Here is a 40,921-nt window from a genome sequence, read left to right as displayed (position 1 = left end):
CTCGCTATGACAAACGCGCCAGCCACTACCAAGCCATGGTCACCCTCGCCTGCCTCCGACTCTGGCTGCCATGACTTTCCGGACAGGCCCTAGGACCAGAGCCGCATGGGCGCTCGGACGGGACCCGGCACACTCTCCGCATGAACACGGACACTCAGCCGATCCCGGACGCGACCGTCGACGCCTACCTGCGCCGCATCGGAGCCACGCGTCCGAACCGCCCGGACGCGGCGGCCCTGCGCGACCTGCATCTGCGGCACTTGAGAACGGTCCCCTTCGAGAACCTGTCGATCCACCTCGGCGAGGACATCGTCCTGGAGGAGCAGGCACTGCTCGACAAGGTGGTCGGCGCCCGCAGGGGAGGGTTCTGCTACGAGATCAACGCCGCCTTCGCCGTCCTGCTGCGCGAACTCGGCTTCGCCGTCACCCTCCTTCAGGGGCGCGGCTTCGGCGAGGGAGGCCGGCCGGGCATCCCGTACGACCACATGGCGGTGCTGGTGGAGTCGGAGGGGGAACGGTGGCTCGCGGACGTCGGGTTCGGTGACCACACCCACTTTCCGCTGGCGCTGGACGAGCGGGGCGACCAGACGGACCCGGGCGGGTTGTTCCGCATCGTCGAGACCGAGGACGGCGATCTGGACGTGCTGCGGAACGGCAGACCGCAGTGCCGGCTGGAGACACGGCCGCGCGTGCTCGCGGACTTCACGGCGGCCGCGTGGTACCACCGCACCTCCCCGGACTCGCACTTCACCCGCTCACTCGTCTGCTCCCGGCTCACCGAGGAGGGCCGGATCACCCTCAGCGGCCGGAAGCTCGTCACGCACGTGAACGGCGAGCGCACCGAGCGACTGCTCGACGGCGACGAGGAGGTGAGGGCGGCGTACCGGGACGGGTTCGGCATCGAGCTGACCGACCTGCCCGTGCTCCCGTCCCGGGCGCCACGGGACCAGCAGGGGTAGGCAGAGTCGTCGGTCCTACGGGGCTTCCAGCCAGCCCTCGTACTCCGCCGCGAGCTCGTCCAGCGCCGCGGAGTCCAGCCGGCCCTCCGGGTCCTCCACGACCACCAGCCACTGCGCGTCCTCGGCGTCGTCCTCGCCGGCCAGCGCGTCCCGTACGAGCTGAGGCTCCTCGGCGAGGCCGAAGCGGGCGGGAAGTTCTTCGGCGACCTCCTCGGCGGCGTCGCGGTCGGGCAGTACCAGTACGTGTCGTTCGCTCACCCCGCCATTCTCGGGCATGGGCCTGGCTGTCAGTGGCCCGTGGGATGCTGGTCGGGATGGCCACCAGGAAGAATTCGACCGACGACCTCCTCGCCCCCGTGACGCTCGCCGTGGGCCAGGAGGACCTGCTCCTCGACCGCGCCGTCCAGGAGGTGGTGGCGGCCGCGCGGGCCGCCGACTCCGACACGGACGTACGGGACCTCACCTCCGATCAGCTCCAGCCGGGGACGCTGGCGGAGCTGACGAGCCCGTCGCTCTTCGCCGAGCGCAAGGTGCTGGTCGTGCGGAACGCGCAGGACCTGTCCGCGGACACGATCAAGGACATCAAGGCGTACCTCGACGCGCCCATCGAGGAGATCACGCTGGTGCTGCTCCACGCGGGCGGCGCCAAGGGCAAGGGGCTCCTGGACGCGGCGCGGAAGGCGGGCGCGCGGGAGGTGGCCTGCCCGAAGACGACGAAGCCGGCGGAGCGGCTGACGTTCGTACGGCAGGAGTTCCGGGCGCTGGGACGGTCGGCGACGCCCGAGGCGTGCCAGGCGCTGGTCGACTCGATCGGCAGTGACCTACGGGAGCTGGCGTCGGCGGTGTCGCAGCTGACGGCGGACGTCGAGGGGACGATCGACGAGGCGATCGTCGGGCGGTACTACACGGGGCGGGCGGAGGCGTCGTCGTTCAACGTCGCGGACCGCGCGGTGGAGGGGCGGGCGGCGGAGGCGCTGGAGGCGCTGCGCTGGTCCCTCTCGACCGGCGTCCCGGCGGTCCTGATCACCAGCGCGCTGGCGCAGGGTGTCCGGGCGATCGGCAAGCTGTCGGCGGCGCGGGGTGGTCGGCCGGCGGATCTCGCTCGGGAGCTCGGCATGCCGCCGTGGAAGATCGACCGCGTGCGGCAGCAGATGCGGGGCTGGACGCCGGACGGGGTCTCGCTGGCGCTACGGGCGGTGGCGGAGGCGGACGCGGGCGTGAAGGGTGGCGGGGACGACCCGGAGTATGCGCTGGAGAAGGCGGTCGTCGCGGTGGCGAGGGCGGCGCGGCTTCGCCGGTAGGGAGCGGGGCGGGGGGCGGTATGGGGCGGGTGCCGGTGCGTCGAGCCGGGGCGGGTTGATTCCCCCACCCCGCCCCTTCCCGAAACCCTGCCGGGGGCCGGTGGGGGGAATTTGCCCGGGGCTGCGCCCCGTCCCCGCCGGGAGGCAGCGGCTTCGCGCCGCGCGGATACGGCCCGGTCTCTGTGAGGCGCGGCGGCTTCGCGCCGCCTGGGTACGGCCCGGCTCCCGCCGGGAAGCGGCAGCTTCGTGCCGCTGGGCCTGCCCCTGCCCCTACTGGGAAGCGGTGGCTTCGTGCCGCGGGTCTGTCCCGGCTCCTGCCAGGAAGCGGCGGCTCTGCGCCGCCGAGCTGTCCCGGCCCTGCTGGGGGCAGTGGTACTGGCCGGGCCCGTGGAAGGTTCGTGCCGCGTGGCGGTGGGCACGGCCGTCGCGGGGTGTTGGGGACGGCGAAGGCCCCGGGCCTCCTGGGGAAGGAGGGCTCGGGGCCTTCGGCGTACGGATGGTGGGCTCGTACACGCGTGGCGAACGCGTATCGCGTACGAGTCCGGGGTGCCGGTTGGGAGCGGGGTAGAGGGCCCGCTGGGTCCCGTCCGGCGTTACATCAGAGGGGCTCAGCCCTGCAGAGCGGCAACCTTGGTGGCCAGCGCCGACTTCTTGTTGGCGGCGGCGTTCTTGTGGATGACGCCCTTCGAGACAGCCTTGTCGAGCGCGCGGGAGGCGGCGCGAGAAGCCACGACGGCCTTCTCGACGTCACCCGCGGCGACGGCCTCGCGGGCCTTGCGGATCGCGGTCTTGAGCGAGGACTTGACGGCCTTGTTGCGCAGGCGCGCCTTCTCGTTCGTCTTGTTCCGCTTGATCTGGGACTTGATGTTCGCCACGAAAAGAGCCTTTTCAGGTTCGGTGTTGTTTCTGAGGTGTGCCTCTTCGCTGAGAGGGCGTACGAGACACAGCTGTCCACGATATCAGGGCCCGTAACCTCCGCCCAAACCGAGCGGAGCCGCTCACTCGTGGGACCATGGAGCCTACGTATCGATCCGACCATCGCCCCGAGACGAGACCCTGCGTGCCCGCGACTCCTACCCACGTGCCTGAGCCGAGCCGTACCGACCCGGCGTTGATCCGCAATTTCTGCATCATCGCGCACATCGACCACGGCAAGTCCACCCTCGCCGACCGGATGCTCCAGCTGACCGGGGTGGTCGACCAGCGGCAGATGCGCGCCCAGTACCTCGACCGGATGGACATCGAGCGCGAGCGCGGCATCACGATCAAGTCCCAGGCGGTCCGTCTTCCCTGGTCGCCCACCGAGGGCGCGGGCCAGGGGAAGACCCACATCCTCAACATGATCGACACCCCCGGGCACGTCGACTTCACCTATGAGGTCTCGCGGTCCCTGGCGGCCTGCGAGGGCACGATCCTCCTCGTCGACGCGGCCCAGGGCATCGAGGCGCAGACCCTCGCGAACCTGTACCTCGCGATGGAGAACGACCTCACGATCGTTCCCGTGCTGAACAAGATCGACCTGCCGGCCGCGCAGCCGGAGAAGTTCTCCGAGGAGCTCGCCAACCTCATCGGCTGCCAGCCGGAGGACGTGCTCAAGGTCTCCGCCAAGACCGGTCTCGGCGTCGAGGCGCTGCTCGACCGGGTCGTGGCGAACGTGCCGGCCCCCGTCGGTGTCGCCGACGCCCCCGCCCGCGCGATGATCTTCGACTCCGTCTACGACTCCTACCGCGGTGTCGTCACGTACGTCCGAGTCGTCGACGGCCAGCTCAACAAGCGCGAGCGCATCAAGATGATGTCGACCGGCGCCACCCACGAGCTGCTCGAGATCGGTGTCTCGTCCCCGGAGATGACGTCGTCCGACGGTCTCGGCGTCGGCGAGGTCGGCTACCTCATCACCGGTGTGAAGGACGTCCGCCAGTCCAAGGTCGGTGACACGATCACCTCCCTGAGCAAGGGCGCCACCGAGGCGCTCGGCGGCTACAAGGACCCCAAGCCGATGGTGTTCTCGGGCCTCTACCCGCTGGACGGCTCGGAGTACCCGGACCTCCGCGAGGCGCTCGACAAGCTGCAGCTCAACGACGCCGCGCTCGTCTACGAGCCGGAGACCTCCGCGGCTCTCGGCTTCGGCTTCCGTGTCGGCTTCCTCGGTCTGCTGCACCTGGACGTGATCCGGGAGCGGCTCGAGCGCGAGTTCGGTCTCGACCTGATCGCCACCGCCCCCAACGTGGTCTACCGCGTGGTCATGGAGGACGGCAGCGAGCACACGGTCACGAACCCGAGCGAGTTCCCCGAGGGCAAGATCAGCGACGTGTTCGAGCCCGTCGTGCGCGCCACGATCCTCGCCCCGAGCGAGTTCATCGGCGCGATCATGGAGCTCTGCCAGACCCGTCGCGGCACCCTCCTCGGCATGGACTACCTCTCCGAGGACCGGGTGGAGATCCGTTACACCCTCCCCCTCGCCGAGATCGTCTTCGACTTCTTCGACCAGCTGAAGTCCAAGACGCGCGGGTACGCCTCCCTGGACTACGAGCCCACCGGCGAGCAGGCGTCCAGCCTGGTCAAGGTCGACATCCTGCTGCACGGCGACAAGGTCGACGCCTTCTCGGCCGTCACCCACAAGGACGCCGCGTACGCGTACGGTGTGCGGCTCGTCGCCAAGCTGCGCGAGCTGATCCCGCGGCAGGCCTTCGAGGTGCCGATCCAGGCCGCGATCGGCTCCCGGGTGATCGCCCGCGAGACCATTCGCGCCATCCGCAAGGACGTCCTCGCCAAGTGCTACGGCGGTGACATCTCCCGTAAGCGGAAGCTGCTCGAGAAGCAGAAGGAAGGCAAGAAGCGGATGAAGATGGTCGGCTCCGTGGAGGTCCCGCAGGAGGCCTTCATCGCCGTCCTGTCGAGCGACGACTCCGCGGGCGGCAAGACCAAGAAGTGATCGTAAGCAATCAGCCAATTAGCTGACAGATACATCGAACGGGCTCACGTGCACACAGTGCGGGGGCCCGTTCGTTATGAAGCGGGTATGAAGAGGCGGCCCGCAGCCTCTTACGCGCCGGACTTCGGCGCCTTACTCTGATCGCGGCTCGTAGGTTACTCGCCAGTTAGTACGCATGGAACGCACCGCCAGAACGCACCGCCGCCGCCCGGAGGACGTCGTGAGCGACACACAGACCCTGATCGAGAACCGGCCGCCTTCCGTGGCGACCCTCTTCCTTGAGCGCGTGGCGCGGACTCCCGACGCGGAGGCCTATCGCTACCCGGTCCCGGCTGCTTCCGGCCAGGGCCCGGACGACTGGAAGTCGCTCAGCTGGGAGCAGGCCGCCGAGCGGGTCTACGCCATCGCGGCCGGTCTGATCGACCTGGGGGTCCAGCCGGAGGAGCGGGTCGCGCTGGCCTCCGCCACCCGGGTGGAGTGGATCCTCGCCGACCTCGGTGTGATGTGCGCGGGCGCCGCCACGACCACCGTCTACCCGCAGACCAACGCCGAGGAGTCGGCGTTCATCCTCTCCGACTCCGAGTCCAAGGTGCTGATCGCGGAGGACGCGGCGCAGGTCGCCAAGGCCGTCGAGCGCCGAGCGGACCTCCCCGGCCTCCACCACGTCGTGGTCATCGACCCGGCCGGCGTCGAGACCGACGACTGGGTCCTGAGCCTCGCCGACCTGGAGGCGCGCGGCAAGGCGTACCTGGAGAGGCACGCCGAGGCCGTCAAGGAGCGGGTCGCCGCGATCACCGCCGACCAGCTCGCCACGCTCATCTACACCTCGGGCACCACCGGCCGCCCCAAGGGCGTCCGCCTTCCGCACGACAACTGGTCGTACATGGCCAAGGCCATCGCCGCGACCGGTCTGGTGACCAAGGACGACGTCCAGTACCTGTGGCTGCCGCTCGCCCACGTCTTCGGCAAGGTGCTGACCTCCGGCCAGATCGAGGTCGGGCACGTCACCGCCGTCGACGGCCGGATCGACAAGATCATCGTGAACCTGCCGGTCGTCCAGCCGACCTACATGGCGGCCGTTCCGCGCATCTTCGAGAAGGTCTACAACGGAGTCGCCGCCAAGGCCCGCGAGGGCGGCGCCGCCAAGTACAAGATCTTCCAGTGGGCGGCCGACGTCGCCCGCGAGTACGCGAAGGTCAGCCAGGACAACTTCCGTCGCACCGGCACGGCCTCGGCCCCCTTCGGCCTCACCGCCAAGCACAAGGTCGCCGACGCGCTGGTCTACAAGAAGCTCCGAGAGGCGTTCGGCGGCCGGCTGCGCGCCGCGGTCTCCGGCTCGGTCGCCCTCGCGCCCGAGATCGGCTTCTTCTTCTCCGGCGCCGGCATCCACATCCTGGAGGGCTACGGCCTCACGGAGACCAGCGCGGCCTCCTTCGTCAACCCGGGCGAGGCCTACCGCACCGGCACCGTCGGCAAGCCGCTCCCCGGCTGCGAGGTCCGCATCGCCGACGACGGCGAGATCCTGCTGCGCGGCCCCGGCGTCATGGAGGGCTACCACGGCCTGCCGGAGAAGACGGCCGAGGTCCTGGAGGCGGACGGCTGGTTCCACACCGGTGACATCGGCGAGCTCTCGGCCGACGGCTACCTGCGGATCACCGACCGCAAGAAGGACCTGTTCAAGACCTCGGGCGGCAAGTACATCGCACCGACCGAGGTCGAGGGCCAGTTCAAGGCCGTCTGCCCGTTCGTCTCCAACATCGTCGTCCTGGGCGCCGACCGGAACTACTGCTCCGCGCTCATCGCCCTCGACGAGCCGTCCATCCTCGGCTGGGCCGCCGAGCACGACCTCGCCGGCAAGTCCTACGCCGAGGTCGTCGCCTCCCCGCAGGTCGAGAAGCTGATCCAGGGGTACGTGGACCGCCTCAACGAGGGTCTCCAGCGCTGGCAGACCATCAAGAAGTTCCGTCTGCTGCCGCGCGACCTCGACGTCGAGCACGGTGAGCTGACGCCGTCGCTGAAGATGAAGCGGCCGGTCGTCGAGCGGACCTACAAGCACCTGATCGAGGAGATGTACGCGGGGGCCCGCGAGGCCTGATCCCGCTGCGTGACCGGGTTCTCACCGGGTCGCGGCGCGGCCGGGTTCCACCGGGTTATCCACAGGTCGGACGGTCACCTCGGGCAGTACGGGACAATGGGCTCATGCCTTCCGTACTGCCCGATGGTGAGCCCATGCCCGAGGACGGGGCGCTGCCCGCGCACGCCCTGGAAGGGGCCGGGGAGCGGCCGCTCGGCTTCTATATGCATGTGCCGTACTGCGCGACGCGGTGCGGCTACTGCGACTTCAACACGTACACCGCGAGCGAGCTGCGCGGTGCCGGTGGCGTGCTCGCCTCCCGGGACAACTACGCCGGGCAGGTCGTGGAGGAGATACGCCTCGCCCGGAAGGTCCTCGGCGACGACCCGCGGCCGGTGCGGACCGTCTTCGTGGGCGGGGGCACGCCGACGCTGCTCGCCGCCGGGGATCTCGTACGGATGCTGGGGGCGATCCGGGACGAGTTCGGGCTCGCGGACGATGCCGAGGTGACGACGGAGGCGAATCCGGAGTCGGTGGATCCGGCGTATCTGGCCGAGCTGCGGGCCGGGGGCTTCAACCGGATCTCGTTCGGCATGCAGAGCGCCCGGCAGCACGTCCTGAAGGTCCTGGACCGCACGCACACGCCCGGGCGGCCCGAGGCGTGCGTCGCGGAGGCGCGGGCGGCGGGCTTCGACCACGTCAACCTGGACCTCATCTACGGCACGCCGGGGGAGTCCGACGACGACTGGCGGGCGTCGCTGGAGGCGGCGATCGGTGCGGGCCCCGACCACGTCAGCGCGTACGCGCTGATCGTGGAGGAGGGGACGCAGCTGGCGCGGCGGATCCGGCGCGGCGAGGTGCCGATGACGGACGACGACGTGCACGCGGACCGGTACCTGATCGCGGACTCCGTCTTCGCGGAGGCCGGCTTCGAGTGGTACGAGGTGTCGAACTGGGCCACCTCGGAGGCCGGGCGATGCCTGCACAACGAGCTGTACTGGCGCGGCGCCGACTGGTGGGGCGCGGGGCCGGGGGCGCACTCCCACGTGGGCGGGGTGCGGTGGTGGAACGTGAAGCATCCGGGGGCGTATGCGGCGGCGCTGACCTCCGGTAGGTCTCCGGGTGCGGGGCGCGAGGTCCTCTCCGAGGAGGACCGGCGGGTGGAGCGGGTGCTTCTGGAGCTCCGGCTCCGGGAGGGTGTCGAGCTGGGGCTGCTCAAGCCGGCGGGGCTCGCCGCGTCCCGCAAGGCCTTGGAGGACGGGCTCCTCGCGGCCGAGCCGTACGGGGAGGGGCGCGCGGTCCTGACCCTGCGGGGTCGGCTGCTGGCCGACGCGGTGGTCAGGGACCTGGTGGACTAGGCCGGGGGGTGGGTGCCGCGCCCGTGCGGGTGGCTTGAGCGGTGCCGCACCCGGGCGAGGGGCCTTGAGGGGTGCCGCACCCGTGCGCGGGGCCTTGAGGGGTGCTTGCCTCGTGCGAGGGGCTTGGACGGTGCCCGTCTCGTGCGAGGGGCCTTGAAGGGTGCCCGCCTCGTGCGAGGGCCTGAAAGGGCACCGCCCCCGTGGGTTGTGCCCACCCGTTCCTCCCCCTAGGACTTCGTCCTGGGGGGACCCCCAGCGGAACGATTGCCCACAACGGTGAGGGGGCGTTCTGCGGCGCGCAGGCTGCCGCCTGCTCCGCAGGGTGGCCGTGGGCACGGCCGGACCGTTCTGCGGCGCGAGGCTGCCGTTCGGCCCGCAGGGTGGCCGTGGGCGCGCCGGACCCGTTCTGCGGTGCGAGGCTGCCGCTCGGCCCGCAGGCGGCCGTGGCACGGCCGGAGCGTTCTGCGGCCCGATGCTGCCGTTCGTCCCGCAGGGCTGCCGTGGGCGCGCCGGACCCGTTCTGCGGCCCGATGCTGCCGTTCGCCCCGCAGGGCGGCCGTGGGCATCGGTCCACGGCACCTCGTCCCCCACCAGCCCCCGGCAGGGTTTCGGGAAGGGGTGGGGTGGGGGATTCGCCCCAGCCCCCGGCTACGGCGCCGTCACGAAGTCGATCAGTTCTTCCACGCGGCCCAGCAGCGCCGGCTCGAGGTCCTTGTACGTGTGGACCTTCGACAGGATGTGCTGCCAGGCCGCTCCCGTGTTCTCCGGCCAGCCCAGGGCGCGGCAGATGCCCGTTTTCCAGTCCTGGCCGTGGGGGACGCTCGGCCACGCCGGGATGCCCACCGAGGACGGCTTCACCGCCTCCCAGACGTCGATGTACGGGTGGCCGACGATCAGGACGTCCGGGGACGAGACCTGCGCCGCGATGCGGGACTCCTTCGAGCCGGGCACCAGGTGGTCGACCAGGATCCCCAGCCGCGCGTCCGCCGCCGGGGCGAAGTCCGCGACGATCGCCGGGAGGTCGTCGATGCCCTCCAGGTACTCCACCACCACGCCCTCGATGCGCAGGTCGTCGCCCCAGACCCGTTCCACCAGCTCGGCGTCGTGGCGGCCCTCCACGTAGATCCGGCCCGCACGCGCCACCCGCGCCCGCGCGCCCGGGACCGCGATCGAGCCGGAGGCCGTGCGGGTGGGGCGGGACGGAGAGACCGAAGGGCGGGTCAGGGTGACCACCCGGCCCTCCAGGAGGAAGCCCCGCGGCTCCATCGGGAACACCCGGTGCTTGCCGAAGCGGTCCTCCAGCGTCACCGTCCCCGCCTCGCAGCGGATCACCGCCCCGCAGAAGCCCGTCGAGACCTCCTCCACCACGAGGTCCACCTCCGCCGGCACCTCCGGCACCGGGGCGGATCGCTTCCAAGGGGGCGTCAGGTCCGGGTTGTAGCTGCGCATTTGCGCGACGTTATGCGACGGAGAAGCGGCGTGCCAGTTCATCCCGTTGACGTCGTACGAACGCCACGTCCACGACCGCTCCGTGCCCCGGTACGTACACCGCCTCCTCCCCGCCCAGACCGACGAGACGGTCCAGCGCGTCCGGCCAGCGCGACGGAATCGCGTCCGGGCCCGCCTGCGGCTCCCCCGACTCCTCCACCAGATCCCCGCAGAAGACCACCTCGGTCGCACCCGGCACCAGCAGCGCGAGATCGTGCGCCGTGTGGCCCGGGCCCACGTTCGCCAGCAGCACCTGCCGGCCGCCCAGGTCCAGCGTCCACTCACCCGACACCGAGTGGTGGGGCGCCACCAGCGCGTCGGCCGCCTCCGCCGCCGCGAACGCGTCCACCCCCTGCCGTACCGCGTCCACCATCAGCGAGCTCGCCTCCCGACGCATCAGCTCGTCGACGCCCACCGCGCCGTACACCTCCGCCCCCGCGAACGCCGCCGTGCCCATCACATGATCGAAGTGCGGGTGGCTCAGTGCGATGTGCGTCACTCTCCTGCCGCCCGTGAGCGCCTGGACCTGGCCCCGCAGCTCGGCCCCCTCACGGATCGTGGAGCCCGTGTCGTACAGCAGAACCGCCTTCTCGCCCAGCACCAGGCCCACCGTGGCGTCCCAGCCGGGCAGCCGCCGCCGCCCCACCCCGTCCGCGAGCCGCTCCCAGCCGAACTCTTCCCAACCGACGTCCATACCGCGACGCTATCCGCAACGACACGGACTCCGACGACGACCTCCGACGACGGACTCCGACGTGACCTCCGACGTGACCTCCGACGCGGCCTCCTTGCCAGGAGCGATGCCCGCCGCCGTACACTGGCCGGGGGATTCCTGGCACTCGAGCAGGGCGAGTGCCAAAAGCGGAGCAAACCGATACGACAGCTGGAGGTGTGCGCGATGCTCAGCGAACGCAGACTCGAGGTGCTACGCGCCATCGTCCAGGACTATGTCGGGACGGAGGAGCCGGTCGGCTCCAAGGCGCTCACGGAGCGCCACAAGCTCGGCGTCTCGCCCGCCACCGTGCGCAACGACATGGCCGTCCTGGAGGACGAGGGCTACATCGCCCAGCCCCACACCAGCGCCGGACGCATCCCGACGGACAAGGGCTACCGGCTCTTCGTCGACAAGCTCGCCGGCGTCAAGCCGCTGTCGACGCCCGAGCGGCGCGCGATCCACAACTTCCTCGACGGCGCGGTCGACCTCGACGACGTCGTCGGCCGCACGGTCCGGCTGCTCGCGCAGCTGACCCGTCAGGTCGCCGTCGTGCAGTACCCGTCGCTGACCCGCTCGACGGTCCGGCACGTGGAGCTGCTCTCGCTCGCCCCCGCCCGGCTGATGCTCGTGCTGATCACGGACACGGGCCGGGTCGAGCAGCGGATGATCGACTGCCCGGCGCCGTTCGGCGAGACCTCGCTCGCGGACCTGCGGGCCCGGCTCAACAGCCGCGTCGTCGGTCGCCGTTTCGCGGACGTGCCGCAGCTGGTGCAGGATCTTCCGGAGTCGTTCGAGGAGACGGAGGACCGCGGCACGGTGTCGACGGTGCTCGCGACCCTGCTCGAAACCCTGGTGGAGGAGCACGAGGAGCGCTTGATGATCGGCGGCACCGCCAATCTCACCCGCTTCGGCCATGACTTCCCCCTCACGATCAGGCCGGTGCTCGAGGCGCTGGAGGAGCAGGTCGTGCTCCTCAAGCTGCTCGGCGAGGCCAAGGACTCGGGCATGACCGTACGGATCGGGCACGAGAACGCCCATGAAGGGCTCACCTCCACGTCCGTCGTCGCGGTCGGCTACGGTTCGGGCGACGAGGCAGTCGCCAAACTCGGCGTGGTCGGACCGACCCGCATGGACTACCCCGGAACGATGGGAGCGGTACGCGCAGTGGCACGTTACGTCGGACAGATCCTGGCGGAGTCGTAAGTGGCCACGGACTACTACGCCGTACTCGGCGTACGCCGCGACGCGTCCCAGGACGAGATCAAGAAGGCATTCCGGCGGCTCGCACGCGAGCTGCACCCGGATGTGAATCCCGATCCGAAGACGCAGGAGCGCTTCAAGGAGATCAACGCCGCCTACGAGGTGTTGTCGGACCCGCAGAAGAAGCAGGTCTACGACCTCGGCGGCGACCCGCTGTCCGCGTCCGGTGGCGGCGGTGGAGCCGGGGGCTTCGGCCAGGGCGGCTTCGGGAACTTCTCGGACATCATGGACGCGTTCTTCGGCACGGCGTCGCAGCGCGGACCGCGCTCGCGCACCCGCCGCGGCCAGGACGCCATGATCCGGCTGGAGATCGACCTCAACGAGGCGGCCTTCGGCACGACCAAGGACATCCAGGTCGACACGGCCGTCGTCTGTACGACGTGTTCGGGTGAGGGTGCCGCGCCGGGGACCTCCGCGCAGACCTGTGACATGTGTCGCGGCCGCGGTGAGGTCTCGCAGGTCACCCGGTCCTTCCTGGGCCAGGTCATGACCTCCCGCCCCTGCCCCCAGTGCCAGGGCTTCGGCACCGTCGTCCCGACCCCGTGCCCCGAGTGCGCGGGCGACGGGCGGGTCCGCTCGCGCCGGACGCTGACCGTGAAGATTCCGGCCGGTGTCGACAACGGCACGCGCATCCAGCTCGCGGGCGAGGGTGAGGTCGGGCCGGGCGGCGGCCCCGCCGGTGACCTGTACGTCGAGATCCACGAGATCCCGCACGAGACCTTCCAGCGCCGGGGCGACGACCTGCACTGCACGGTCACCATCCCGATGACGGCGGGCGCGCTGGGCACGAAGGTGCCGCTGCAGACGCTCGACGGGCTCGAGGAGGTCGACATCCGACCGGGCACGCAGTCCGGCCAGTCGATCCCGCTGCACGGTCGCGGCATCACGCACCTGCGGGGCGGCGGCCGCGGCGACCTGATCGTGCACGTCGAGGTGACGACCCCGTCGAAGCTCGACCCCGAGCAGGAGCGGCTGCTGCGCGAACTGGCGAAGCTGCGGGGCGAGGAGCGGCCGACGGGTCAGTTCCAGCCGGGTCAGCAGGGGCTGTTCTCGCGCCTGAAGGATGCGTTCAACGGTCGGTAGGCACGTGATTGCCGGGGGTCCGGGGGTTGCCCCCGGGTGTGCACAGTCAGCCGGGTCAGCAGGGGCTGTTCTCGCGCCTGAAGGATGCGTTCAACGGTCGGTAGGTACGTGATTGCCGGGGGTCCGGGGGTTGCCCCCGGGTGAGCGCAGTCAGCCGGGGCAGCAGGGCCTGTTCTCGTGTTTGAAGGACGCGTTCAACGGTCGGTAAGGCCGACGTCGTGCCTGGAAGGGCGGCATCCGCGGAGGCGGGTGCCGCCCTTCCGTATGGCACGATGCCTGCATGTCCACCGCGCTGAACGATCTCTCCCGTTACCCGATCGTGCAGGCCCCCATGGCGGGTGGCGCATCCTGTCCGCAACTCGTCGGTGCCGTGTGCGAGGCCGGCGGGCTCGGGTTTCTCGCCGGGGGGTACAAGACCGCCGGCGGTCTTTACCAGGAGATCAAGCAGGTGCGCGGGCTGACCGGGCAGCCCTTCGGCGTCAACCTCTTCATGCCGCAGAGCGGACAGCCCGCGGACCCCGCCGCCGTCGAGGTGTACCGGCACCAGCTCGCCGGTGAGGCCACCTGGTACGAGACGCAGCTCGGCGACGCCGACAGCGGGCGCGACGACGCCTACGACGCCAAGCTCGCGATCCTCCTGGACGACCCGGTCCCCGTCGTCTCCTTCACCTTCGGCTGCCCCGGCCGTGACACGTTCGACGCCTTCGCCCGCGTCGGTACGTACACGATCGTCACCGTCACCTCGCCCGAGGAGGCCCAGGCCGCGCAGTGGGCCGGGGCCGACGCGGTCTGCGTCCAGGGCGTCGAGGCCGGCGGGCACCAGGGAACGCACCGCGACGACCCGGACGCCGCCGTCGCGGGGAACGGGCTCCTCACGCTCGTCACGCAGGTCCGGGAGACCGTACAGCTGCCGATCGTCGCGACCGGCGGGATCATGCGCGGCGCGCAGATAGCCGCCGTCCTCGCCGCCGGGGCCGACGCCGCCCAGCTCGGCACCGCGTTCCTCGTGTGCCCCGAATCGGGCGCGCACGCCCTGCACAAGCAGGCCATGACCAACCCCCTCTTCGTCCGCACCGAGCTCACCCGGGCCTTCTCCGGACGTCCGGCGCGCGGGCTCGTCAACCGCTTCATGCGTGAGCACGGGCCGTACGCCCCCGCCGCCTACCCCGAGATCCACCACCTCACCGCCCCCCTGCGCAAGGCCGCCGCCACCGCCGGCGACGCCCAGGGCATGGCCCTGTGGGCGGGCCAGGGGCACCGGCTGGCCCGCGAACTCCCGGCGGGGCAGCTGGTCGAGGTGCTGGCCGCCGAACTCGACACCGCACTGACCGCGCAGGCCCACAGGAGCGCCTCATGACCGCACCCGTCTTCGTCGTCGAGGCCGTTCCCGGCCCCGGCTCCTTCCTCCTCGACGGCCCCGAGGGCCGTCACGCCGTCTCCGTGAAGCGACTGCGCGCGGGGGAGGAGCTCGTGCTCACGGACGGGCGGGGCACCTGGGCGGAGTGCGCGGTGACCGCGGCCGAGGGCAAGGACCAGCTGACCGTCCAGGTGTCGCGTACGTACGTGGACCCGGAGCCCCTGCCTCGTATCACCGTCGTCCAGGCGCTGCCCAAGGGCGACCGCGGCGAACTCGCCGTCGAGATCATGACGGAGACGGGCGTCGACGCGATCGTGCCGTGGGCCGCGTCCCGTTGCATCACCCAGTGGAAGGGCGACCGCGGTCTGAAGGCACTCGCCAAGTGGCGGGCGACCGCGCGCGAGGCCGGCAAGCAGTCGCGCCGCACCCGCTTCCCCGAGGTCGCCGACGCGATGACGACCAAGCAGGTGGCGGCGCTCCTCGCGGGCGCCGACTTCGCCGCCGTCCTCCACGAGGACCGGGACCACCCCAGCGGCGCGCTCGCCGACGCCGAACTCCCCGTCGAGGGCGAGATCGTGCTGGTCGTCGGGCCCGAAGGAGGCGTCTCGCCCGAGGAGTTGGCGGCCTTCGAGGAGGCAGGAGCGAAGCCGTACCGTCTCGGCCACAGTGTGCTGCGCACTTCCACGGCCGGTACGGCGGCGACGGCGCTGCTGCTCGGCCGCACGGGCCGCTGGAGCTAGGGCCTGTCCGACCCTGATCCGCCGGACAGGCCCTAGGGCCCGTCCGACCCCGATCCGCCGGACAGGTCCTGGGCCGGGTCCTGCACCGCCACCACGCTGTCGAACAGCGGCCAGCCGTCCACCTCCGCCGTCCCGTGCGCGACCGGCAGCAGGCCTCGGGACTCGGCCTCCTCGAGCAACCGGCGGACGACGCCCGGCTCGTGGAGGTTGAGATCCGGGCCCGCCGGGGTGCCCACGGTGCCGGCCGCCCCCGTTCCGTCGGACGCGAGGCGCCCTTCTCCTGTGGGGAACACCAGCCGCAGCTGGGCGTGGCGGGCGTCCGCTCGCCGCAGGGTCAGCAGCTCGCGGCAGTCCGGGTAGTCGGGGCCGAAGGGGGTGCGGCCCGGGGTGTGCGTGTGCCCCACGGACCAGAGCCAGACGGTCTCGCCCACCACGAGCCTGCGCGGCACTCGTTCACGTCTCATGCGGTCACCCTAGGCGGGTCGGGTCCTGCCTGGCCGGTGGTTTCCGGGCGCCGCGGATTGCCGGAACCCGGTGGACGCGGAGGCCGGGCCGCTCCTTAGGGTGGGCCGTATGTCCGACGAGTCTCCCCTGATCCGTAGTCTGCGCGCCGCGGTCGCCGCCGCGCCCGACGACGTGCCCCTGCGGCTCCACTTCGCCGAGCTGCTCCTCGCCGAGGGCCGCGGCGACGAGGCCGTCACGGAGGCGGCCGTCGCGCTCCAGCACGCACCCGGCGACGCCGCCGCGCGCGCCCTGATGGCCCGCGCGATGGGCGCACCCGCCGTGCCTGCCGCGTCCGCCGCGCCCGCCGTGCCTGTCGCACCCGCCGCGTCCGACGCACCCGCCGTGCCCGCCGCACCCGCCGCACCCGCCGTGCCCACGGCACCCGACGCGCCGCAGGACGCCCCCTCGCAGACCCCGGCGAAGTCGTCCGCCTTCGACTGGAACGCCGCCGAGCAGGAGGTCGGGGACCTCGTCGGACCCCGGTTCGTCACCGGTGACGACGCCGGCCTGGAGCAGCCCCTCACCGCCGACGGCAGCGGCGACCCCGGGGACGCCTCCGCCTGGGACATCGACGCCCCCGGCTCCGTACGCCTCGCCGACGTCGGCGGCATGCAGGAGGTCAAGGACCGCCTGGAGGCGGCCTTCCTCGCCCCCATGCGCAACCCCGAACTCCGCAAGCTGTACGGCAAGTCGCTGCGCGGCGGCCTGCTCCTGTACGGGCCGCCCGGATGCGGCAAGACCTTCATCGCCCGCGCCGTCGCGGGCGAACTCGGCGCGAGCTTCATGTCGATCTCGCTCTCGGACATCCTCGACATGTACCTCGGCACGTCCGAGAAGAACGTCCACGACATCTTCCAGACCGCCCGCCGCCAGGCCCCGTGCGTCGTCTTCCTCGACGAGCTCGACGCCCTCGGCGCCAAGCGCTCCCGTACCCACCACAACGGCATGCGCAATGTCGTCAACCAGCTCCTCACCGAGCTCGACGGTGTCGACGGCGCCTCCAACGAGGGCGTGTTCGTGCTCGCCGCCACCAACGTCCCCTGGGACGTGGACCTCGCGCTGCGCCGCCCCGGCCGCCTGGACCGCACGCTGCTCGTCCTGCCGCCCGACGCCCCGGCCCGAGAGGCGATCCTCCGCTACCACCTGCGCGAGCGCCCCATCGAATCGGTCGACCTGTGCAAGCTGGTGAAGGCCACCGAGGACTTCTCCGGCGCCGACCTCGCCCATGTCTGCGAGACCGCGGCCGAGTCGGCGCTCCTGGAGTCCGCCCGCACCGGCACCGTACGGATGATCAACATGAAGGACCTGCTGGGCGCGGCGAAGCAGATCCGGCCGTCCAGCGAGTCGTGGTTCGCCTCGGCGCGCAACGTGGCGATGTTCGCCAACGACGGCGGGATGTACGACGACCTGGTCGCCTATCTGAAGAAGAAGCGGAAGCTGTGACCACGCGACACCCGCTGCTGGAACAGGCTGCGCTGCTCTACACCATGGGCCGGTTCGACGAGTGCCTCGAACGGGTCGCCGGACGCCTCGCAGAGGCCCCGGACGACCATCACGCCCACGTTCTGCTCGCGCGGTGCCACATGGCCGGCAAGCGGTACGACGACGCTCTCGTCGCCGTCGACGAGGCGCTGACGCACGCGCCCGACTTCGCCTTCGGGCACTACGTGCGCGGCTTCGGGCTGCGCCGGATGAGTCGGCTCCTCGAGGCGGATCAGGCGCAGCGCGAAGCCATCCGGCTCGACCCGGACTTCTGGCCGCCGCGCGCAGAGCGCGCCGAGATGCAGCCCTTCCTGACGGCCCACCATCCGGGAGGCAAGGCGGGGGCGTACGCCGAGGGGCTCAGCGAGGCGTACGAGGCGGTCCGACTCGCACCGGACGAGGTCGACGCGTGGGAGGCGATGTACAAGATCGCTTCGTTCAACGAGAAGTTCGACCTGGCACGCGAGGCCGTGCAGCAGATGCTGCGGATCGACCCCACCAACACCCTCGCCGTGTCCCTGACCACCGAGCGCGAGGCGAGCAAGCCCGGGACCTCCGCGGCCCGGGCCGCCGACCTCTACGCGGGCGGCCTGGCCGCCGCCCCGGACTCCAACTGGCTCCGCAGGGACCTCGACAAGGCCGTCTACCGGATGCTCCGCGGCACCCGCTGGCTCGCGCTGCTCTGCCTGGTCATGGCGGGCGTCACCCTCGACGTCTTCCCGACCGACGGCGAGGAGCCGAAGGAACTCCCGGTCCACCTCGGGACCCGGCTCTGGGCCGTCTGCCTGATGGCGGCCGTGTGGGGGTTCGGCGCCTTGCGACGCTACCGCCGGATGCGGCTCGGAGCGCAGCTCACCGTACGCGACCTCGTACGGCGGAAGTTCTGGGCACGGGTCGTCCTCGGTCAGGCCACCCTGGCCACCCTGTGCGCCCTGCTGATCCTCGTCGTGCCGTGGACCGACCGCACGATCCCCCAGGTCCTGTTCTGGCTGGGACTCGTACCGAACCTGCTCAGCATCACCCACGACCGGGACAAGGTCTGATGAACCCCGCCCTGGAAAAGGCCGACGCCCTCTTCGGGGTCGGACGGTACGAGCAGGCCGCCGGTCTCGTCGCGCAGCACCTGGCGACCGCTCCGGACGACGCCACCGCGCTGGTCGTCCTGGCGCGCTGCCAACACCGCCTGGGCCGGGAGCAGGAGGCCCTCGACACCGTCGAGCGAGCCCTGCGTGTCGAACCCGACGCGCTCACCGCCTGGCTGATGCGCACCCACATCCTGCTCGCGCTCAAGCGGTACGAGGAGGCCGAGGGCTCCGCCCGCCACTCGGTCGAACTCGCCCCGCAGTACTGGGGCAGCCACTACGCCCTCGGCACGGTCCTCGACCGGTCCGTCCGCGTCGAGCGTCGGCGCGAGGCGTACGAAGCGGCCCGCACCGCCGTCGCCCTCGCGCCCGAGGAGAGCGACGCGCACTTCCTCGTGGGGCTCACCGCTCAGCGGGCCGGCCACCACGGCATCGCCAAGCAGGCCTACGAGACGGCTCTGCGACTCGACCCGCAGAGCAGCGAGGCCCACAACAACCTCTCCCTGCTGCATCTGCGCCGCCGCTGGCTCCGGCCAGGGGCGTGGACGAAGGCCGCCGAGGGCTTCGTCGAGTCCGCCGCCCTCGACCTGAACGACCGGCAGGCCCGCTACAACCTGGAGACCATGGCCTGGGGCACCGCCGCGGGCGCCCGCTGGGTGGCGCTGCTCGGCTTCGTCGCCGCCGCCCTCGGCTCGGCGCCGCTGCGCACGGGCGCGTCGGGGGCCGAGGCCCTCGTCCCGTACGTGATCGGCGCGGCCGTCCTCGTCGGCGGCTGGGCCGGCTGGGCGCTGTGGATCACCCGGCGCATCTCGCCGCGGCTGCGCCGCCCGCTGCTCCTGGTGGCCCGCGGCTGCAAGCCGGTCATCGCGATGGCGGTCGCCGTCGGCCTGCTCGGCCTGCACTCGCTCGTGTCACTGGCGCTGTGGCGGGCGGACGGGGGGATCGTCGGCGGCCTCGGCACGCCGCTGTTCTGGGCGGTGGTGATCACCTACTGGGCCAGCCGCTCGGCGCTGAGCCGCCGCGCCCCGACGTAGGCGGCCGATACCATGCCCGAGTAACTGATCACCGAAGGCGAGGAGGCCCGGGCCATGGCCGGAGAGCCGCAGAGCGACTGCCTGTTCTGCAAGATCGCGGACGGGGAGGTCCCGGCGACGATCGTGCGCGAGACGGAGACGACGCTCGCCTTCCGGGACATCAACCCGCAGGCGCCCACGCACGTGCTCGTCATCCCGCGCGTCCACTACCCCGACGCCGCCAGCCTCGCCGCCGCCGCGCCGACCATCGCCGCGGACATCCTGCGCGAGGCCGGCGAGATCGCCGCGCAGGAGAAGGTCGACGGCAGCGGATTCCGGATCGTCTTCAACACCGGCGCCGGAGCGGGCCAGACCGTCTTCCACGCCCACGCGCACGTCCTGGGCGGACGCGGCCTCAACTGGCCGCCCGGATAAGCGCGCTTCGAAAGGCACCATGTCCGTACGTGAACTCGTCGTGCTCGGGACCGCCAGCCAGGTCCCGACCCGGCACCGCAACCACAACGGCTATCTGCTGCGCTGGGACGGGCAGGGCATCCTGTTCGACCCCGGCGAGGGCACCCAGCGCCAGATGCTGCGGGCCGGGGTCGCCGCCCACGACCTCGACCGGATCTGCGTCACGCACTTCCACGGGGACCACTCCCTGGGCCTGGCGGGCGTGATCCAGCGGATCAACCTCGACCAGGTCCCGCACCCGGTCACCGCGCACTACCCGGCGAGCGGGCAGCGCTTCTTCGAGCGGCTGCGGTACGCGACGGCCTACCGCGAGACGGTGAAGCTGACGGAGGCCCCGGTGGCTGCCGACGGCCCCCTCGCCGTCACCGAGTCGTACACCCTGGACGCGTACAAGCTCTCGCACCCGGTGGAGTCGTACGGCTACCGGCTCACGGAGCCCGACGGTCGCCGCATCCTGCCCGAACGGCTCGCCGCGCACGGCATCAAGGGCCCGGACGTCGGCCGGATCCAGCGCGAGGGCGTGCTGGACGGCGTGACGCTGGAGTCGGTGAGCGAGGTCCGGCGGGGGCAGCGGTTCGCGTTCGTCATGGACACCCGGCTCTGCGACGGGGTGCACGCGCTCGCCGAGGGCGCCGACATGCTCGTCATCGAGTCGACCTTCCTCGACGAGGACGTCCGGCTCGCCACCGACCACGGCCATCTGACGGCCGGACAGGCCGCAGCCGTCGCCCGCGACGCGGGGGTTCGGCACCTCGTCCTGACGCACTTCTCGCAGCGCTACAGCGATCCCGCCGAGTTCGAACGGCAGGCGCGGGCGGCCGGGTTCGACGGCGAGCTGAGCATTGCCCAGGACCTCATGCGGGTCCCCCTACCGAAAAGATAGATCCATGCCCCTCCCCAAGGCCGAACTCCACCTCCACATCGAAGGCACCCTCGAACCCGAGCTGGCTTTCGCGCTCGCCGCGCGCAACGGCGTCACGCTGCCGTACGCGGACACCGAGGAGCTGCGCAAGGCGTACCTCTTCAGCGATCTGCAGTCGTTCCTGGACCTGTACTACGGGCTGATGGCGGTCCTGCACACGGCCGAGGACTTCACCGAGCTCGCCGACGCGTATCTGGCGCGGGCGGCCGCCCAGGGAGTGCGGCACGCGGAGATCTTCTTCGACCCGCAGGCGCACACGGCCCGCGGGGTCCCGATCGGCACGGTGATCGAGGGTCTTGCCGCCGCGCTGGACCGGTCCGAGGAGCGGCACGGTGTCTCGACGCGGCTGATCATGTGCTTCCTGCGCGACGAGTCCGCCGAGTCGGCGATGGCGACCCTGGAGGCCGCGAAGCCGTATCTGCACCGGATCACCGGTGTCGGCCTGGACTCCGCCGAGGTCGGGCACCCGCCGTCGAAGTTCCGCGAGGTCTACGCGGCGGCCGGGGCGCTCGGTCTGCGCAAGGTGGCCCACGCGGGCGAGGAGGGCCCGCCGGCGTACATCCGCGAGGCCCTGGACGTGCTCGGCGTGGAGCGGGTCGACCACGGTCTGCGCTGCATGGAGGACCCCGAGCTGGTGTCCCGTCTGGTGCGCGAGCGGGTGCCGCTCACGCTCTGCCCGCTGTCGAACGTGCGCCTGCGGGCGATCGACGTCCTGGAGGACCACCCGCTGGCGGCGATGCTGGCCGCCGGCCTGATGGCGACGGTCAACTCCGACGACCCGGCGTACTTCGGCGGCTACGTGGGCGACACGTTCGACGCGGTGCGGGGGGCGCTCGGTCTGGACCGTGAGCAGCTGCGGACCCTGGCCCGCAACTCCTTCGAGGCGTCCTTCCTCGACGACGACGAGGAGCGCAGGGCGCGGTACCTGGCCGAGGTGGAGGCCTACGACTTCAACGCGGAGTAGCCGGCGGGGGCTCGGCCCCACCGTCGACCGCCCAGGGGCGTGGCTCGTCGAGCCACGCCCCTTTCGCGTGCCGTCTCGTGTCCGCCGACCCCTTGACGTCATGGAACCGATGTTATTGAGTGTGCGACCAATAAGCGAGTGATCGGTTGACCAGCACCCGGAGGGCCCCGTGGCGTCCACGATTCCTGACCCGCACCCCAGAGCGGACGACGAGCGCGCGGCCGCCCGGCCGGCCTCGGACCGCGCGGGCCGTATCGAGGCCCACGGTGTCGACCACATCCCCGACTCCGAGCGCCGCGGCCGCCCCCGAGAGCTCTTCTCCGTCTGGGCGGCGGCGAACGTGAACTACCTCAGCCTGGTGATCGGCGGCGCCCTCGTCCTCATGGGCCTGACCCTGTGGCAGTCCCTCGCGGTCATCGTGGTGGGCAACCTCTTCTGGCTGCTCACCGGCCTGCTCGCCACCTCGGGCCCCGCCGCGGGCGCCCCCAGCGAGGTGATCACCAGGGCGCTCTACGGCGTCATCGGCAACCGCGCCAACAACGCGATCGGCGGCTGGCTGGTCTCCGTCTGCTACTTCGCCCTCAACCTGGCCGCCGCCGCGGCTGCCGCCTTCGCCCTCGTGGAGAAGGCCGGCATCACCGCGAACACCGGCGTCAAGGTCGTGGTCGTGGTGGTCATCGCCGCGCTCACCCTGGCCATCAGCGTCTACGGACACGCGATGATCATGAAGCTGTACCTCCCGATCACCCTGGCGCTCGCCGCCGCGTTCGCCGTCGTGGCCTTCGCGGTGGTCGGGCACGCCGACTTCTCGTACCGGCCCGCCGAGCCGCTGACCGGCCTCGACCTGTGGGCCGTCCTCCTCGCCGGCACCACCATGATCGCCTCGGGGCCGCTGTCCTACACCACCAGCGCCGACTTCTCCCGCTACCTGCCCCGGACGGCATCCCGGAAGGGCATCGTCGGGTGGACCGCCTTCGGCGCCTTCCTGCCCAGCGTCACCACCTGCTTCCTGGGCGCCGCCGCCGCCACCGCGGTCGACATGACCGACCCGCAGACCGGGCTCGAGCAGATCCTTCCCGGCTGGTTCCACCCGGTCTTCCTGCTCGCCCTGGTCCTCGGCACGATCGCCATCAACGCCCTGACCGCCTACAGCGCCGGACTCGCCCTCCAGGCCGTCGGCATCCGCGTCCGCCGCTCCGTCAGCGTCCTCTTCGACGGGGCCGTCGCGGTGGCCCTGACCCTCTACGGTCTGTTGGCCTCCAGCCTCCTCGACACCGTCAGCAACGCCCTCCAGCTGGCGGTCGTCCTCATCGGCCCTCTGATGGCCGTCTACGCCACCGACATCGTGCTGCGCCGGGGCCGCTACGACGGACTCGCCCTCTCGGACGAGACCCCGAACAGCCCCTTCTGGTACACCGGCGGCGTCAACGGGGCGGGCGCCCTCGCGCTCGTCGTGGGCGTGGCCTCGGCCGCCCTCTGCGTCGACACCCCCTACACGGGCCCGGTCGCCGAGGCCCTGGGCGGGGTGGACCTCTCGCTGCCCGTCGGCATGGTGGTCTCCATGGCCGTCTACGCGGTCCTGATGCGGAAGGACGCCACCCTACGGGCGGCGCGCCGGCAGCCGCGGAGGTCCTAGGGCCTGTCCGGCGGATCAGGGTCGGACAGGCCCTAGCCCCGGTCGCTCGGGCGGGCCAGGCGGAAGGCGAGGCGGTCGGCCCGGCGGCGGGAGGGGACCGGGATCTCGGTGACCTCCTGTTCCGGCGCGCCCATCTGCGGGACGAGGCCGGTGGCCGCGGTCGTCGTGCCCGCGACCACGGCCGCCGGGGCGCCACCGCGGCGGCGGACGGAGCCCGGGACCAGCGGGCGGCCCGAGGTGTGCAGGGCGACCGCGGTCATCGGGACCGCGATCAGCAGGAGCAGGGCGCAGAGCACCATGCCCATGCCCGGGTACCCGGCCCGCTCGGACAGGACGCTGCCGACGACCGGGCCGCAGGCCACGCCCAGGGAGGACGCCGAGCCGACCAGGACGGCCCAGCGGCCGCGCGGGTCCAGGGAGGCGGCGAGGCCCAGCAGGTAGGACAGGACGACCGGGTAGAAGAGGTTCCAGAGGATCTCGCCGGTCGCGAAGGCGGGCAGGCTCCCTGCGCTCGAACTGACCAGCACGCAGACGGCGATGACCGCCGTACCGGCGCCGATCGGGACCGCGCGGCCGAGCCGCGAGCCGAGCGCCCCGGCGGCCGTGACGCCCGCGAGCCCGGCGCCCAGTGCCACGGCGAAGACCGCGCCGACGGTGACCTCGCCGAGCCCGGCCTGCGTGAGGCCGATCCGGCCGCTCACGCCCCACAGGGCGTTCTGTGCCATCGACCAGAGCAGGATCGCGGCGGCGAGCACGAGGCCCGAACGCCGGTGGGGGAGCGGCGGACCCTCGCCCCTGCCCGGCGCCTCCGAGGCCCGGCCGGCCGGGACCGTACCGCCGGCCAGGCCGCCCGTCAGCGGCCACACCAGCGCCGCCGCCAGCGCGATCGACGCGAACGGCAGCGCGTGGCCGCCGCCGAGGTGGGGCAGCGTGAGGTAGAGCGCGCCGGCCGTCGCCGAGACCGAGAGCAGGCCGAGCGTCGAGGCCCGGTGCGGGTCCCGCTGCGCCGCGATGCCCGCCGCGGCCACCGCCAGCGTCGTACCCGAGCCGAAACCGCCCACGACCGCGCCGCCGACCACCAGCGGAACGCTCGCGGTGAGCGCCGCCGATCCGTAGCCGACGCACATGGCCAGCAGGCCGGCCCGCGCCGCCCGGCGCGGGCCGAACCGCTCCACGCGCGAGGCCAGGGTGAAGCCCGCCGACGCGGAGGCGAGGAGGAGGACCGATCCCACCAGGCCCGCCTGGGCCGGGGTGAGGCCGAGTCCGGCGGAGAGCCGGCCGACGACGGTGGGCAGCAGGTACGGGGCGAGATAACCGGCCGTGAACAGGGCGACGAGAGGCCCCAGGGCACGCGGGCGCGACGACATGGGCGTTCCAGGGAACAAGGGAAGGGTGGGGGTCCCCGCGCCGCCAGGGCGTAGGGGGAGTGGAGCGCCCGGTGTTGCACGGGATCGCGGGATATATGTATCAAGCAACCGAGGCCCGGAGAAGGCCGGAGAGGCCGGAATCCACCCATTCTCCTTGTGATCTGGGTCACCATGGGTTTGAGGTCGGATTGCCCGGGTAGGTGCGTCCGCTTTCCTGGCTGCGTCACCCCCGTCACCCGACCCCCATCAGGCACACTGACCTGATCCGCACCACGTTCGGGGAGGTCGCCGTGACCACAGCAAGGGGAGACCAGCAACACGACGCCGGGGTCGACCCGTTGGTGCGCCTGCGCGAGCCCACCGACCCCCACTGCGACGTCTTCCTCACCGGCACGGTCTTCCTCGACATCATCTTCACCGGCCTCGACAGCGCCCCCGTGCGCGGCACCGAGTCCTGGGCCAGGGGCATGGGGTCCAGCCCCGGCGGCGTCGCCAACATGGCCACCGCCCTCGCCCGCCTCGGCCTGCGCACCTCGCTCGCCGCCGCCTTCGGCGACGACCACTACGGCGAGTACTGCTGGGACGCCCTGGAGCAGGGCGAGGGCATCGACCTCTCGCTCTCCCGGACCGTGCCCGGCTGGCACTCCCCGGTCACCGTCTCCATGGCGTACGAGGGCGAGCGCACGATGGTCTCCCACGGCCACGAGGCACCGCCCCTGGACGGCGCCCTGCCCGCCTACCCGCCGCACGCCCGCGCCGCCGTCGCCTCGCTCGTGCCCGGGCGCGCCGAGGAGTGGGTCGCGCAGGCCGCCCGCGGCGGGGCGAAGGTCTTCGCGGACGTCGGCTGGGACGACACCGGCCGCTGGGACCTGAACGGCCTGAGCGACCTGGAGCACTGCGAGGCGTTCCTGCCCAACGCGCAGGAGGCGATGCGGTACACCCGCACCGACTGCCCGCGGGCCGCCGCCCGCGCGCTCGCCGACAAGGTCCGCTACGCGGTGGTCACCCTCGGTGCCGAGGGCGCCTACGCGGTCGACGGGGCCACCGGCGAGACCGCCGAGGTGCCCGCCATCCAGGTCTCCGCCCTCGACCCGACCGGCGCCGGCGACGTCTTCGTGGCCGGGTTCGTCACCGGGACGCTCGCGGACTGGCCGCTCGCCGACCGGCTGGCCTTCGCCGGACTCATCGCGGCCCTGTCGGTGCAGGAGTTCGGCGGTTCGCTCTCCGCGCCCGGCTGGGGCGAGGTCGCCGCCTGGTGGGAGCACGTCCAGGACCACGCCTGCCAGGACCCGGACGCCCTGCGCGGCCGCTACGCCTTCCTGGAGCGGCTCCTCCCGGCGGCCACCCGCCCCTGGCCGCTGCGCCGCGCGGTTCCCACGATCGGCTTCAGAGCCGCGGGCTAGGAAAAGCCTTCGGCCTTGTCAGTGACAAGTCGTAGGCTTGGTAGCCCAGAGGTTGTCGAGCAGCGAGAACCCTGCAACAGGAGGTATGTGCAGGCCACAGTGCCGGCCCATGACTCAGACACCCACAGCCCGTAATGGCGCGCCGGGCGAGACCCGCGCCCTCTTCACCGTCCCCGCCAAGCATCCGATGGTGACCGTTCTCGGCTCCGGTGACGCCCTCCTGCGCGTGATCGAGAAGGCGTTCCCGAAGGCCGACATCCATGTCCGGGGAAACCAGGTCAGCGCGGTGGGCGAGGCGACGGAAGTCGCCCTGATCCAGCGCCTGTTCGACGAGATGATGCTGGTGCTCCGCACCGGACAGCCGATGACGGAGGACGCAGTGGAACGCTCGATCGCCATGCTCAGGGCGAGCGAGAACGGCAATGCGGAGGCAGGCCAGGAGACCCCGGCCGAGGTGCTCACACAGAACATCCTCTCCAGCCGTGGCCGCACCATCCGCCCCAAGACCCTCAACCAGAAGCGGTACGTCGACGCGATCGACAAGCACACGATCGTCTTCGGTATCGGCCCCGCGGGTACCGGCAAGACGTATCTGGCCATGGCCAAGGCGGTCCAGGCCCTGCAGTCCAAGCAGGTCACCCGGATCATCCTGACCCGGCCGGCCGTCGAGGCGGGCGAGCGGCTCGGCTTCCTGCCCGGCACCCTCTACGAGAAGATCGACCCCTACCTGCGGCCGCTGTACGACGCGCTGCACGACATGCTCGACCCCGACTCGATCCCGAAGCTGATGGCCTCGGGCACGATCGAGGTCGCGCCACTGGCGTACATGCGAGGACGGACGCTCAACGACGCGTTCATCATCCTCGACGAGGCGCAGAACACGAACCCCGAGCAGATGAAGATGTTCCTCACCCGCCTCGGCTTCGACTCGAAGATCGTCATCACCGGTGACGTCACCCAGGTCGACCTGCCCGGCGGCACGAAGAGCGGTCTGCGACAGGTCCGCGAGATCCTGGACGGCGTCCAGGACGTCCACTTCTCGATGCTCACCTCCCAGGATGTCGTCCGGCACAAGCTCGTCGGCCGTATCGTCGACGCGTACGAGCAGTACGACAGCCGCAACGGGAAGTAGTAACTGAGCACCATGTCGATCGACGTCAACAACGAGTCCGGAACCGAGGTCGACGAGCAGTCGATCCTCGACATCGCCCGCTACGCCCTCGCGCGGATGCGCATCCACCCGCTCTCCGAGCTCTCGGTGATCGTCGTGGACGCGGAGGCGATGGAGCAGCTCCACATCCAGTGGATGGACCTGCCGGGCCCGACGGACGTCATGTCCTTCCCGATGGACGAGCTGCGCCCGCCGTCGAAGGACGACGAGGAGCCCCCGCAGGGGCTCCTCGGCGACATCGTGCTCTGCCCCGAGGTCGCCACCCAGCAGGGCAAGGACGCGGAGACGCAGCACTCCATGGACGAGGAGCTCCAGCTCCTCACCGTCCACGGAGTGCTGCACCTGCTCGGCTACGACCACGAGGAGCCGGACGAGAAGGCCGAGATGTTCGGTCTCCAGGCGGCCATCGTCGACGGCTGGCGCGCGGAGAAGGGCCTGACCGGCCCGTCCCCGGCGCCGACCGTCTCCTGAGCCCCCGATGAACGCATCGCTGATCCTCGGCGCGGTCGGCCTGGTGATCGTCGCCTGGCTGGCCGCCTGCGCCGAGGCCGGTATCGCCCGTGTCTCCAGCTTCCGCGCCGCCGAGGCCGTACGGTCGGGGCGGCGCGGCGCCGAGAAACTCGCCCAGGTCGCCTCCGACCCCACCCGCTACCTCAACGTGGCGCTGCTCGTGCGCGTCTCCTGCGAGATGGCGGCCGGCGTCCTCGTCACGTACGCCTGCCTGGAGGAGTTCCCCGAGACCTGGGAGGCGCTGCTGGTCGCGATCGCGGTGATGGTGCTGGTCTCCTACGTGGCCGTCGGCGTCTCGCCGCGCACCATCGGCCGCCAGCACCCGCTGAACACGGCGACCGCCGCCGCGTACGTCCTGCTGCCGCTGGCCCGGGTCATGGGCCCGATCCCGCAGCTGCTCATCCTCATCGGCAACGCGCTCACCCCCGGCAAGGGCTTCCGCAAGGGCCCCTTCGCCTCCGAGGCCGAGCTGCGGGCGATGGTCGACCTCGCCGAGCAGGAGTCGCTGATCGAGGACGAGGAGCGCCGGATGGTGCACTCCGTCTTCGAGCTCGGCGACACGCTCGTACGGGAGGTCATGGTGCCCCGCACCGACCTGATCTGCATCGAGCGGTACAAGACCATCCGTCAGGCCCTCACGCTCGCGCTGCGCTCCGGCTTCTCGCGGATCCCGGTCACCGGCGAGAACGAGGACGACATCGTCGGCATCGTGTATCTGAAGGACCTGGTCCGCAAGACGCACATCAACCGCGACGCCGAGGCGGACCTGGTGTCGACGGCGATGCGTCCGGCCGCCTTCGTGCCGGACACCAAGAACGCGGGCGACCTGCTGCGGGAGATGCAGCAGGAGCGCAACCACGTCGCCGTCGTCATCGACGAGTACGGCGGCACGGCCGGGATCGTCACGATCGAGGACATCCTGGAGGAGATCGTCGGCGAGATCACCGACGAGTACGACCGCGAGCTCCCGCCGGTCCAGGACCTGGGCGACGACCGCTACCGCGTCACCGCCCGCCTCGACATCGGGGACCTCGGCGAGCTGTACGGCTTCGGCCCCGACGAGTACGACGACGAGGACGTGGAGACCGTCGGCGGACTCCTCGCCAAGGCGCTGGGCCGGGTGCCGATCGCGGGCGCCAAGGCGGTCGTGGAGCTGCCCGACGGGCGCTCGCTGCGGCTGACGGCCGAGTCCCCGGCGGGCCGCCGGAACAAGATCGTGACGGTGCTCGTGGAGCCCGTACCCGTACGAGCCGAGGGGAAGCGGGATGACGCCTGAGCAGCTGCGCGCCTTCTGCCTGGAGTTCAACGACGCGACGGAGGAGTTCCCCTTCGGGCCGGACACCTCCGTCTTCAAGGTCGCCGGGAAGATGTTCGCGCTGTCCTGGCTCGACGGCCGGCCGCTGCGGATCAACCTCAAGTGCGAGCCGGAGGAGGCGGTACGGCTCCGCGAGGAGTACCCGGCCGTCGCCCCCGGCTACCACATGAACAAGCGCCACTGGAACACGGTGACCGTCGGCGAACTCCCGGACCGGATGGTCCGGGAGCTCATCGAGGACTCCTACGACCTCGTGGTCGCGGGTCTGCCGAAGGCGGTACGGCTCCGCCTCGACCGGCCGTAGCTCAGCCCCTGCGTCGCAGGCCGAGCGCCACGAGCAGCGCCGCCGCCAGCACGATCGCCGCGTCGACGGCGAGAACGGTGCGCACACCGTCGTACAGACTCGGGCCGGTCGTCGCGAGGACACCGAGCAGGGGAATGCCGACGGTGATGCCGACCTGCTGGGTCGTCGTCACCAGTCCGGTCGCCAGGCCCTGCTCCTCGTCCGGGACACCGGAGGTGGCGGTCACGCCGTACGAGATGATCGCGCCGAGGTGGCACATGCTCGCCAGCGAGACCGCGATCGTCGCGAACACGGCACCCGAATCCGTGCCGAGGCCCAGCATCGTCGCCACGAACACGCCCTGACCGAGCAGGGAGAACGCGAGCGTGCGGCGGGCGCCGATCCGCCCGATCACCTTCGACGCGACCGACCCGGCGAGCACCGACAGGACGCCCTGCACACCGAAGACCAGACCGGTGCCGAAGGCCGAGAGCCCCAGCGTCTCCTGGAGGTACAGGGTCAGCACGAAGACGACCGTGGACATCATCGAGAAGGTCACGAGCCCGCCCAGGTTGCCGAAGGCCACCGTGCGCCGCCGCAGCATCGGCAGCGAGACCAGCGGGGACTCGTGCCGGGACTCGACCGCCACGAAGGCCGCGAGCAGCAGCACTCCCACCACGAGGGTCACGAGGACGTCCGTGCCGCCGAAGCCGCGCTCGGCCGCCGTCGACAGGGCGTAGATCACCGCCAGCAGACCGCCGGTCACGGTCACCGCGCCCGGCACGTCGAGCCGCGGCCGGTCCGCGGTCCGCGACTCGCGCAGCAGTCCGGGGGCGAGGGGCAGCACGATCAGGGAGAACAGCGCGAGCAGACCCATCGTGGAGCGCCAGCCGAGGGTGTCGGTCATGACCCCGCCCAGGATCATGCCGACCGTGAAGCCCAGGGACAGCACGGTGCCGGAGATGCCGAGCGCCCGGTCCCGCTCCGGGCCCTCGGGGAACGTGGTGGTCAGCAGGGACATGCCGGTCGGTACGATCGCCGCCGCTCCGAGGCCCTGAAGGGCCCGGCCGGCCAGGAACGAAGCCGGGTCCCAGGCGAACGTGGCGAGCAGCGAGGCCGCGCCGAAGAGCGCGAGGCCCGCGAGGAACAGCCTCTTGCGCCCGTACAGGTCGCCGATCCGGCCGAACAGCAGCAGGAACCCGCCGGACGGCAGGGCGAAGGCCGTGACCGCCCACTGCAGCGCGGACGGACTCAGACCGAGGTCGGAGCCGAGGACGGGCAGCGCCACGTTCAGTACGGAGAAGTCGAGCGCCACCATGAACTGGGCGGCGCACAGCACGAAGAGGACGAGCCGGGAACGGCCGGTCAGGGCCGGTGGGGTGGGAGCCGGAGCTGAGGAAGTGAGCGTGGTTGCCATGGACACCACCCTCGGCGGGCGGGAACAAGCGTGGGGAGCGGGAACTTATCCTGTTGGTCGCACCACCAGGCATCCGGGGGAGGAAGCACACGTGGCCACAGCGGTCGAGAACACGGACCCCAAGGCGCACCGACTGGCCGAACTGCGCGAGTTCCTGATGAGCCGTCGGGCCCGGGTCACCCCGGCCGAGGCCGGCCTCCCGGACGGCGGGGCCCGCCGCCGTACGCCCGGCCTGCGCCGGGAGGAGGTCGCCGTCCTCGCGGGCGTCGGGGTCTCCTGGTACCAGTGGCTGGAGCAGGGGCGGGACATCACCGTCTCCCCGCAGGTCCTCGACTCGGTCGCCCGGGTGCTGCGCCTCAGCCCGGCGGAGCGCCGTCACCTGTACGTCCTCGCCGCGCTCAACCCGCCCGCCCCGGAGGTCGATCCGGCGGCCCGGGACATGTGCGCGGGGCTGCGGCGGCTGATCGACGCGTGGATGCCGTTCCCGGCGCACATCATGGACGTGTACTGGAACACGATCATGTACAACGAGTCGGCGTCGGTCGTCCTCGGCATGCGACCGGAGACCTCGCAGAACTGTCTCGTCTCCTTCTTCACCGACCCGATCTACCGCTCCCGGTCCACCGATTGGAAGCGGCTCGCACCGCAGGTCGTCGCCCAGTTCCGGGCCGCCTGCTCGGAGTGCCCGGACGACGAGGGCTTCCGCGCGGTGGTGGAGGAGGCGAAGGCGGCGAGCGAGGAGTTCACCGAGCTGTGGGAGCGGCGGGACATCTCCCCGGGCGGCCAGATCCGCAAGGAGATCCAGCACCCGCTCGTCGGCGTCCTGCACGTGGAGTCCACGCAGCTGCGGGTGCCCGCGCGCCCCGACCTGACGATCGTCATGCACACCCCGCTGCCGCGGGCCGACACGGCCGCCAAGCTGGAGTGGCTGGTCTCCCCGGAGGGGCGGCGCGGCGCGATGTATCCGGTGGCGGGCTGAGCGGGTACTCCTCGCACCGGGCTGTCACCGGGGCCGTATATATTCCTCGCCGTCCGGGGACCGCAAGCTGCGGCGCACCGGACGCTTCCGCTCACCCTCGTACCCCCAAGAGGCACTTCACCATGCGCACTCGCATACGCCACGGGCTGGCCGCCGTCCTCGCCGTCTCCGCGCTCTCCCTCACCGCCGCGTGCGGCGGCGGCGACGCCAAGGGCGACACGAAGAAGGACAAGGCGGCCGACAAGCCGGCCGCCGGCCAGACCACGTCGGCCGCCCCGGCGCCCGCCACGCCCCTGACGGCCGCCCAGATGAAGGCCGCCGCGCTGGAGCTGAAGGACCTGCCGTCGGGCTGGAAGGTCGACAAGGCCCAGGAGGAGGACCCGACCGTCTACAAGGCCGACAAGCCGGAGTGCGAGGCGGTCGCCACGCTGATGGCGGACAAGGTCGCCGGTGCGACCACGGGTGCCTCGGCCGACTTCGAGCGGGGCAACTCCGAGTCCCTGCTCAGCCAGCAGGTCATGACCTTCCCGGGCACGGGCGCCGTCGACTACGTCAAGAAGATCGGCACCTCCCTGGAGACCTGCACCGGGTTCAGCGCGGAGATGGAGGGCATGAAGATGAAGATCACCCTCCAGAAGCTGACCGCTCCGCAGGGTGCCCAGGAGGCGCAGGCCTTCCGGATGAAGATGAACATCACCGACGTCAACGTGACGGTGGAGTCGAACCTTCTGGTCGCCGCCCAGGGCACCGGCCTGACCCGGTTCGCGCACGTCCCGGCCGACGCCTCCGGCCACAAGGACTTCGACGGCTTCGCCAAGCTCGCCGCCGACAAGTTCGTCAAGGGCGCCCAGAGCTGACCCGGTGCCCCGACCTATGCTCGGGGTATGACACTCAGCAGCGACCACGGCGATCTCGGCGCCGAGGACCTCAAGATCATCACGCTGGCGCGCAGCGCCCGCGCCCGCAACGGTGTGCCCGAGGGCGCGGCGGTACGGGACGAGACCGGCCGCACGTACGTGGCCGGGACCGTGGCCCTGGAGTCGCTCAAGCTGAGCGCGCTCCAGACCGCGGTCGCGATGGCCGTGGCCAGCGGCGCCCAGTCCCTGGAGGCCGCGGCCGTCGTCTCGACCGCCGACGCCGCCTCCGACGAGGACCGCGCGGCGGTACGCGACCTCGGCGGGCCCGAGACCCCGGTGCTGCTCGCCGGTCCCGACGGGCAGCTGCGCGCGGCGGTCACGGCGGGCTGAGGTCCGGCGGATTCGAAGGGGGCCCGGCATCATGCCGGGCCCCCTTTGCGTGTCTGTGAAAAATCAACGAAACGTCTCTTGTCTTCCCCGGCCGGCTGCGCATCAATGAACAGCGATCGGTCCGACGGACCGTCAGATTCACGCCTTCACGCAGCGTCCGCACCCCTGCGTGCTTCATCGGGAAGGGGTACGACCTCATGAGAGGCAGCAACTTAGGAATCGGTGCGGTCCTCGCGGGCGCGCTCGCCGTGACCGGACTCGCCTTCGCCCCGGCGGCCGCCGCCGTGACGCCGGGGACCGCCACGGCCACGTACGACTGCGGCATGTGGGGCGGCGGGCTCGCCACCCTCAACGCCACGCAGAGCGGCACGGCCGCCACGATCACCCTCACCTCGGCCGTCAAGACGCCGGTCGCGGTCGGCGCCGACACCATCGACGCCAAGCTGACGATGGCCAACGCCGGTGGCGGCACCCGCGTCTTCAGCGGCAAGAAGAACCCGGCCCTGGCGGCCAACCAGTCCGTCACCATCGGTCCGCTCAACGGGACCGTGGCCGTCGGTGACAGTCTCAACTCGTACTTCGCGGGCACCGCGCTCACGATGACGATCTTCGGCGTGACCGTGAACTGCGATGCGCTCACCTCGCAGTCGCCGGGGCCGTTCGTCTTCTGACGGACCCTCCTCGCACCACCGACCGGCGTCGCCTCGGGCGGCGCCGGTACCTGTGCTGGCCGAGCAGCCGGCCGCGTGGCTGGACTGTCGACTGACCAGGCGGCTGACCAGGGGAAACGTCGATCTTGACAGTATCTGATGGGTCATCAGTCGGTGCATTTCGATTCCATTGACTTCTCCTGGCCCGCAGCCGTCAATGGCGCCCTCTCATCCCTCAGGAGGGGGCACACATGGCACTCTCGCGAACCGGCGCCCGAAGACGGCGTTGGGGCGCCGTCCTCGGCGCCGCAGCCCTCGCGGTCGCCACCGGCGGCGCGCTGGCCGCTCCGGCCGGCGCCCTGGCGACCGCGTCCCAGGCGGTGGAATTCCCGACCCGCTGCGTCCCGCCGCCGATCGCCGGCATCCCGCCGATCGAAGGCACCACGACGGCCGAGATCACGGTCGACAAGCCCACACCCAAGGTCGGCGACACCGTCACCGTCACCTACACGATCACCAAGCCGGCCGCCTCGAACCCCGTCGACCTGGCCCTGCCCGCCGACATCATGACCCCGAGCGGCAAGGTCGTCCTCGGCGGCGCCCAAGCCGGCGCGGTCACCGTCACCGGCCCCAAGAAGAACCCGCCCGTCCCCGGCAAGGGCACCTTCCCGCCGTTCTCGATGACCGGTACGTTCACGGTCACCGAGCCCGGCTCGATCACCCTGTCGCCCGGCGACTACAACATCCACACCAGCTACCTCATGGAGCTGGACACCCCCTGTACGGTCCTGAACCCGCCCGCCCCCGTCTCCGAGACGGTCGTCGCGAGCGCGCAGCCGGGTGCCAACGAGCGCAACATCTCGCTCGGCACGGCCTCCGGCGCACCGGGCGTCCGGGTCACCGTGACCGGCGCCAAGTTCACCCCGCTCGCCGAGGTCACCGTCGTCGGCCGGTCCGGAGCGGCGGAGACCGCCGACCGGATGACCGTCACGACCGACAGCCAGGGCGGGTTCGCCGCCCGTCTGATGGTCAACGACAAGGCGACCACCGGGATCGTGGCGTACGAGGGGGCGGCCTGGGACCCGGAGAAGGGCGCAGGACCGGCCGCGTACACCGTCATCGACGACACCCCGCAGCCGCCGAACAGCCAGAAGCTCAACGCGGCCGTCACGGCGGGCGAACTGTCGATGACCCAGGCCGGCGACACGGTCCAGCTGTCGTCCGTCGACTTCGGTCAGGGCGGCGCGGCGGCCGGCGATCTGAAGACGGTGACGGTCAAGGACTTCCGCGGCGGCCCCGCGGGCTGGTCCCTGACCGGCAAGGTCACCGACTTCACCGGGCCCGGCGGCTCCATCGGCGCCGGACAGCTCAGCTGGACGCCTGCCTGCACCACCAAGGCCGGCAGCCCGAGCACCTGCGTCCCCGGCTCCGCGGGAGCGGTCGGCAGCGGCGGGGCGACCCTCGCCTCGACCCCGAACGGCACGCTCACCGGCGGTGAGTTCACCGTCGACGCCAAGGTCTCCCTCGACGTCCCGGCGTTCACCGCGCCCGGCTCGTACGCGGGCGTCCTGACGCTCACGCTCAGCTGACCGCAGAACAGCACACACGGCGAGTGAGTCGAAGGGGCGCGCGGGTGTCGAAAGGGAGAACGCGCGGAGGCTGCGAGGAACGAGCAGTCGAGCACGATCGACCGTCGACACACGCTGAAGCGCCCCGGAGGTGAACGAGCCACAAGAAAGCGGGCCGGGCGCGCACCCGGTCGGCCCGCTCCGACCCCGGGGGTTCACCGCACCGTGCGCAGCAGGCTGTACGTCACCGTCCTGGCCGCCGTCCTCGTCCTGATCGGCGCTGGGGCCCCGGCCGCCCGGGCCGCCGAGAACGGCGAGTGGGCCGTCTACCCGGCCGCGTCCCAGCTCGGCAGCCGGCCGTACTTCTATCTCTCGGCCGACCCCGGCACGACGCTGACCGACCGGGTCACCGTCACCAACAAGACCGGCGCGCCGCTCAGCTTCCGGCTCTACGGCGCCGACGCCTACAACACCGAACGCGACGGCGGCTTCGCCGTCCGCACCAGCCAGGAGAAGCAGACCGGCGCCGGCGCCTGGATCACGCCCGAGCGCACCCGCGTCACGGTCCCGGCCCGCTCCTCCGTCACCGTGCCCTTCACCCTCGCCGTCCCCGCCGACGCCGAGCCCGGCGACCACCCCGGCGCGTTCGTCGCCCTCGACGAACGGATCGAGGCGGGCACCGGCTCCGTCGCGGTCGGCGTGCAGCGGGCCGTGGCGGCCAGGCTCTACCTCCGGGTCAACGGCCCCACCGTCCCCGCCCTCGCCGTCGAGGACGTCACCCTCGACCAGGACCGGCCGCTCGTCCCCGGCGCGGGCACGAGCACCGCCCTCATCTCGTACACGCTCCACAACCGCGGCAACGTGACCCTCAACCCCAAGGTCGCCCTGCGCGCCGAGGGCGTCTTCGGCCGCACCCTGCTCGCCCGCGACCTGGCGAAGATCCCCTCCGAGCTGCTGCCCCGCCAGAAGATCCGGCTCACCGAGCGCTGGACGGGATCGCCGCAGTTCGACTGGGGTGAGGTGACCCTCACGGCCACCGCGAAGGACGTACGGGAGTCCGGGCGTGCGTCCTTCCTCGCCCTGCCCTGGCTCGCCGCCGCGGCCGTGCTCGCCGGGGGAGCGGTGGCGCTGATCGGGCTGCGGGTCCGGCGCCGCAGGGGCTCCGCCGGGCACTGAGTACGTGATGACGCCCCGCATCGGGGAGAATGGCCCGCATGAGCGCTCGTAACCAAGAAACCGAAGCCGTCCACCGGGCCGGCTTCGCCTGCTTCGTCGGCCGCCCCAACGCGGGCAAGTCCACCCTCACGAACGCTCTGGTCGGCCAGAAGGTTGCGATCACCTCCAACCGGCCACAGACCACCCGGCACACCGTCCGCGGCATCGTGCACCGCCAGGACGCGCAGCTGATCCTGGTGGACACGCCCGGCCTCCACAAGCCGCGCACGCTCCTGGGCGAGCGGCTCAACGACGTCGTGCGCACCACGTGGGCCGAGGTCGACGTGATCGGCTTCTGCCTGCCCGCCGACCAGAAGCTCGGCCCCGGCGACCGCTTCATCGCCAAGGAGCTCGCCGGGATCAAGAAGACCCCGAAGGTCGCGATCGTCACCAAGACGGACCTGGTCGACTCGAAGACCCTCGCCGAGCAGCTCATCGCCGTCGACCAGCTCGGCAAGGAGCTGGGCTTCGAGTGGCAGCAGATCGTCCCGGTCTCGGCCGTCGGCGACAAGCAGGTACAGCTCGTCGCCGATCTGCTCATCCCGCTCCTGCCGGAGTCCCCGCCGCTCTACCCGGAGGGCGACCTCACCGACGAGCCGGAGCAGGTGATGGTCGCGGAGCTGATCCGCGAGGCCGCGCTCGAAGGCGTACGGGACGAGCTGCCGCACTCGATCGCGGTGGTCGTCGAGGAGATGATCCCGCGGGAGAACCGCCCGGCGGACAAGCCGCTGCTCGACATCCACGCGAACGTCTACATCGAGCGCCCCAGCCAGAAGGGGATCATCATCGGCCCGAAGGGCAGCCGCCTGAAGGAGGTCGGGATGAAGTCCCGCAAGCACATCGAGGCGCTGTTGGGGACCCCGGTCTTCCTCGACCTCCACGTCAAGGTCGCGAAGGACTGGCAGCGGGATCCCAAGCAGCTCAGGAAGCTGGGCTTCTAGGGGCCGAGATCCCCCGGTCTAGGCGCCTTCCTTCAGGACCTTCGCGATCAGAGCGCGCTGCGACTCGGTCAGGCGGGGGTCGCAGCAGCGGACCGTCTCGCCGTCGACCGTGATCTCGTACGAGAAGCCGTCCGGCACGCCCCGGACGTCACCGTCGCCCTCCCGGAGGACGGTGGCGGCCAGGGTCTGCCACTCACCGGCGTCCGGCCGGCCGGAGGTGTCCACCTCGGCCGACCGCTCGATGCCCGCGAAACCGCCGGTGCGCCGCACTCGAATCCGCATGGGGACTGTCTACCAGCCCGGGTCTCAGTCCGTCGGTACGCCGACGGCCGCCCACGCCTTCAGCACGGCCTGGATCTCCTCCCCGTCCCCGTACCGCGCCTTCGCCGCCGCCACCGTGGCCGCCGCGAACTCGTTGAAGCGGGTCTCGGGGGTGAGCACCCCACGTGTCATCACGTCGTACCAGATCTGCCCGGCCCGCTCCCACGCCTTGCCGCCCAGCTCGGTCGCCGCCAGGTAGAACGCGTGGTTCGGGATGCCCGAGTTGATGTGCACCCCGCCGTTGTCCCGGCTCGTGCGGACGTAGTCGTCCATGTGGCCCGGCTGCGGGTCCTTGCCGAGGACGTCGTCGTCGTACGCCGTGCCCGGCGCCTTCATCGAGCGCAGCGCCGTCCCCTCCACGTTCGGGTGAAACAGCCCCTGGCCGATCAGCCAGTCGGCGTCCTGCGCGCTCTGGCCCAGCGTGTACTGCTTCACCAGGGAGCCGAAGACGTCCGAGACGGACTCGTTGAGCGCACCCGACTGGCTGAAGTACTCCAGGTTCGCCGTGTACTGCGTGAAGCCGTGCGCCAGCTCGTGGCCGATCACGTCCACGGGGAGCGTGAAGTCGAGGAAGATCTCGTCGTCACCGTCGCCGAACACCATCTGCTCGCCGTTCCAGAACGCGTTGCCGTAGTTCCGGTCGTAGTGGACCGTCGCGAGCAGCGGCAGGCCCGCGCCGTCGATCGAGTCCCGGTCGAAGGCCTTCAGGAACAGCTCGAAGGTGGCGCCGAGCCCGGCGTACGCGCGGTTGACGGTCGCGTCCCCGGTCGCCTCCTGGCCCTCCTCGCGGACCGTGACGCCCGGCAGCTCCGTGGCGCCCTGGGCGTCGTAGATGGTCCGCCGGGGGCGCGCGGGCTCCGCTCCCGGCGCCACGGCCGTGGGCGCGGCCGGGCGGGGCAGCAGGCGGCCGGTCCGGTTCGCCGCGTCGGCGACCAGGGTGCGCCGGGCGGTCGCCGCGACGGCCGGGTTGTCGGACGCGGCCAGGTGCTCCAGCAGGTGCGGCGGCACGATCGTGCAGAAGACGGGGTGGACGGGTACGTACGCGTGGGAGGTCATCCCAGCAATGTGGCACTGGGTCACGCGACTGTCACTAGAGGCGACCAGGATCCGCGAAATGGAGTGATTCGTCACCTTTTCTTATTTTCGTTCTCACCCGTCCCGCATACTGGACCGAGATGTCCGCGCTCGGCGGACCTCAGCTAGGCTGCGGCACATCATGCGTTTCGGGCTGCTTCTCCTTAGCTGCCGCGGCGAGGGCCTGTAGTCGTAGGCCGACCCCCTCCCCGCGGGACCTGGTGTTGCGCCACAGTCGGCCTCCCCCGAGCTCTCGGCTTCGCTCGAGCAGGGGGGACCCCCACTCCCGGACCCGAGGAGCCCTACGCAATGTCCCAGCCCGTTGGCCGCCCCACGCCCATCACCAACGCCACCCAGCTGCAGAAGCCGTCCGGCATGCCGATCCACAAGTACGGCCGGTACGAGGCCGTGCACATCCCCGATCGCACCTGGCCCGAGCAGCGCGTGACCAAGGCCCCCCGCTGGCTGTCGACCGACCTGCGCGACGGCAACCAGGCCCTGATCGACCCGATGAGCCCCGCCCGCAAGCGCGAGATGTTCGACCTGCTGGTGCGCATGGGCTACAAGGAGATCGAGGTCGGCTTCCCGTCCTCCGGCGAGACCGACTTCAACTTCGTGCGCTCCATCATCGAAGAGGGCGCGATCCCGGACGACGTCACCATCTCCGTACTGACCCAGGCCCGCGAGGACCTGATCGAGCGGACCGCGGAGTCCCTGGTCGGCGCCAAGCGCGCCACCGTCCACCTGTACAACGCCACCGCGCCCACCTTCCGTCGGGTCGTCTTCCGCGGCTCGAAGGAGGACATCAAGCAGATCGCCGTCGACGGCACGCGGCTGGTCATGGAGTACGCGGACAAGCTGCTGGGCGACGAGACGATCTTCGGCTACCAGTACAGCCCGGAGATCTTCACCGACACCGAGCTGGACTTCGCCCTGGAGGTCTGTGAGGCGGTCTGTGACGTCTGGCAGCCCGAGGAGGGTCGCGAGATCATCCTCAACCTGCCCGCCACCGTGGAGCGTTCGACGCCGTCCACGCACGCGGACCGGTTCGAGTGGATGTCCCGGAACCTGACCCGCCGCGAGTACGTCTGCCTGTCCGTCCACCCGCACAACGACCGCGGTACGGCGGTGGCGGCGGCCGAGCTGGCCATCATGGCCGGCGCCGACCGCATCGAGGGCTGCCTGTTCGGGCAGGGCGAGCGGACCGGCAACGTCGACCTGGTGACGCTGGGCATGAACCTGTTCTCGCAGGGCGTGGACCCGCAGATCGACTTCTCGCAGATCGACGAGATCCGCCGCACGAGCGAGTACTGCAACCAGATGGAGGTCCACCCGCGCCACCCCTACGCGGGCGACCTGGTCTACACCGCCTTCTCCGGCTCCCACCAGGACGCCATCAAGAAGGGCTTCGACGCGATGGAGGCCGACGCGGCCGCCGCCGGCAAGACCGTGGACGAGATCGAGTGGGCGGTGCCGTACCTGCCGATCGACCCGAAGGACGTCGGCCGCTCGTACGAGGCCGTGATCCGGGTCAACTCGCAGTCCGGCAAGGGCGGTATCGCGTACGTCCTGAAGAACGACCACAAGCTGGACCTGCCGCGCCGGATGCAGATCGAGTTCTCGAAGATCATCCAGCAGAAGACGGACACCGAGGGCGGCGAGGTCACCCCGGCCGCGATCTGGTCCGTCTTCCAGGACGAGTACCTGCCGAACCCGGACAACGCCTGGGGCCGCATCCAGCTGCGTTCCGGCCAGACCACCTCCGACACGGACGGCACGGACACGCTGACCGTCGAGGCGGTCGTGGACGGCGTCGACACCGTCCTGAGCGGCTCCGGCAACGGCCCGATCTCGGCCTTCTTCGCCGCCCTGCAGGCGATCGGCGTGGACGCCCGCCTGCTGGACTACCAGGAGCACACGATGAGCGAGGGCGCTTCCGCGCAGGCCGCCTCGTACATCGAGTGCGCCATCGACGGCCAGGTCCTGTGGGGCATCGGTATCGACGCCAACACCACCCGCGCCTCGCTGAAGGCCGTCATCTCGGCGGTCAACCGCGCCGCGCGCTGACCCGTCCCGTCCGAAGAGAAGGCCGCCGCGATCTCGCACGAGATCGCGG

The 40,921-nt window shown here is 71.4% G+C and carries 38 protein-coding genes; 29 read left to right on the top strand and 9 right to left on the bottom strand.

What is annotated here, in order from left to right; translation table 11 throughout:
- Positions 1-140: 140 nt before the first annotated feature.
- A complete protein-coding gene (locus ACFV9D_RS36540) occupies positions 141-959 on the top strand; it encodes an arylamine N-acetyltransferase (protein ID WP_385156534.1) in 819 nt (272 codons plus the stop codon).
- A 15-nt stretch (positions 960-974) separates the two neighbouring features.
- On the opposite strand, the gene ACFV9D_RS36535 is transcribed toward ACFV9D_RS36540, so the two are convergent.
- Positions 975-1,235, bottom strand: a complete 261-nt coding sequence (locus ACFV9D_RS36535; protein ID WP_385156532.1) for a hypothetical protein — start codon at positions 1,233-1,235, stop codon at positions 975-977.
- 38 nt (positions 1,236-1,273) lie between these two features.
- On the opposite strand from ACFV9D_RS36535, the gene holA reads away from it, so the two are divergent.
- Positions 1,274-2,260 carry a DNA polymerase III subunit delta gene (holA, locus tag ACFV9D_RS36530; RefSeq protein ID WP_385156529.1) on the top strand — a complete coding sequence of 329 codons (987 nt, stop codon included), beginning with the start codon at positions 1,274-1,276 and terminating at the stop codon, positions 2,258-2,260.
- A gap of 608 nt (positions 2,261-2,868) precedes the next feature.
- On the opposite strand, the gene rpsT is transcribed toward holA, so the two are convergent.
- The gene (gene rpsT, locus ACFV9D_RS36525; RefSeq protein ID WP_137989361.1) at positions 2,869-3,135 is read right to left on the bottom strand and encodes a 30S ribosomal protein S20; all 267 of its coding nucleotides are present in this window, start codon (positions 3,133-3,135) and stop codon (positions 2,869-2,871) included.
- A gap of 185 nt (positions 3,136-3,320) precedes the next feature.
- On the opposite strand from rpsT, the gene lepA reads away from it, so the two are divergent.
- The 3 genes from lepA to hemW all read left to right on the top strand — a co-directional run bounded on the left by lepA (position 3,321) and on the right by hemW (position 8,624).
- Positions 3,321-5,192, top strand: coding sequence for a translation elongation factor 4 (lepA, locus tag ACFV9D_RS36520; RefSeq protein ID WP_385156526.1), 1,872 nt, complete (start codon positions 3,321-3,323; stop codon positions 5,190-5,192).
- Positions 5,193-5,412: 220 nt separating this feature from the next.
- On the top strand, positions 5,413-7,287 hold the full coding sequence (locus ACFV9D_RS36515; protein ID WP_385156524.1) for an AMP-dependent synthetase/ligase: 1,875 nt from the start codon (positions 5,413-5,415) through the stop codon (positions 7,285-7,287).
- Positions 7,288-7,391: 104 nt separating this feature from the next.
- Positions 7,392-8,624, top strand: a complete 1,233-nt coding sequence (hemW, locus tag ACFV9D_RS36510) for a radical SAM family heme chaperone HemW (RefSeq protein ID WP_385156521.1) — start codon at positions 7,392-7,394, stop codon at positions 8,622-8,624.
- Positions 8,625-9,272: 648 nt separating this feature from the next.
- Here the strand turns inward: hemW and ACFV9D_RS36505 are convergent.
- Positions 9,273-10,073 carry a DUF3097 domain-containing protein gene (locus ACFV9D_RS36505; RefSeq protein WP_385156519.1) on the bottom strand — a complete coding sequence of 267 codons (801 nt, stop codon included), beginning with the start codon at positions 10,071-10,073 and terminating at the stop codon, positions 9,273-9,275.
- A gap of 10 nt (positions 10,074-10,083) precedes the next feature.
- Positions 10,084-10,806, bottom strand: coding sequence for an MBL fold metallo-hydrolase (locus ACFV9D_RS36500; RefSeq protein ID WP_385156516.1), 723 nt, complete (start codon positions 10,804-10,806; stop codon positions 10,084-10,086).
- A 204-nt stretch (positions 10,807-11,010) separates the two neighbouring features.
- Here ACFV9D_RS36500 and hrcA point away from each other — a divergent pair, with 204 nt between their 5' ends.
- The 4 genes from hrcA to ACFV9D_RS36480 all read left to right on the top strand — a co-directional run bounded on the left by hrcA (position 11,011) and on the right by ACFV9D_RS36480 (position 15,267).
- Positions 11,011-12,030: a heat-inducible transcriptional repressor HrcA gene (gene hrcA / locus ACFV9D_RS36495; protein ID WP_329120693.1), complete on the top strand. Its 1,020-nt coding sequence runs from the start codon at positions 11,011-11,013 to the stop codon at positions 12,028-12,030.
- Positions 12,031-13,170 (top strand): molecular chaperone DnaJ, encoded by a 1,140-nt coding sequence (gene dnaJ / locus ACFV9D_RS36490; RefSeq protein WP_385156513.1) that lies wholly within the window; start codon positions 12,031-12,033, stop codon positions 13,168-13,170. It begins immediately after the preceding gene.
- 280 nt (positions 13,171-13,450) lie between these two features.
- Positions 13,451-14,527, top strand: a complete 1,077-nt coding sequence (locus tag ACFV9D_RS36485) for a nitronate monooxygenase (RefSeq protein ID WP_385156510.1) — start codon at positions 13,451-13,453, stop codon at positions 14,525-14,527.
- Positions 14,524-15,267: a 16S rRNA (uracil(1498)-N(3))-methyltransferase gene (locus tag ACFV9D_RS36480; RefSeq protein ID WP_385156507.1), complete on the top strand. Its 744-nt coding sequence runs from the start codon at positions 14,524-14,526 to the stop codon at positions 15,265-15,267. Before ACFV9D_RS36485 ends, ACFV9D_RS36480 begins: the two co-directional genes overlap by 4 nt.
- A 32-nt stretch (positions 15,268-15,299) precedes the next feature.
- Here ACFV9D_RS36480 and ACFV9D_RS36475 read toward each other — a convergent pair whose 3' ends face one another.
- The gene (locus tag ACFV9D_RS36475) at positions 15,300-15,731 is read right to left on the bottom strand and encodes a hypothetical protein (RefSeq protein WP_385156504.1); all 432 of its coding nucleotides are present in this window, start codon (positions 15,729-15,731) and stop codon (positions 15,300-15,302) included.
- A gap of 109 nt (positions 15,732-15,840) precedes the next feature.
- On the opposite strand from ACFV9D_RS36475, the gene ACFV9D_RS36470 reads away from it, so the two are divergent.
- The 7 genes from ACFV9D_RS36470 (at position 15,841) to ACFV9D_RS36440 (ending at position 23,344) form a co-directional block, all read left to right on the top strand.
- Entirely contained in the window at positions 15,841-17,214 is a 1,374-nt protein-coding gene (locus ACFV9D_RS36470; protein WP_385156501.1) for an ATP-binding protein, read from the top strand.
- Positions 17,211-18,296 (top strand): tetratricopeptide repeat protein, encoded by a 1,086-nt coding sequence (locus ACFV9D_RS36465; RefSeq protein WP_385156498.1) that lies wholly within the window; start codon positions 17,211-17,213, stop codon positions 18,294-18,296. The genes ACFV9D_RS36470 and ACFV9D_RS36465 overlap by 4 nt, the downstream gene beginning before the upstream one ends.
- Positions 18,296-19,369, top strand: a complete 1,074-nt coding sequence (locus ACFV9D_RS36460; RefSeq protein WP_385156495.1) for a tetratricopeptide repeat protein — start codon at positions 18,296-18,298, stop codon at positions 19,367-19,369. Before ACFV9D_RS36465 ends, ACFV9D_RS36460 begins: the two co-directional genes overlap by 1 nt.
- Before the next feature lie 54 nt (positions 19,370-19,423).
- A complete protein-coding gene (locus tag ACFV9D_RS36455) occupies positions 19,424-19,783 on the top strand; it encodes a histidine triad nucleotide-binding protein (RefSeq protein ID WP_385156492.1) in 360 nt (119 codons plus the stop codon).
- Positions 19,784-19,802: 19 nt separating this feature from the next.
- On the top strand, positions 19,803-20,705 hold the full coding sequence (locus ACFV9D_RS36450) for a ribonuclease Z (protein ID WP_385156490.1): 903 nt from the start codon (positions 19,803-19,805) through the stop codon (positions 20,703-20,705).
- A 4-nt stretch (positions 20,706-20,709) separates the two neighbouring features.
- A complete protein-coding gene (locus tag ACFV9D_RS36445; protein WP_385156487.1) occupies positions 20,710-21,708 on the top strand; it encodes an adenosine deaminase in 999 nt (332 codons plus the stop codon).
- A 169-nt stretch (positions 21,709-21,877) separates the two neighbouring features.
- Entirely contained in the window at positions 21,878-23,344 is a 1,467-nt protein-coding gene (locus ACFV9D_RS36440; protein ID WP_385156484.1) for a purine-cytosine permease family protein, read from the top strand.
- A gap of 32 nt (positions 23,345-23,376) precedes the next feature.
- On the opposite strand, the gene ACFV9D_RS36435 is transcribed toward ACFV9D_RS36440, so the two are convergent.
- Positions 23,377-24,711, bottom strand: coding sequence for an MFS transporter (locus ACFV9D_RS36435; RefSeq protein WP_385156481.1), 1,335 nt, complete (start codon positions 24,709-24,711; stop codon positions 23,377-23,379).
- A gap of 290 nt (positions 24,712-25,001) precedes the next feature.
- Here ACFV9D_RS36435 and ACFV9D_RS36430 point away from each other — a divergent pair, with 290 nt between their 5' ends.
- The 5 genes from ACFV9D_RS36430 to ACFV9D_RS36410 all read left to right on the top strand — a co-directional run bounded on the left by ACFV9D_RS36430 (position 25,002) and on the right by ACFV9D_RS36410 (position 29,414).
- The gene (locus ACFV9D_RS36430; RefSeq protein ID WP_385156478.1) at positions 25,002-26,114 is read left to right on the top strand and encodes a PfkB family carbohydrate kinase; all 1,113 of its coding nucleotides are present in this window, start codon (positions 25,002-25,004) and stop codon (positions 26,112-26,114) included.
- Positions 26,115-26,223: 109 nt separating this feature from the next.
- Positions 26,224-27,246, top strand: a complete 1,023-nt coding sequence (locus ACFV9D_RS36425) for a PhoH family protein (RefSeq protein ID WP_385156475.1) — start codon at positions 26,224-26,226, stop codon at positions 27,244-27,246.
- 12 nt (positions 27,247-27,258) lie between these two features.
- Positions 27,259-27,756: an rRNA maturation RNase YbeY gene (gene ybeY / locus ACFV9D_RS36420; RefSeq protein ID WP_385156472.1), complete on the top strand. Its 498-nt coding sequence runs from the start codon at positions 27,259-27,261 to the stop codon at positions 27,754-27,756.
- 7 nt (positions 27,757-27,763) lie between these two features.
- On the top strand, positions 27,764-29,071 hold the full coding sequence (locus tag ACFV9D_RS36415; RefSeq protein ID WP_385156469.1) for a hemolysin family protein: 1,308 nt from the start codon (positions 27,764-27,766) through the stop codon (positions 29,069-29,071).
- A complete protein-coding gene (locus ACFV9D_RS36410) occupies positions 29,061-29,414 on the top strand; it encodes an MmcQ/YjbR family DNA-binding protein (RefSeq protein WP_385156466.1) in 354 nt (117 codons plus the stop codon). Before ACFV9D_RS36415 ends, ACFV9D_RS36410 begins: the two co-directional genes overlap by 11 nt.
- 1 nt (position 29,415) lies before the next feature.
- Here the strand turns inward: ACFV9D_RS36410 and ACFV9D_RS36405 are convergent, their stop codons facing one another.
- Positions 29,416-30,810 (bottom strand): MFS transporter, encoded by a 1,395-nt coding sequence (locus ACFV9D_RS36405; protein ID WP_385156463.1) that lies wholly within the window; start codon positions 30,808-30,810, stop codon positions 29,416-29,418.
- A 157-nt stretch (positions 30,811-30,967) separates the two neighbouring features.
- Between ACFV9D_RS36405 and ACFV9D_RS36400 the strand changes: the two genes are divergently transcribed.
- From ACFV9D_RS36400 to era, 7 genes are all read left to right on the top strand, one after another.
- Positions 30,968-31,789, top strand: coding sequence for a helix-turn-helix transcriptional regulator (locus tag ACFV9D_RS36400; protein WP_385156537.1), 822 nt, complete (start codon positions 30,968-30,970; stop codon positions 31,787-31,789).
- Between the two features lie 122 nt (positions 31,790-31,911).
- Entirely contained in the window at positions 31,912-32,646 is a 735-nt protein-coding gene (locus ACFV9D_RS36395; protein ID WP_385156460.1) for a hypothetical protein, read from the top strand.
- Between the two features lie 27 nt (positions 32,647-32,673).
- On the top strand, positions 32,674-33,036 hold the full coding sequence (locus ACFV9D_RS36390; RefSeq protein ID WP_385156457.1) for a cytidine deaminase: 363 nt from the start codon (positions 32,674-32,676) through the stop codon (positions 33,034-33,036).
- A gap of 197 nt (positions 33,037-33,233) precedes the next feature.
- Positions 33,234-33,707, top strand: a complete 474-nt coding sequence (locus tag ACFV9D_RS36385; RefSeq protein ID WP_385156454.1) for a hypothetical protein — start codon at positions 33,234-33,236, stop codon at positions 33,705-33,707.
- A gap of 230 nt (positions 33,708-33,937) precedes the next feature.
- A complete protein-coding gene (locus ACFV9D_RS36380; RefSeq protein ID WP_385156451.1) occupies positions 33,938-35,275 on the top strand; it encodes a beta-xylosidase in 1,338 nt (445 codons plus the stop codon).
- A gap of 204 nt (positions 35,276-35,479) precedes the next feature.
- Positions 35,480-36,430 carry a WxL protein peptidoglycan domain-containing protein gene (locus ACFV9D_RS36375; RefSeq protein WP_385156448.1) on the top strand — a complete coding sequence of 317 codons (951 nt, stop codon included), beginning with the start codon at positions 35,480-35,482 and terminating at the stop codon, positions 36,428-36,430.
- A gap of 29 nt (positions 36,431-36,459) precedes the next feature.
- Entirely contained in the window at positions 36,460-37,410 is a 951-nt protein-coding gene (gene era / locus ACFV9D_RS36370) for a GTPase Era (protein ID WP_385156445.1), read from the top strand.
- 18 nt (positions 37,411-37,428) lie between these two features.
- Here the strand turns inward: era and ACFV9D_RS36365 are convergent, their stop codons facing one another.
- A complete protein-coding gene (locus ACFV9D_RS36365; protein ID WP_385156442.1) occupies positions 37,429-37,692 on the bottom strand; it encodes a protealysin inhibitor emfourin in 264 nt (87 codons plus the stop codon).
- 24 nt (positions 37,693-37,716) lie between these two features.
- Positions 37,717-38,787, bottom strand: a complete 1,071-nt coding sequence (locus tag ACFV9D_RS36360; RefSeq protein ID WP_385156439.1) for a M4 family metallopeptidase — start codon at positions 38,785-38,787, stop codon at positions 37,717-37,719.
- A 327-nt stretch (positions 38,788-39,114) separates the two neighbouring features.
- On the opposite strand from ACFV9D_RS36360, the gene leuA reads away from it, so the two are divergent.
- Complete coding sequence (leuA, locus tag ACFV9D_RS36355) at positions 39,115-40,872, top strand: 2-isopropylmalate synthase (RefSeq protein ID WP_385156435.1); 1,758 nt, start codon at positions 39,115-39,117, stop codon at positions 40,870-40,872.
- The last annotated feature ends 49 nt before the right edge of the window (positions 40,873-40,921 follow it).

Source organism: Streptomyces sp. NPDC059875 (genome assembly GCF_042731085.1).
In the GTDB taxonomy this organism is placed as follows: Bacteria; Actinomycetota; Actinomycetes; order Streptomycetales; family Streptomycetaceae; genus Streptomyces.
The sequence above is the reverse complement of the archived record's forward strand: the minus strand, read 5'-3'. Positions and strand labels throughout refer to the sequence as shown.

Bases quoted from the DNA above. Each gene is read 5' to 3' on its own strand.
- ACFV9D_RS36435 (WP_385156481.1), bottom strand. From the start codon at position 24,711: ATGTCGTCGCGCCCGCGTGCCCTGGGGCCTCTCGTCGCCCTGTTCACG.
- holA (WP_385156529.1), top strand. From the start codon at position 1,274: ATGGCCACCAGGAAGAATTCGACCGACGACCTCCTCGCCCCCGTGACG.
- hemW (WP_385156521.1), top strand. From the start codon at position 7,392: ATGCCTTCCGTACTGCCCGATGGTGAGCCCATGCCCGAGGACGGGGCG.
- leuA (WP_385156435.1), top strand. From the start codon at position 39,115: ATGTCCCAGCCCGTTGGCCGCCCCACGCCCATCACCAACGCCACCCAG.
- ACFV9D_RS36385 (WP_385156454.1), top strand. From the start codon at position 33,234: ATGAGAGGCAGCAACTTAGGAATCGGTGCGGTCCTCGCGGGCGCGCTC.
- ACFV9D_RS36425 (WP_385156475.1), top strand. From the start codon at position 26,224: ATGACTCAGACACCCACAGCCCGTAATGGCGCGCCGGGCGAGACCCGC.
- ACFV9D_RS36480 (WP_385156507.1), top strand. From the start codon at position 14,524: ATGACCGCACCCGTCTTCGTCGTCGAGGCCGTTCCCGGCCCCGGCTCC.
- ACFV9D_RS36540 (WP_385156534.1), top strand. From the start codon at position 141: ATGAACACGGACACTCAGCCGATCCCGGACGCGACCGTCGACGCCTAC.
- ACFV9D_RS36380 (WP_385156451.1), top strand. From the start codon at position 33,938: ATGGCACTCTCGCGAACCGGCGCCCGAAGACGGCGTTGGGGCGCCGTC.
- ybeY (WP_385156472.1), top strand. From the start codon at position 27,259: ATGTCGATCGACGTCAACAACGAGTCCGGAACCGAGGTCGACGAGCAG.
- ACFV9D_RS36475 (WP_385156504.1), bottom strand. From the start codon at position 15,731: ATGAGACGTGAACGAGTGCCGCGCAGGCTCGTGGTGGGCGAGACCGTC.
- ACFV9D_RS36460 (WP_385156495.1), top strand. From the start codon at position 18,296: ATGAACCCCGCCCTGGAAAAGGCCGACGCCCTCTTCGGGGTCGGACGG.
- ACFV9D_RS36390 (WP_385156457.1), top strand. From the start codon at position 32,674: ATGACACTCAGCAGCGACCACGGCGATCTCGGCGCCGAGGACCTCAAG.
- ACFV9D_RS36415 (WP_385156469.1), top strand. From the start codon at position 27,764: ATGAACGCATCGCTGATCCTCGGCGCGGTCGGCCTGGTGATCGTCGCC.
- ACFV9D_RS36535 (WP_385156532.1), bottom strand. From the start codon at position 1,235: ATGCCCGAGAATGGCGGGGTGAGCGAACGACACGTACTGGTACTGCCC.
- ACFV9D_RS36395 (WP_385156460.1), top strand. From the start codon at position 31,912: ATGCGCACTCGCATACGCCACGGGCTGGCCGCCGTCCTCGCCGTCTCC.
- hrcA (WP_329120693.1), top strand. From the start codon at position 11,011: ATGCTCAGCGAACGCAGACTCGAGGTGCTACGCGCCATCGTCCAGGAC.
- ACFV9D_RS36485 (WP_385156510.1), top strand. From the start codon at position 13,451: ATGTCCACCGCGCTGAACGATCTCTCCCGTTACCCGATCGTGCAGGCC.
- ACFV9D_RS36505 (WP_385156519.1), bottom strand. From the start codon at position 10,073: ATGCGCAGCTACAACCCGGACCTGACGCCCCCTTGGAAGCGATCCGCC.
- ACFV9D_RS36365 (WP_385156442.1), bottom strand. From the start codon at position 37,692: ATGCGGATTCGAGTGCGGCGCACCGGCGGTTTCGCGGGCATCGAGCGG.
- ACFV9D_RS36455 (WP_385156492.1), top strand. From the start codon at position 19,424: ATGGCCGGAGAGCCGCAGAGCGACTGCCTGTTCTGCAAGATCGCGGAC.
- ACFV9D_RS36400 (WP_385156537.1), top strand. From the start codon at position 30,968: ATGAGCCGTCGGGCCCGGGTCACCCCGGCCGAGGCCGGCCTCCCGGAC.
- ACFV9D_RS36445 (WP_385156487.1), top strand. From the start codon at position 20,710: ATGCCCCTCCCCAAGGCCGAACTCCACCTCCACATCGAAGGCACCCTC.
- ACFV9D_RS36450 (WP_385156490.1), top strand. From the start codon at position 19,803: ATGTCCGTACGTGAACTCGTCGTGCTCGGGACCGCCAGCCAGGTCCCG.
- era (WP_385156445.1), top strand. From the start codon at position 36,460: ATGGCCCGCATGAGCGCTCGTAACCAAGAAACCGAAGCCGTCCACCGG.
- ACFV9D_RS36500 (WP_385156516.1), bottom strand. From the start codon at position 10,806: ATGGACGTCGGTTGGGAAGAGTTCGGCTGGGAGCGGCTCGCGGACGGG.
- ACFV9D_RS36360 (WP_385156439.1), bottom strand. From the start codon at position 38,787: ATGACCTCCCACGCGTACGTACCCGTCCACCCCGTCTTCTGCACGATC.
- ACFV9D_RS36470 (WP_385156501.1), top strand. From the start codon at position 15,841: ATGTCCGACGAGTCTCCCCTGATCCGTAGTCTGCGCGCCGCGGTCGCC.
- ACFV9D_RS36405 (WP_385156463.1), bottom strand. From the start codon at position 30,810: ATGGCAACCACGCTCACTTCCTCAGCTCCGGCTCCCACCCCACCGGCC.
- ACFV9D_RS36410 (WP_385156466.1), top strand. From the start codon at position 29,061: ATGACGCCTGAGCAGCTGCGCGCCTTCTGCCTGGAGTTCAACGACGCG.